General features: G+C 71.7%; 52 protein-coding genes (2 of these 52 cut by a window edge). 28 read left to right on the top strand and 24 right to left on the bottom strand.

Translation table 11 applies throughout. From position 1 onward, the window contains the following. The 4 genes in view from NFU81_RS40810 to NFU81_RS11775 are tightly spaced (at most 47 nt apart) and all read right to left on the bottom strand, a layout consistent with a single transcriptional unit that may run on beyond the window. A protein-coding gene (locus tag NFU81_RS40810; protein WP_274037279.1) for an FtsK/SpoIIIE domain-containing protein crosses the window boundary here: on the bottom strand, window positions 1-221 show its start. 1,489 nt of this gene lie to the left of the window's left edge; only the first 221 of its 1,710 coding nucleotides appear in the window; it begins with the start codon at window positions 219-221; the stop codon falls past the left edge of the window. Between the two features lie 47 nt (window positions 222-268). Then, window positions 269-568 (bottom strand): hypothetical protein, encoded by a 300-nt coding sequence (locus tag NFU81_RS11785; RefSeq protein ID WP_251488527.1) that lies wholly within the window; start codon window positions 566-568, stop codon window positions 269-271. Then, window positions 565-1,278, bottom strand: a complete 714-nt coding sequence (locus NFU81_RS11780; protein ID WP_251488524.1) for a DUF2637 domain-containing protein — start codon at window positions 1,276-1,278, stop codon at window positions 565-567. The genes NFU81_RS11785 and NFU81_RS11780 overlap by 4 nt, the downstream gene beginning before the upstream one ends. A gap of 14 nt (window positions 1,279-1,292) precedes the next feature. Next, complete coding sequence (locus NFU81_RS11775) at window positions 1,293-1,487, bottom strand: DUF2304 domain-containing protein (protein ID WP_251488522.1); 195 nt, start codon at window positions 1,485-1,487, stop codon at window positions 1,293-1,295. 508 nt (window positions 1,488-1,995) lie between these two features. Here NFU81_RS11775 and NFU81_RS11770 point away from each other — a divergent pair. Genes NFU81_RS11770 through NFU81_RS11760 form a run of 3 tightly spaced genes read left to right on the top strand, consistent with a single transcriptional unit; the run spans window position 1,996 to window position 3,618 of the window. Next, the gene (locus NFU81_RS11770; RefSeq protein WP_308208278.1) at window positions 1,996-2,679 is read left to right on the top strand and encodes a DUF5919 domain-containing protein; all 684 of its coding nucleotides are present in this window, start codon (window positions 1,996-1,998) and stop codon (window positions 2,677-2,679) included. Then, entirely contained in the window at window positions 2,676-3,161 is a 486-nt protein-coding gene (locus tag NFU81_RS11765) for an NUDIX hydrolase (RefSeq protein WP_308208277.1), read from the top strand. Before NFU81_RS11770 ends, NFU81_RS11765 begins: the two co-directional genes overlap by 4 nt. Then, window positions 3,154-3,618: a hypothetical protein gene (locus tag NFU81_RS11760; protein ID WP_251488518.1), complete on the top strand. Its 465-nt coding sequence runs from the start codon at window positions 3,154-3,156 to the stop codon at window positions 3,616-3,618. The genes NFU81_RS11765 and NFU81_RS11760 overlap by 8 nt, the downstream gene beginning before the upstream one ends. Here NFU81_RS11760 and NFU81_RS11755 read toward each other — a convergent pair. The 4 genes from NFU81_RS11755 to NFU81_RS11740 form a co-directional block, all read right to left on the bottom strand. Continuing rightward, entirely contained in the window at window positions 3,611-4,156 is a 546-nt protein-coding gene (locus NFU81_RS11755) for an HD domain-containing protein (RefSeq protein ID WP_251488516.1), read from the bottom strand. The two genes, NFU81_RS11760 and NFU81_RS11755, sit on opposite strands and share 8 nt — an antisense overlap. 25 nt (window positions 4,157-4,181) lie before the next feature. Further along, complete coding sequence (locus NFU81_RS11750) at window positions 4,182-4,631, bottom strand: GntR family transcriptional regulator (protein WP_251488514.1); 450 nt, start codon at window positions 4,629-4,631, stop codon at window positions 4,182-4,184. Window positions 4,632-4,872: 241 nt separating this feature from the next. After that, on the bottom strand, window positions 4,873-5,097 hold the full coding sequence (locus tag NFU81_RS11745) for a helix-turn-helix domain-containing protein (RefSeq protein WP_251488512.1): 225 nt from the start codon (window positions 5,095-5,097) through the stop codon (window positions 4,873-4,875). 191 nt (window positions 5,098-5,288) lie between these two features. Further along, on the bottom strand, window positions 5,289-5,741 hold the full coding sequence (locus NFU81_RS11740) for an ATP-binding protein (protein WP_251488509.1): 453 nt from the start codon (window positions 5,739-5,741) through the stop codon (window positions 5,289-5,291). 214 nt (window positions 5,742-5,955) lie between these two features. On the opposite strand from NFU81_RS11740, the gene NFU81_RS11735 reads away from it, so the two are divergent. Continuing rightward, on the top strand, window positions 5,956-6,699 hold the full coding sequence (locus NFU81_RS11735; protein ID WP_251488507.1) for a phospholipase D-like domain-containing protein: 744 nt from the start codon (window positions 5,956-5,958) through the stop codon (window positions 6,697-6,699). Window positions 6,700-6,759: 60 nt separating this feature from the next. Here NFU81_RS11735 and NFU81_RS11730 read toward each other — a convergent pair whose 3' ends face one another. From NFU81_RS11730 to NFU81_RS11720, 3 genes are all read right to left on the bottom strand, one after another. Next, entirely contained in the window at window positions 6,760-8,364 is a 1,605-nt protein-coding gene (locus NFU81_RS11730; protein ID WP_251488505.1) for an ORC-CDC6 family AAA ATPase, read from the bottom strand. Beyond that, on the bottom strand, window positions 8,361-9,107 hold the full coding sequence (locus tag NFU81_RS11725) for a hypothetical protein (protein ID WP_251488503.1): 747 nt from the start codon (window positions 9,105-9,107) through the stop codon (window positions 8,361-8,363). The genes NFU81_RS11730 and NFU81_RS11725 overlap by 4 nt, the downstream gene beginning before the upstream one ends. 558 nt (window positions 9,108-9,665) lie before the next feature. Beyond that, window positions 9,666-10,880, bottom strand: a complete 1,215-nt coding sequence (locus NFU81_RS11720; RefSeq protein ID WP_251488501.1) for an MFS transporter — start codon at window positions 10,878-10,880, stop codon at window positions 9,666-9,668. Between the two features lie 145 nt (window positions 10,881-11,025). On the opposite strand from NFU81_RS11720, the gene NFU81_RS11715 reads away from it, so the two are divergent. Beyond that, complete coding sequence (locus tag NFU81_RS11715) at window positions 11,026-11,373, top strand: VOC family protein (protein ID WP_251488499.1); 348 nt, start codon at window positions 11,026-11,028, stop codon at window positions 11,371-11,373. A 40-nt stretch (window positions 11,374-11,413) separates the two neighbouring features. Here the strand turns inward: NFU81_RS11715 and NFU81_RS11710 are convergent, their stop codons facing one another. Beyond that, window positions 11,414-12,181 carry an isocitrate lyase/PEP mutase family protein gene (locus tag NFU81_RS11710; protein WP_251488497.1) on the bottom strand — a complete coding sequence of 256 codons (768 nt, stop codon included), beginning with the start codon at window positions 12,179-12,181 and terminating at the stop codon, window positions 11,414-11,416. 353 nt (window positions 12,182-12,534) lie between these two features. On the opposite strand from NFU81_RS11710, the gene NFU81_RS11705 reads away from it, so the two are divergent. From NFU81_RS11705 to NFU81_RS11670, 8 genes are all read left to right on the top strand, one after another. Beyond that, window positions 12,535-14,496 carry a S53 family peptidase gene (locus tag NFU81_RS11705; RefSeq protein WP_251488495.1) on the top strand — a complete coding sequence of 654 codons (1,962 nt, stop codon included), beginning with the start codon at window positions 12,535-12,537 and terminating at the stop codon, window positions 14,494-14,496. 244 nt (window positions 14,497-14,740) lie between these two features. Beyond that, window positions 14,741-17,626: a leucine--tRNA ligase gene (leuS, locus tag NFU81_RS11700; RefSeq protein WP_251488492.1), complete on the top strand. Its 2,886-nt coding sequence runs from the start codon at window positions 14,741-14,743 to the stop codon at window positions 17,624-17,626. A 126-nt stretch (window positions 17,627-17,752) separates the two neighbouring features. Next, window positions 17,753-18,331, top strand: coding sequence for a hypothetical protein (locus tag NFU81_RS11695; RefSeq protein ID WP_251488490.1), 579 nt, complete (start codon window positions 17,753-17,755; stop codon window positions 18,329-18,331). A 186-nt stretch (window positions 18,332-18,517) separates the two neighbouring features. Continuing rightward, a complete protein-coding gene (locus NFU81_RS11690; RefSeq protein WP_251488488.1) occupies window positions 18,518-19,363 on the top strand; it encodes a DegV family protein in 846 nt (281 codons plus the stop codon). Window positions 19,364-19,449: 86 nt separating this feature from the next. Beyond that, on the top strand, window positions 19,450-20,268 hold the full coding sequence (locus tag NFU81_RS11685; RefSeq protein ID WP_251488486.1) for a ComEA family DNA-binding protein: 819 nt from the start codon (window positions 19,450-19,452) through the stop codon (window positions 20,266-20,268). Then, the gene (locus NFU81_RS11680; protein ID WP_251488484.1) at window positions 20,265-23,126 is read left to right on the top strand and encodes a ComEC/Rec2 family competence protein; all 2,862 of its coding nucleotides are present in this window, start codon (window positions 20,265-20,267) and stop codon (window positions 23,124-23,126) included. Before NFU81_RS11685 ends, NFU81_RS11680 begins: the two co-directional genes overlap by 4 nt. 79 nt (window positions 23,127-23,205) lie before the next feature. Beyond that, entirely contained in the window at window positions 23,206-23,823 is a 618-nt protein-coding gene (locus NFU81_RS11675) for a winged helix-turn-helix domain-containing protein (RefSeq protein WP_251488482.1), read from the top strand. Next, window positions 23,820-25,076, top strand: a complete 1,257-nt coding sequence (locus NFU81_RS11670) for an MFS transporter (RefSeq protein WP_251488480.1) — start codon at window positions 23,820-23,822, stop codon at window positions 25,074-25,076. Before NFU81_RS11675 ends, NFU81_RS11670 begins: the two co-directional genes overlap by 4 nt. Before the next feature lie 4 nt (window positions 25,077-25,080). Here the strand turns inward: NFU81_RS11670 and NFU81_RS11665 are convergent, their stop codons facing one another. Beyond that, window positions 25,081-25,320, bottom strand: coding sequence for a hypothetical protein (locus NFU81_RS11665; protein WP_251488476.1), 240 nt, complete (start codon window positions 25,318-25,320; stop codon window positions 25,081-25,083). Window positions 25,321-25,349: 29 nt separating this feature from the next. After that, window positions 25,350-25,937, bottom strand: coding sequence for a DUF4352 domain-containing protein (locus tag NFU81_RS11660; RefSeq protein ID WP_251488474.1), 588 nt, complete (start codon window positions 25,935-25,937; stop codon window positions 25,350-25,352). A gap of 162 nt (window positions 25,938-26,099) precedes the next feature. Between NFU81_RS11660 and holA the strand changes: the two genes are divergently transcribed. Further along, window positions 26,100-27,086 (top strand): DNA polymerase III subunit delta, encoded by a 987-nt coding sequence (holA, locus tag NFU81_RS11655; protein WP_251488471.1) that lies wholly within the window; start codon window positions 26,100-26,102, stop codon window positions 27,084-27,086. A 15-nt stretch (window positions 27,087-27,101) separates the two neighbouring features. On the opposite strand, the gene NFU81_RS11650 is transcribed toward holA, so the two are convergent. After that, window positions 27,102-27,947, bottom strand: coding sequence for a hypothetical protein (locus NFU81_RS11650; protein WP_251488468.1), 846 nt, complete (start codon window positions 27,945-27,947; stop codon window positions 27,102-27,104). 262 nt (window positions 27,948-28,209) lie between these two features. Further along, the gene (gene rpsT, locus NFU81_RS11645) at window positions 28,210-28,476 is read right to left on the bottom strand and encodes a 30S ribosomal protein S20 (protein ID WP_251488465.1); all 267 of its coding nucleotides are present in this window, start codon (window positions 28,474-28,476) and stop codon (window positions 28,210-28,212) included. A gap of 246 nt (window positions 28,477-28,722) precedes the next feature. On the opposite strand from rpsT, the gene lepA reads away from it, so the two are divergent. From lepA to hemW, 4 genes are all read left to right on the top strand, one after another. Next, entirely contained in the window at window positions 28,723-30,600 is a 1,878-nt protein-coding gene (gene lepA / locus NFU81_RS11640) for a translation elongation factor 4 (RefSeq protein ID WP_251488463.1), read from the top strand. A 164-nt stretch (window positions 30,601-30,764) separates the two neighbouring features. Beyond that, window positions 30,765-32,651 (top strand): AMP-dependent synthetase/ligase, encoded by a 1,887-nt coding sequence (locus tag NFU81_RS11635; RefSeq protein ID WP_251488461.1) that lies wholly within the window; start codon window positions 30,765-30,767, stop codon window positions 32,649-32,651. Window positions 32,652-33,130: 479 nt separating this feature from the next. Then, window positions 33,131-34,909: an ATP-binding SpoIIE family protein phosphatase gene (locus NFU81_RS11630; protein WP_251489040.1), complete on the top strand. Its 1,779-nt coding sequence runs from the start codon at window positions 33,131-33,133 to the stop codon at window positions 34,907-34,909. A gap of 38 nt (window positions 34,910-34,947) precedes the next feature. Next, on the top strand, window positions 34,948-36,180 hold the full coding sequence (gene hemW, locus NFU81_RS11625; RefSeq protein ID WP_251488459.1) for a radical SAM family heme chaperone HemW: 1,233 nt from the start codon (window positions 34,948-34,950) through the stop codon (window positions 36,178-36,180). Between the two features lie 18 nt (window positions 36,181-36,198). Here the strand turns inward: hemW and NFU81_RS11620 are convergent, their stop codons facing one another. Both NFU81_RS11620 and NFU81_RS11615 read right to left on the bottom strand, forming a co-directional pair. Beyond that, a complete protein-coding gene (locus tag NFU81_RS11620; protein WP_251488457.1) occupies window positions 36,199-37,023 on the bottom strand; it encodes a DUF3097 domain-containing protein in 825 nt (274 codons plus the stop codon). A 70-nt stretch (window positions 37,024-37,093) separates the two neighbouring features. Further along, the gene (locus tag NFU81_RS11615; RefSeq protein ID WP_422665185.1) at window positions 37,094-37,840 is read right to left on the bottom strand and encodes an MBL fold metallo-hydrolase; all 747 of its coding nucleotides are present in this window, start codon (window positions 37,838-37,840) and stop codon (window positions 37,094-37,096) included. 176 nt (window positions 37,841-38,016) lie between these two features. Between NFU81_RS11615 and hrcA the strand changes: the two genes are divergently transcribed. From hrcA to NFU81_RS11595, 4 genes are all read left to right on the top strand, one after another. Further along, window positions 38,017-39,033 (top strand): heat-inducible transcriptional repressor HrcA, encoded by a 1,017-nt coding sequence (gene hrcA / locus NFU81_RS11610; RefSeq protein WP_251488455.1) that lies wholly within the window; start codon window positions 38,017-38,019, stop codon window positions 39,031-39,033. Continuing rightward, on the top strand, window positions 39,034-40,167 hold the full coding sequence (dnaJ, locus tag NFU81_RS11605) for a molecular chaperone DnaJ (RefSeq protein ID WP_251488453.1): 1,134 nt from the start codon (window positions 39,034-39,036) through the stop codon (window positions 40,165-40,167). A gap of 613 nt (window positions 40,168-40,780) precedes the next feature. Then, window positions 40,781-41,842: a nitronate monooxygenase gene (locus tag NFU81_RS11600; RefSeq protein WP_251488450.1), complete on the top strand. Its 1,062-nt coding sequence runs from the start codon at window positions 40,781-40,783 to the stop codon at window positions 41,840-41,842. Further along, window positions 41,839-42,582: a 16S rRNA (uracil(1498)-N(3))-methyltransferase gene (locus NFU81_RS11595; RefSeq protein ID WP_251488447.1), complete on the top strand. Its 744-nt coding sequence runs from the start codon at window positions 41,839-41,841 to the stop codon at window positions 42,580-42,582. The genes NFU81_RS11600 and NFU81_RS11595 overlap by 4 nt, the downstream gene beginning before the upstream one ends. Before the next feature lie 14 nt (window positions 42,583-42,596). On the opposite strand, the gene NFU81_RS11590 is transcribed toward NFU81_RS11595, so the two are convergent. Next, window positions 42,597-43,430 carry an alpha/beta fold hydrolase gene (locus tag NFU81_RS11590; protein WP_251488443.1) on the bottom strand — a complete coding sequence of 278 codons (834 nt, stop codon included), beginning with the start codon at window positions 43,428-43,430 and terminating at the stop codon, window positions 42,597-42,599. Between the two features lie 199 nt (window positions 43,431-43,629). On the opposite strand from NFU81_RS11590, the gene NFU81_RS11585 reads away from it, so the two are divergent. Then, window positions 43,630-44,013, top strand: coding sequence for a hypothetical protein (locus tag NFU81_RS11585; RefSeq protein WP_251488440.1), 384 nt, complete (start codon window positions 43,630-43,632; stop codon window positions 44,011-44,013). 19 nt (window positions 44,014-44,032) lie between these two features. Then, window positions 44,033-47,353, top strand: a complete 3,321-nt coding sequence (locus tag NFU81_RS11580) for a S41 family peptidase (RefSeq protein WP_251488437.1) — start codon at window positions 44,033-44,035, stop codon at window positions 47,351-47,353. On the opposite strand, the gene NFU81_RS11575 is transcribed toward NFU81_RS11580, so the two are convergent. The 3 genes from NFU81_RS11575 to NFU81_RS11565 form a co-directional block, all read right to left on the bottom strand. Then, a complete protein-coding gene (locus NFU81_RS11575) occupies window positions 47,350-47,880 on the bottom strand; it encodes a flavin reductase family protein (RefSeq protein WP_274037268.1) in 531 nt (176 codons plus the stop codon). The two genes, NFU81_RS11580 and NFU81_RS11575, sit on opposite strands and share 4 nt — an antisense overlap. Further along, on the bottom strand, window positions 47,877-49,970 hold the full coding sequence (locus NFU81_RS11570) for a tetratricopeptide repeat protein (RefSeq protein WP_251488429.1): 2,094 nt from the start codon (window positions 49,968-49,970) through the stop codon (window positions 47,877-47,879). Before NFU81_RS11570 ends, NFU81_RS11575 begins: the two co-directional genes overlap by 4 nt. 108 nt (window positions 49,971-50,078) lie before the next feature. Continuing rightward, on the bottom strand, window positions 50,079-51,308 hold the full coding sequence (locus tag NFU81_RS11565) for a hypothetical protein (RefSeq protein WP_251488426.1): 1,230 nt from the start codon (window positions 51,306-51,308) through the stop codon (window positions 50,079-50,081). 634 nt (window positions 51,309-51,942) lie between these two features. Here NFU81_RS11565 and NFU81_RS11560 point away from each other — a divergent pair. The 3 genes from NFU81_RS11560 (at window position 51,943) to NFU81_RS11550 (ending at window position 53,761) form a co-directional block, all read left to right on the top strand. Continuing rightward, on the top strand, window positions 51,943-52,293 hold the full coding sequence (locus NFU81_RS11560; RefSeq protein WP_251488422.1) for a transposase: 351 nt from the start codon (window positions 51,943-51,945) through the stop codon (window positions 52,291-52,293). A gap of 188 nt (window positions 52,294-52,481) precedes the next feature. Continuing rightward, on the top strand, window positions 52,482-52,838 hold the full coding sequence (locus tag NFU81_RS11555) for a histidine triad nucleotide-binding protein (RefSeq protein ID WP_251488419.1): 357 nt from the start codon (window positions 52,482-52,484) through the stop codon (window positions 52,836-52,838). A gap of 17 nt (window positions 52,839-52,855) precedes the next feature. Next, window positions 52,856-53,761 (top strand): ribonuclease Z, encoded by a 906-nt coding sequence (locus NFU81_RS11550; protein ID WP_251488416.1) that lies wholly within the window; start codon window positions 52,856-52,858, stop codon window positions 53,759-53,761. Between the two features lie 31 nt (window positions 53,762-53,792). On the opposite strand, the gene NFU81_RS11545 is transcribed toward NFU81_RS11550, so the two are convergent. Together NFU81_RS11545 and NFU81_RS11540 are read right to left on the bottom strand one after the other, a co-directional pair. Next, on the bottom strand, window positions 53,793-54,584 hold the full coding sequence (locus tag NFU81_RS11545; protein ID WP_251488413.1) for an HAD family acid phosphatase: 792 nt from the start codon (window positions 54,582-54,584) through the stop codon (window positions 53,793-53,795). 292 nt (window positions 54,585-54,876) lie between these two features. Continuing rightward, window positions 54,877-56,178: a family 4 glycosyl hydrolase gene (locus NFU81_RS11540; protein ID WP_251488410.1), complete on the bottom strand. Its 1,302-nt coding sequence runs from the start codon at window positions 56,176-56,178 to the stop codon at window positions 54,877-54,879. A 114-nt stretch (window positions 56,179-56,292) separates the two neighbouring features. Here NFU81_RS11540 and NFU81_RS11535 point away from each other — a divergent pair, with 114 nt between their 5' ends. Continuing rightward, window positions 56,293-57,005, top strand: partial view of a carbohydrate kinase family protein gene (locus NFU81_RS11535; RefSeq protein ID WP_251488407.1) — the 5' portion only. The gene runs 406 nt beyond the window's last position; only the first 713 of its 1,119 coding nucleotides appear in the window; it begins with the start codon at window positions 56,293-56,295; the stop codon falls past the right edge of the window.

The following is a 57,005-nucleotide window of genomic DNA, read 5'->3' as shown; positions in this document are numbered from 1 at the left end:
TCCTCGGGGCGGTCCAGGCGTCTGAGCACGCCCAGCATGAGGACGAGGACGGCGCCGGGCGCGTACGGCCACCACGCGGGGTGCGTGGCGTGGAGCCAGAGCCCGGCGAGTCCGAGCCCGAGCGCGGTGGTGATCGGGGCGAGTTCCGAGCGGTACCGGAACGTCAGCCGGGCCAGTCCGGTGAGCGCGTCGAGGAGGGGCGACTCGTCGGCGACGATCATCAACGGCTGCGACCTTCGGTTGCGGCGCGCGCGGCGTCCGTACGCCCTCATCGTTCGTCCCGTGTGAGGGGGGCGTGCGCGGCGACCTCGTCGCGCACGTACGAGAGCGGGTCGGGCTCGCCGTCGTCCTGGGCGTGGAGCGTGGCGCGAGCGGCGGCGAGCAGGTTCGCGCACTCGGTGCGGGCAGCGGTGAGCAGGGTTGCCAGTCGCTTGGTCTCCGCGAGCAGGACGGGGATGTCCATGAGCGCGGTCCGCAGCGCGGCGGGCGTGCGGCGGCGCGTGGCGATGGCGAGGTGGTGGGACACGGCCTCCTTGTCGAGGGTGGGGCGTGGTGCGTTGCTGGTCATGGGGTGGGTTCCGCCTCCTTTCGGTCGGGGTCAGGTGTGGGCGCTTCGGCGAGCCGGCGCCGGAAGTCGGTCGCGCGTGGCCCGGCGATGCGCAGGGTCGTGCGCAAGGCGTCCCGGGTGATGGGCCGGCCGTCGTGCTCGGCCCGGTGGCGGGCGTCGGCGTCCTGTGCGGCCTGCCAGAGTTCGTCTTCGCTCCGAGTCTTGGGACGGCGGCTTGCGGTACGGCGTCGGACGGCGGGACGGTCCCGAGGACCGGCCTGGTCGGCGGTCGAGGTCCGTACCGCCATGTCGTCGTGCTCGTCCGGACTCCGTACCGCGTGAAGGTGCGCGGTGAGTCCGAGGACGGCCGCCGGGACGGCGCCGACGAGGACGACGATCGGCCACGAGATGGCGATCAGTCCGACCGCGGCCGCGTGGTACGTCGCGTTCCCGGCGATGCTCGCCGTGATGGCGCCGATGGCATTTGCCCGCGCGAACCGCCGGGCGTGCGGCGCCCGGGTGGTCCCGGCGAGCCAGACCCGCGCGGACGTCATCGCGTATGCGTCGATGGTGACCGGCAGCAGCCACGCGAGCCGTGGCGGCCACCCGGTGTCCAGCGCGAGCCCGCGCAGTCCGGTGAAGCTCGCCACTGCCGCGGAAGCGGCGGCCGTGGCCATCCCGGCCATCACCCACGCGTCGCGCGGCGCGGCCGTCTCAGCCTTCGATGACAAGGCTCGTCTCCTCTCTACAGGTGGAGCGTGGAGATCGACTGCGCGAGCGTCCGAAGTGCGCTCGCGATGTGCGGACCGGACGACGAGGACGCCAGGTAGAAGCCGAACAGGGCGCAGAGGGCTGCATGCCAGGCACGAACGTTCGCGTACCTCCACAGCAGCCAGACCAGACAGCCCAGCAGTACGGCGGCCGACACGGTGACCATCATGGTCAGCGCCTCCGCATCTGCCGTGCGGCGATCCGGCGCTGTGCCTGCTCGTTCCGCTGCCAGCGGGCGCGGGCACGGCACTTGCGGCACTGTCCTAAGCCGCTCTTCCGGGTGCGCCTGTGCTCGGTGAGCCGGGCTCCGCACTGGCATCGGACTTCCTCGTCGTGGTTCGGGTCTGCGGTCACGGTGACAACTCCCTTCTCGCGGGGAGCGCACCGCCCAGAATCTGAACATGTTGAACATGTGCAGATTTACGATGCCCAGCGACTGACGAGGTGTCAAGGCTGGGATCTCCGGGCGCTGCGACTCTGCCGGTGGTCGTCGATGCCGGGGCGGCTTCGACGTCACCGAGAGTGCGCCCGGTGCGCGGTACGTCATCACTACATGACTGGACGTGTGCGAGACGTCCCGCCTATCGTGGAGCCGTCTCGTGACGTCTTGGGGTCGATGCATGCAGAATGAGCGCCTTCGGGCCGCGTTGCTGGAACGCGGTCTCACACTTGATGAGTTGGCGAACGCGATCGACGTGGATCCCAAGACCGTGGAGCGCTGGGTAACGACCAACCGGACGCCCTACCGGCGCCACCGGTACGCCGTAGCCTCGCAACTCGGCTTGGACGAGACCTACCTGTGGCCGGACGCGCTGACACCCGACCAGGTCGCGGGCGCCTCGGAGAGCGAGATCCTCACCGTCTACCCGCACCGCTGGGCGGTTCCGTCCGACCTGTGGCGGCGCATGTTCGAGACGGCGGAGCAGGAGATCGGCGTCCTGGTCTACAGCGGGCTGTTCCTGTCGGAGGACGCGGGAACGCACCAGGTCTTCCGCGCCAAGGCCGACGCGGGTGTGCGCGTGCGGATACTGATCGGCGACCCCGAGAGTCCGGCCGTCACCCAACGCAGCGCGGACGAGGGCCTTGACGGTGCACTGGCCGCGAAGATCCGGAACGCCCTGGTGATGTACAGGCGGTTGCGGAGCGTCGAGGGAATCGAGTTCCGTCTTCACGACACGATCCTCTACAACTCGATCTTTCGCGCGGACGACCAGCTTCTCGTCAACACCCACATCTACGGGTTCTCTGCTACGCACGCCCCGGTGATCCACCTGCGCAAGGTCGCCGGCGGCAGCATGGTCACCAACTATCTGGACAGCTTCGAACGCGTCTGGGACCGCGCCCGGGAACTGGAGACATGACGACCATGCCGAGCCGCATCGACTACTTCGACGACCCGAGTGCGCCGTCCGCCAACAGCCTCGTCCCGTCCGCGAACGCCGTCGTGACCGACCGCGAGGGGCGCATCCTGATGATCCGCCGCAGCGACAACGGCAATTGGGCCGTGCCCGGGGGAGCGATGGACCTCGGGGAGTCGATCGTGCAGACGGCGGTCCGGGAGACCCTGGAGGAGACCGGGATCCACTGCCGGGTCACCGGGCTCGTCGGTATCTACACCGACCCCCGCCACCTCATCCACTACACGAGCAATGACGAGGTGCGGCAGGAGTTCTCGATCGTTTTCACCGCGGAGTACGTCGGCGGCGAGCCGACTCCGAGCGACGAGTCTCGTGAGGTGGTCTGGGTCCCGCGCGACGACGTCCAGGGCCTGAAGATGGACGACTCCATGCGCCACCGGATCGACGCCTACCTGCAAGGTGAAGGGCTGCCGCAGCTTGGGTAGCGACTGGGTCAGCACCGCGGCCGACGTCTTCTCCTCCATCGGCACGGTCGGCGCCTTCGGCACCGGATTCGTCCTCCTCCGCCGCGAACACCGCCGAGAGGCCGACCGCGACGAGGAGGCCCGCCGCGCCCAGGCGGCGCGCGTCAGCGCGTGGGTCGAGGCCTACCGCCGGGACGACGGCTCGCGGGAGCTTTCCTTCCACGTCCACAACGCCAGCGACATGCCCATATACGAGGTCGAACTCCCGCTGCCCGCCCTCCCGGGGGAGGAGTCGCAGACCGAGTTCATCGGCCTCGTCCCACCGAGCCAGACCATACGACGCCCCGCGCCGCGCGAATGGCTGCGGTCGTACGTCGAGCCGGAGCCGATAGAGATCGAGTTCCTCGACAGCGCCGGCCGCCACTGGAACCGCGACGAACAGGGAACGCTCATCCGCGCGCAGCGCTCGGCTACGTGACGAGCAGAGCCTCGATCCGCCGTGCCGAACCGATGATGTGCGGGCTCGCTTCGGTGATGGATTCGGTGACGACAGCCCCGGGGCCGTAGCGCGAAAGGATCTCGGACAGCCGCGTCTCGACGCCGACCGGCTCACCGTACGGTGTCGTCGTCATGTCGCAGTAGGTCAAGGCGTCGGTGAGCAATCCGGTGGGGGGCTCGAACTCTGCGTCGAGTTCTTCGCCAAGGCCGCGGTTGCGGGCTTCGATGTGAGCGCAGGAGTGGTACGCGACCAGGGCGCACACGCGGGGGTCGGCCTGCTCCACGTCGCGTAGGTAGCGGGCGCCGTCGAGGGAGTGAAGGCCTGTCTTGACGAGCGACGGCGCGTACCCGACGTCGTGAAGCCACGCGGCACAGATCAGCAGCTCGGCATCGGCCCCGAGGACGCGGGCGATGGACTCGGCCTTGCGGCCGACGCCTTGCGAGTGCGCCCAGCGGCGCGGAAGCGGTCCGGCGAGCAGGTCGCCGGCAAGCTGCTGTGACCACGGGACCGACGTCATGAGTCGAGGCTAACGGCGCCACGCACTACTTCACGAACCTGCCTTTGCCGTGACGCGTCTCGATCAGCCCTGCGGCCTCCAGATCGATGAGGGCTTGTCGGGCTGTCCAACGGGAGACCTCGTATTGCGCTGTCAGCGCGGCCTCGCTGGGAAGGATGTCCCCTCGGTTCAGCTCGCCACGTTCGATCGCGGCGCGGAGGTCGGCGGAGATTCGCCGGAAGATCGGTGCCGGGGGCGTGGTGTCCATCTGGGATGCGGCGAGGCGTCCGCGTCCGGGCATGGTGACGAGCAGGCCTTCGTGTTCCAGGTCGGAGAGTGCGCGCCGCAGCGTATTGCGGGCAACGCCATACTCCGCCCGAAGCGCGGCCTCGCTGGGGAGTTGCACGCCCGGTGGAAACTCGCCCGCGGTGATGCGGCGGCGCAGGGCGTCCGTGATGGTCTTGTACGCGCCCCACGGCGTCGAGCGCGAGCCCACTCGTCGTCCCTTCGTCGTCGGATATCAGCCCAAGGCCGGGTGTCCGCCTGTCGAGCCCTTGGTGTTCCTACCGGTGCCCATCGTCGCGCATGTGGAGGCGTGGAGAGGAGGCGGACGACGTCATCGGCGGAGTTCGCCCGTATCGGCTGCGGCACGTGATCGCGCCGCAGCCGGTACAGAGGAGGTTGTGCACTGCCCTTGCCCGGAATCGGCAGCCATCGGGTGTGATCGATCGGGTCTTCTACTGGCCGTGCCGAGTAGGGGCAGCACTCGGGCGGTTCGGATCAGGAGGGTTGCGCTCCAGGATGACGACGGGGCACCTCAGCACCTCGGCGATCTTGGCCAGGTACGCGGGTGTGGCGTTGCCCCATCCGGACTCGATCTCGCCCATGAGCTGTTCGGAGATGCCCACTTGCTGGGCAAGCGCCCTCTTGGTCAGACCGGCCTTCTCCCGTGCCCATGTCACCCCTGCCGGGTCCTGTCGCAGGACGCGCGTGCGCTTGCGTCGGCGCGGTAGGGCGCAGGCCGGACAGTAGGACGTCGACTCGCACTGCGTGCACACCACCAGGTCGCCACCGCACTTCAAGCACTGCGCGCCATGCTGCGGTGTCGCCGAGTCCGGCCTGAGAGGAGACGGGACGTCATCCGCTCCGGGCGTCACTGGGGAGTCCCGATCTTCTCGTCGTTGGTGCAGACGGCCCAGACCATCTTGCCCGGCCCCTCGCGGATGCTCACGCCCCATTGGCCATTGGTGAGCGCGTCGACCAGGGCCAGCCCCCGTCCGAACTCCGCATCTGCGGAGGCTTCCCGGAGCTCCGGCTTGCGCTCGCTGGCGTCATGGACCTCGATGCGCACGCCGCCGCTCTCAAGGCGTTCGAAGCGGGTTCCGATGAGGTGCCCGCGCGGCGAGCGGGCGTGATTGACCGCGTTCGTGACCAGCTCGGAGATCACCAGCTCGGCCGATTCGGAGAGGTGGGGTAGGCCCCAGACGTCCAGGTGCTGCGCCAGGAGGTGCCGTGCTCGGGTCACCGAACGGACGCTGCGCGGCCAGATCCTGAATACGGCGGTGGGGCGCTCGTCGACGTGCGTTGCGGGTGTGCCTGTGGTCATTGCTCAGGTCCCGTCCATCCGAACAGGTGGTGCTGCGGCACTTGCACGTCGTCTCTCCCTCGCAGAGTGGCCATGCCCCCGGCCGGCTGCGCGGTCGCGGGGTCCCTTACGAGAGATTCGGGGCGATACGGCGGCGCGGACACCACGTCTTGAGGGACGTCTAGGGATTTCTTGGCTAGTCTGAAGTCGTCCACACCCCGAACAAGGGGGAAGCGTGAACGACGCGCTCCGTCGCGCCCTCATGTCCGCCGGCCTCGACTCCGCCGATGTCGCGGCCCGACTCGACGTCGATCCGAAGACCGTCGAGCAGTGGTGCGCCGGCCGCGTTCCCTACGCGCGCAACCGCGCTGCGCTCGCGGCACTGGTCGGCCGGGGCGAGCACGAGCTGTGGCCCAACGCGGCACACTCGCGCCCGCGCGTTCCTCCGGGCGGCGAGATCCTGACGATCTACCCGCACCGTTGGGCGGTGCCGCGTGAGACGTGGCTCCGCCACTTCGCGGGCGCCGAACGGGAGATCGGCATCCTCGCGTACAGCGCCCTGTTCCTAGTCGAGGACCCCGGCATCCTGCACACCCTGGCCGACAAGGCTCGCGCGGGCGTCCAGGTCCGCCTCCTACTCGGCGACCCGGACAGCCCGGAGGTGGCCGAGCGAGGCGAGTCCGAGGGCATCGGCGACGCCATGTCCGCCCGTATCCGCAACGCCCTCGCCCTGCTCCGGCCGCTGGCTCTGCTACCTGCCGTGGAAGTCCGCCTCCACCGCACGGCGCTGTACAACTCCATCTACCGCGCGGACGACGACCTACTCATCAACCCCCACGTCTACGCCCAACCCGCAGCAACCGCCCCGGTCTTCCATGCCCGCCTGACCGAAGCCGGGATGCTCGGCGCGAACTACGCGGAGAGCTTCGAACGAGTCTGGAACGGTGCTCGTTGCTGTACATCCCTGGAAGAAATCTAAGCTCGATAGGGAATTGCGAGTCGAGGGCGCTCGGATAGCGAAGGAATGAATGGGGGAATCTCAGCCGGAAAGGTACTCCATTACTGCGGCGGTGGCTATGTTCATCATCCGGCGTGAACGGACAGCGCCGACGTACCTGGCTTGCTGGAAGTCGGCCTCGGAGGCGGCAAGGATCTTCCCTACGGTGTCGAATCCAAGCTCTCTGAGTTTTTGTCGAGCAAAAGCCGTCATGTCCAGCTGGTCAACACTCCGATCGAGCTGAGATTTGATGAACTCTTGCCGAACCTCGTCCATTCTTTCCACGTCGAGCTTCGCGATACTTCCATACAGTTCATGATTGGCCCCAAATTCGATCATCCGCTTGATCGAAATCGCCTCCCTTAGCCAATTCGTTGCAGTTACAGGATCCGACTCGGGTCCGGTTCGAGTGCCGATATTCAACATGTATCGAGTACCCGTTACACCGCGAGTGGCGACCAATCCGCTGCCAGCTTCGTGCAAGATTCCGCTGTAGCAAAGCAGGCGCAATGCTTCCTTCACCGCTGCCGGCGCATCCCGATGGATCCACAAGAATACGCGCTTGTCCGGGTCACCCGAGTTGCGTTGGTTCCTGCGTAGCATCGGAATTACTTCTTGCTGTAGAAACTCGCGACCCCAGTCGATCACGGTGCGGTGGCCTATATAACGATCTCCAAGAGCGGAATGCTCTGACCAGATTATGTCGCGATAGTACTCCCTCATTACTCGCTGAGCGTTATTGGTATTGAGGGGGGAAGCGGAAGACATTGTCTTCAGTAGTGTTCGAGGATTACCGCTTGCGGCGAAAGCTAGAGCGTCGAATACCGCGCCGTGACGGTTGACTATTACTTCAAGGCTGGGATCCTGTCGAATCACAATTTGCCTCATGGAACTCAGATACTCGGGGTCCAAAATATTTCGGTTAACGTTAATTAGTTCGGCGTCATGGCTCATCTGAAAGGAGTCGCCAAAATAGGTGACGCCAGGGTACACGGCTGCTTTAACTGAAAGATACGGGCTCCTGAGGTCTCGCATTACCGTGAAAAATTGTCTCTGCTGCTCGGGGATGAAGACATGAGCCGCTTCGTCAACGAGAAGGACAACCCTGCCAACACCTGTTTCATCACACAGATCCTCGACGGCATCCTTGATCATCTCGGGGTCGAGGCCTGAATCTGCCTGGATTGGAGGCGAGTCTGTTTTCCAGGCGTCTTCCAGCCCGCGCCAGAGGGTTTCGAGACGTGAAGCAGTGACCTCGTCGTCCCCTCCAGCAGAGAGGGTCGAAAATACGCTGCTGTGGTTTTGAAGCACCCCCTTCTTGCGTGCTTCCCTAATGATCCGATTGCAGATCTTGGCAAGCATCCAATGCTTGAATCGTTCCGGCTCGGATGTCTGGAGGAGGCCAGCTTTATTGAAGGTGACATAGACTGCAAGGGTCTTAGAGTTGGAAAATTCGTCATCCATCTCCTTTTGGGCGACCTTCAGAAGAAATGATTTCCCAACGCCGCGAGCCCCCTGTAGAACCACGGTTTTTTTACTCTTAAGAATATCGATTGTCTGACGATCGACATCGGTTTCTACAAAATACTTCTCAACGTCCTCCAGTGTGAGATCTTCCGTGCGAAAGTGTAGTTCGTTTGTGCTCACGTGTTGTTCTCCTCCATCGGAAGATCGAGCAGTGTTCTAACGGACATGAGGTGGGAATAGTGGTCCTCAAGCGACCCCTCAACCGTTCCCTTCTGCTCTGCGGGAAGGTCTTTGTAGTAGCGCACCATTAGGCAATGGATTACCGTCAACAGGGACGAGGAAGCTACGGTAATCCACTCTTTCGCGACTTCGTCGCGGTAGTTGATGTCGGTGGGCAGCAATCGAGAAGTCGAGACATTCCCGTGAATGTACTCAGAGCATCTACGGTAGGCTCGCTTTAGCCTCTCAAGCATCTCCTCCTTATCGCCCATCGCTTCTGGGCAAAACTGGTTCAGAAACGATGTGGAATATAGTCCGTCATCGGCCGATACGATGGACTTCCAGCTGATATCGATATCCCCACTCACCCATAGGCGGCGCTTAAATTCATGAGAGCTGAGGAATGTTGCTCCGACGGTTACTTCAATGAACGACCTTAGGCTGGAAAAGGCCTGCCGGTAGAGACCGCTCATTGCCGCATAGAATGCGAGTCCAAAATCTCGATGTGCTGACTGGAATTGTTGGGCTTCAGGCTTGTCTTTCAGGGCTTCGAGCCACGTGAAAAGATCCGCCTCCAAGTGTAGAATTCGATTTATCTCCGACTCGTTTGATTGTGCTGCCTGTCTGATGTGATTCATGCAAGAGTCGTGTAGCTTGAGGATCATCTTTTCGATACTCGAAGCGTTTTCGGCGCTGGACGACATACGCCATAACGTAGCACCCACCCGCCTGCCGGTGCGGCCCTTTTGTCTTGTTGAGTAATGAAGTTGGAGCGTGCTCGGTTCGACTCATCCCACGAGCCGATGACCCCCAACGGGAGAGTGGGCCTCCTACCTGTGATGAAGCCTTCCGCCAAGATGCCGCTAGGCGACATCGCCCTCGAAGTCGTGGGCGCTCCCTGTTCCGTCGCGCCCGGACGACCCGCCAGCTGCCGCTAGGTCGCCTCCGGGGAACTCTCACCAAGACCGTCCACAGCCTGAGAGGCAAGGCGGGGGAAGCACTGATTAACTTCGCGCACCTTTCCCTCAAGTTCCGGCTCGTCGGCTGGCGCGTCCGGCCCTGACAGGCGGGTCAAGACTGAGCGGAGGGCGCTGACCTCGTCAGCTAGGTTCAAGTAAGAGGTCAGGACCTCCACAAGATCGAGGGCGGAGTGTGCTCGCGGACATCGCGACCACACTCCGCCCTCGTCGTTTGTGCTCGGCTGAGCCTCGCGTGGCGGGGCGTCGCCCCCCACCCTCGCCTTTTGCGCCTGTCCGCCCGGCTCACACCGCCGGGCGGACGGTGGGGCGCCGTGCGCCGAGGAGGGCTGCGAGGGCGGTAGCGGCGAGCAGGACCGCGGTGGCCGCGGGGAATGCCGGAGCGGCGCCGTAGCGCGAGATCAGGACGCCCGCCGCGGCGGAGCCCAGAGCGCTGCCCAGGTTGTACGCGGTGTTGATCCAGGCGCTCGCCTCGGTGCGCGAGCCGGCCGCGACCAGGGTGTCGACCTGGAGGTACGCGGTGATCAGCAGGGTGTCGGAGCAGGCTCCGGCCAGCAGCAGGCCGAGGGCGACGGCGGCCGGCGCGGACGCCGCGGCCGGCAGTGCGTAGCAGGCGGCGGCGAGTGCCCCGAGGATCAGCAGCCGGCGGTGCGGCGGCGTGCGCCAGCGGGTGCGGCCGTAGACGAGGCCGCCGACGGCGCCGCCGACCGCGCACACGGCCATCAGCGGACCCGCGACGGCCGCGCCGCGGGCGGCGACGACGCCCACCTCGGCGAGCGCCAGTGCGCTGCCGCTGCCGAGGACCACCACCAGGAGGGTGGCGAAGCCCGGTGCGGGCGGCGGCCCGAGTCGCCGCCGCGCCTTCGCCGCGTCCTCCGCGTCCTCCGATGTCGGTGTTTCCCGGACCGGGCCGAGGACGGACGCGAAGGCGGTGAAGCCGGCGACGGCGACCGCCGCGGTGGCCGCGAGCGACAGGGGCGCGGAGGTCGCGGCGGTCAGCAGGCCGCCGAGGACCGGGCCGACGGCGAAGACGGTGGACTCGGTGACGGCGTCCAGGCTCAGCGCCGTCTGCCGCTGCTCCTCGCTGCGGGTCAGCTCGCCCCAGCGGGTCCGCATCAGCGGTCCCACGGGCGGTGGGAAGACCCCGGCGAGCACCGAGAGCGCCACCGCGAGCCAGGCGTCCGTGCCGAGCGCGGAGCCGGCGGCGAGGCAGCCGAGCAGGGCGCCGTAGAGGAGGGTCAGGGCCGGGAGCGCGCCGCGGTGGTGTTCGACGAGCCGGGACCGGTAGGGGCCGAGGAGCGCGGAGGCCAGCCCGAACAGGCCGGCGGCGGTGCCGGCGACGGCGTAGGAGCCGGTGCCGTCGCGTACGGCGAGCAGCAGCGGCAGGGACAGCAGGCCGTACGACATGCGGGCCAGGGTGGCGGTGGCGAAGAGCGCGCGGGCGCGCGGCAGGGCGAGGACAGCGCGATAGGACGCGCTGCCCCGGTCGGGGCGGGACATGGGGAACTCCGGAGTCGACGGGACGTGAGCGACCGGGCGTCCGCGCGCGCAATGGAGTGGCGGACGGCGGGTCGGTCAGTGGGGTCCGGAGGGCATGGGGGGATCGTAGTGCCGGGACCGTTGTCGGTACAGATCGGAAGTCGACGTGAGCGTTCGCCGGGTGGTGCCCAACGTGCGGTCGGAGGACGTGGCGGCGAGCCGCGGCTTCTACGGGCTGCTGGGCTTCGAGGAGGCCATGGACCTGGGGTGGATCGTGACGCTCGCGTCGCCCGCCGCCCCGGGGGCGCAGATCAGCTTCATGGCCGCGGACCGGACCGCGCCGGTCGTCGCCGACATCAGCGTGGAGGTCGACGACGTCGACGCGGTCTACGAGGCGGTGCGGGGGAGCGGGGCGGAGATCGTCCATCCCCTGCAGGACGAGGAGTGGGGTGTGCGGCGCTTCTTCGTGCGGGATCCGCACGGCCGGGTCGTCAATGTCCTGTCCCACCGCTGACGGCGGGCCACCGGGTCTCGTGGTGGCGTACCAGCCTCTGCTACAGCGCCTGGTGGCGTACCAGCCGCTGCTGCAGCGCCGCGTACGGCGTCGCCTTCTGGGGCGTGCGACCGTCCCGCGCGTCGGTGGCGACGGAGACAGCCGCGTCGAGCGCGGCGCGGTAGGGCAGCGAGCCGGTGCTCACCCGGCGGACCCCGAGCGAGCCCAGCTCCGCGAGGGTGAGCCCCGGTACGAGCAGCACGTTGACCGGGACCGGGGTGCCCGCGGTCAGCGCGCGCAGGTCGTCGGGCGCGGTGGCGCCGGGGAAGAAGACGCCGTCGGCGCCGGCCTCGACGTAGGCCAGCGCGCGGGCGAGCGAGGCCTCGACGCCGGCGTCCTGGCCGAGCCAGTAGGTGTCGACCCGGGCGTTGACGAACAGGCCGGGCGCCCGGCTCTTGACCGCGGCGACCTTGGCCGCGTGCAGCGCGGGGTCGACGAGCGCGCCGCCCGAGCTGTCCTCCAGGTTGATTCCGGCCACGCCGAGCGAGGCCGCGTAGTCGGCGACCTGCTCGGGGTCCTCGGCGTAGCCGTCCTCGATGTCCGCGGTCACGTGGACGGGCAGGCCCGCCAGCAGGCGGGCGAGCGTACGGGTCGCGTCCCTGCTGGCCCGCCCGCCGTCCGGTTCGCCGGCCGCCGCGGCGACGCCGAAGCTGGTCGTGCCGACGGCGGGGAAGCCCGCGCCGGCGAAGGCCAGCGCGGAGGCGACGTCCCAGGCGTTGGGAAGCAGCAGCGGCAGGTCGCCCTGGTGGTGGAGGTCGTGGAAAGTCATCGGCCCTGCCCTTCGCTCGTCACCGCAGCCCCTCCGACCGAGGCTAGGGCCTGCCGCGGACCGCCCCGTCGCGACGGGCCGCGGTGTTCCGCGGTGAGAGGCCGAAATGCCCCGCACAGTCGGGAAAATGCCCTCTGTCGGGACAACTTCCGTGCTGCTAGCGTCGGTTCGCCTGATCACCGGAGTGTCCGGAGCAGATCGTTCCTTGACCTGCTCTTGGTGTTTTCATGCCCCTGGCATGAACTGATCAGCGAAAGAGTGTCGCTCTGCGGTACGACGTGTACGCATAGCGGCGACGCCGCAGTGCGCGACCAACGCGAATAACGCGACAACTCGCTTCGCATGGGGGTTACATGAGATTTGAGCGCAAAAGGACGCGCGTGGGACTGGTGGCCGCCGCCGCGCTGCCGCTGGTCGCCAGCGCGCTCGCGCTTGGCACCCAGTCCGCCTCGGCCGATCCGTCCGCCGGACGCCAGCTCCTGTCCGGCACCAAGCCGCAGTGGGCCACCGCCCAGGCGGACAAGGGCGCCACCGCCGACTCCGCCAAGGTGACCGTCCGGGTCTACCTGGCCGGCAAGGACGCCAAGGGCCTCGCGGCCTACGCCAAGGCCGTTTCCGACCCGAACTCGTCCGCCTACGGGCACTACCTGACGGCAGCACAGACCCAGGCCGCGTACGGCGCGACCAAGGCGCAGGTCGCCGAGGTCACCGCCTGGCTGAAGTCCTCGGGCCTGAAGGTGACCGGCGCCAACCGGCACTACCTCTCCGTCACCGGTGACGTGGCCGCCGCGGAGAAGGCGTTCGGGACCCAGCTGCACAACTACACCAAGTCGGGCCACACCTACCGCGCCCCGACCGGCAACGCCACCGCGCCCGCCTCGCTGCACGGCGCGGTGCTCACCGTCACCGGTCTGGACACGGCACCGAAGAAGTCCAGCCACGACGAGGCGCTGCCGCCTCCGGACGGGGTCTTCAAGAACGCCGGGCCCTTCTCCACGTACTTCGGCTCGAACACCGACCCGAAGTACCCCTCGGCATACGGCAGCAAGGCCCCGTACGCCATCCAGGGGTACACCGGCGACCAGCTGCGTGCCGCGTACGGCGCGGGCAATTACACCGGCAAGGGCGTGACGGTGGCCATCACCGACGCCTACGCGTCGCCGTACATTGCGCAGGACGCGGCACGATACGCCAACGACACCGGCGGCCAGAAGTACAAGAAGGGCCAGCTCTCGCAGGTCCTGCCGGCCGACTACAACAGCACGGTCGACTGCGGTGCCGGCGGTTGGTACGGCGAGGAGACCCTCGACGTCGAGGCGGTGCACGCGGTCGCCCCCGACGCGGACATCGTCTACGTCGGCGGTGCCTCCTGCTTCGACAACGACCTGCTCGACGCGCTGAACAAGGTCGTCGACAACCACCTGGCCGACATCGTCTCCAACTCCTGGGGCGACGTCGAGGCCAACGAGACGCCGGACATCGCGGCGGCCTACGACCAGGTCTTCCAGCAGGGTGCCGTCGAGGGCATCGGCTTCTACTTCTCCTCCGGTGACTCGGGCGACAACGTCGCCTCCACCGGTGTGAAGCAGGCCGACGTCCCCGGCAACTCCCCCTGGGCCACCTCCGTCGGCGGCACCTCGCTGGCGGTCGGCAAGAACGACAAGTACCAGTGGGAGACCGGCTGGGGCACCGAGCGCGCCCCGCTGTCCGCCGACGGAAAGTCCTGGACCGGCTTCCCCGGCCCGTACACCTCCGGCGCGGGCGGCGGCACCAGCAAGTACTACGACCAGCCGTTCTACCAGCGCGGTGTGGTCCCCGACTCGCTGGCGCTGGCCAACGGCGGCACCGTCAAGCAGCGTGTCGAGCCCGACATCGCGGCGGTCGCCGACCCGAACACCGGCTTCCTGGTCGGCCAGACCCAGTCGTACCCCGACGGGTCGCTGCAGTACAGCACGTACCGCATCGGCGGCACGTCGCTGGCCGCACCGGTCATCGCCGGCGTCCAGGCCCTCGCACAGCAGGCCAGGCACGGCATCGCGATCGGCTTCGCCAACCCGCTGATCTACGACAAGTACGGGACGTCCGCGTACCACGACGTCACCGACCACCCGCTGGGTCAGGGCCAGGGCCTCGCCGTGGTCCGTGTGGACTACGCGAACGCCTTCGACGCCTCGGAGGGCACCATCGTGTCCCTGCGGACGCTCGGCGCCGACGCCTCGCTGCACGCCACGGTCGGATACGACGACGTCACCGGGGTGGGCACGCCCGCCAAGGGCTACGTCACGTCCTCGCTGCCGCCCAAGCACGGGCGCTGAGCACCAGCAGCAGCACCTGCGAGTCCTGCGGCCCCCGCACCGGTCAACGGTGCGGGGGCCGTGCCCGCTGCGGTAACCTGGCGGCATGCGAGCCATGAGCCTCCTGCTTAGCGAGCCGCGCTGACAACGAACCACGTCGGTGCGGCACCCCTCCTGCGCGAGGGGCTTTTTTGTTTGTGCAGGCAGGACACGGGCAGAGACGGGCCGCAGCAGCCGTCATGACATCGATGGAGTACCGAGGACGATGAGCGACACCACCCCGGCCGCCGAGACGGCTGCGCCGCACCGCTACACCGCACAGCTGGCCGCCGACATCGAGCGCCGCTGGCAGGACCGCTGGGAGACCGAGGGCACCTTCGCCGCGGCGAACCCCAGCGGCGACCTGGACTCCGACCCGGAGCTGGCGGCCCGGCCCAAGAAGTTCATCATGGACATGTTCCCGTACCCCTCGGGCGCGGGACTGCACGTCGGCCACCCGCTGGGTTACATCGCCACCGACGTCTACGCCCGCTTCCAGCGCATGACCGGGCACAACGTCCTGCACACACTGGGCTTCGACGCCTTCGGCCTGCCCGCCGAGCAGTACGCGGTGCAGACCGGCACCCACCCGCGGGTCTCCACCGAGGCGAACATGGTCACCATGCAGGCGCAGCTGCGCCGGCTGGGCCTGGGCCACGACCGGCGCCGCTCCTTCGCGACCATCGACCCCGACTACTACCGCTGGACGCAGTGGATCTTCCTGCAGATCTACAACTCCTGGTACGACAAGGCCGCCGACCGCGCCCGCCCGATCGCGGAGCTGGTCGCGCAGTTCGCCGACGGCACCCGCGAGACCCCCGACGGGCGCCCCTGGGCCGAGCTGACCGCCGCCGAGCAGTCCGAGGTGCTGAGCGGCCACCGGCTGGCGTACGCCGCCCAGTCGCCGGTCAACTGGTGCCCGGGCCTGGGCACCGTGCTGGCCAACGAGGAGGTCACCGCGGACGGCCGCTCCGAGCGCGGCAACTACCCGGTCTTCAAGGCCAACCTGCGCCAGTGGATGATGCGCATCACCGCCTACGCCGACCGGCTGCTGTCCGACCTGGACGCGCTGGACTGGCCCGAGGCGATCAAGCTGCAGCAGCGCAACTGGATCGGCCGCAGCGAGGGCGCCCGGGTCGACTTCCCCGTGCGCACCGCCGACGGCCAGGCGTCCGCCGACGCCGCCGTCACCGTCTTCACCACCCGCCAGGACACGCTGTTCGGCGCGACGTACATGGTGCTGGCGCCCGAGCACGAACTGGTCGAGGCCATCGTCCCCGCGGCCTGGCCCGAGGGCACCCACCCCGTGTGGACCGGCGGCCATGCCACGCCCGCCGACGCCGTCGCCGCCTACCGCAAGCAGGCCGCGTCGAAGTCCGACGTGGAAAGGCAGGCGGAGGCCAAGGACAAGACCGGTGTCTTCACCGGCGCCTTCGCCGTGAACCCGGTCAGCGGCGACCCCGTCCCGGTCTTCATCGCCGACTACGTCCTGATGGGCTACGGCACCGGCGCCATCATGGCCGTCCCCGCCCACGACACCCGCGACTTCGCCTTCGCCCGCGCCTTCGAACTGCCCATGCGCTGCGTCGTCGAGCCGACCGACGGCCGCGGCACCGACACCACCACCTGGGACGACGCCTTCGCCTCGTACGACGCGACGATCGTCAACTCCGCCGGTGAGGGCATCTCGCTGGACGGCCTGGGCGTCGTCGAGGCGAAGGCCGCGATCACCCGGTGGCTGAGCGAGCGCGGCATCGGCGAGGGCACCGTCAACTACCGGCTGCGCGACTGGCTGTTCAGCCGCCAGCGCTACTGGGGCGAGCCCTTCCCGATCGTCTACGACGAGGACGGCGTCCCGCACGCCCTGCCCGACTCGATGCTGCCCGTCGAGCTGCCCGAGGTCGACGACTACAGCCCGCGCACCTTCGACCCGGACGACGCCGACACCTCGCCCGAGACCCCGCTGTCGCGCAACGCCGAGTGGACCACCGTCGAACTGGACCTGGGCGACGGCCCGCGCACGTACCGCCGCGAGACCAACACCATGCCCAACTGGGCGGGCTCGTGCTGGTACGAACTGCGCTACCTGGACCCCAACAACAGCGAGCGGCTGGTCGACCCGGCGGTCGAGTCGTACTGGATGGGCCCGCGCGACGGCCGGCCGGCCGGCGGCGTCGACCTGTACGTCGGCGGCGCGGAGCACGCCGTGCTGCACCTGCTGTACGCCCGCTTCTGGCACAAGGTGCTGTTCGACCTGGGCCACATCTCGTCCGTCGAGCCGTTCCACAAGCTGTACAACCAGGGCATGATCCAGGCGTACGTCTACCGCGACGCCCGCCGTATCGCCGTCCCCGCCGCCGAGGTCGAGGAGCTGGGCGGGGAGTACTGGTACAACGGCGAGCGGGTCACCCGGCTGCTGGGCAAGATGGGCAAGTCGCTGAAGAACGCGGTGACGCCCGACGAGATCTGCGCCGAGTTCGGCGCCGACACGCTGCGGCTGTACGAGATGGCCATGGGGCCGCTGGACGTCTCCCGCCCCTGGGAGCCGCGGGCCGTCGTCGGCCAGTACCGGCTGCTGCAGCGGGTGTGGCGCAACGTGGTGGACGAGGCGACCGGCGAGGTCACCGTCTCCGACGCCGAGCCCGACGAGGAGACGCTGCGCGCGCTGCACAAGGCCATCGACGGCGTCAGCGGCGACATGGCGGAACTGCGCTTCAACACCGCCATCGCCAAGATCACCGAGCTGAACAACCACCTGACCAAGGCCGCCGCGCCCGTACCGCGCGCGGTCGCGGAACAGCTGGTGCTGCTGATCGCCCCGCTGGCGCCGCACATTGCCGAGGAACTGTGGTCCAAGCTGGGCCACACCGCCTCGCTGACCCACGCCGACTTCCCCGTCGCCGACCCGGCCCTGGCCCAGGACCCGGAAGTGACCTGCGTCGTCCAGATCAAGGGCAAGGTCAAGGCCCGCCTGGAGGTGCCCCCGGCCATCCCCGAGGCCGAGCTGGAGGCCCTGGCCCTGGCCGACCCCGCGGTCGTCGCAGCCCTGGGCGGCGCGGCGATCCGCAAGGTGATCGTGCGGGCGCCGAAGCTGGTCAACATCGTCATCTGAGCGCGTGCCACGCCACCTAGGGGCAGGCTGGGGGATCCACCGGATTCCACCGGCCTGCCCCTGCGGTTACCGTGGAGGGAGCGGCGCGTCACGCCGTCCGCCGAGCACTCTCAGGAGGAGCCGCCCGTGGAAACCGCCGGCATCGTCGTCCTCCTGTTCCTGCTGATCTTCGCGGCGCTGGCCACGGTCGCGACGGTACGAACCGTGCGCGCGGTCAAACGCGGTGTGACCCGCGGTACCGCCCAGGCCCGCAGGGTCGTCGAGGACGCCCAGCTCAAGGCCCGCCGCTACACGTCACCGGGCGTCGCGGGCGACGTGGTCCAGCTCCGGATCGACCTGCGCACCGCCATCGACAGCACCTTCGCCGCGCTGGACGAGCGCCACCCAGACGACGCCGCCCTCGCCGAGGCCGCCGCGCTGATGGCCCGCCTCAACGACCACGCCCGCGCCCTCGACGGCGAGCTGAAACTCCTCGAACGGGAGCCGGACAAGTCCCGTGTCGCGGCCCGCCTCCCCGAACTGGCCACCCGCGTCCACCACGTCACCCACTCCGCGGACTCCCTCCGCTGGGCGGCCCAGGACCGCGCCCACCACGCCACCGCCGACGACCTGGCCTCGCTGACCGACCAGATCGCCATCGAATCCGATGCCCTCCGCCACTGGACCCCGACCCAGCCCCCCAAACTCCCGGCCTCAGGCGAGTAGGCCCGCGTCGCGGGGGGCCATACATTCCAGCCCGTCCGGCGTTTGAGGAGGCGCGGGTGGATGGTCGCGGGCGTCAACAAAACCGAGCCCGTCCGGCGATTGAGGACCAGCCCCGCCGGCAATGAGGCGCCCCGCCGCAAGGCCCAAGCTGTCGCCCCGGCGCGCACCCCGGGTAATCTCCCGGACATGCCCCCGCACGTCGCCATCGTCACGGACTCCACGGCCTACCTAGGCCGCGACGCCCTGGACCGCCACCAGATCACCATCGTGCCCCTCACCGTGGTGATCGGCGACGAGGCCCTGGAAGAGGGCACGGAAATCTCCGCCCCCGCCGTCGCCCGCGCGCTCCAGCGCCGCCGCCCGGTCACGACCTCCCGCCCCGGCCCCCTCGAATTCGCCGCGGCCTACGAAGCCGCTGCCGCGTCCGGCGCGGCGGCGATCGTCTCGCTCCACCTGTCCGCCGACTTCTCCGGCACCTACGACGCCGCGCTGATCGCCGCGAAGGACGCCCCCGTCCCGGTCCGCGTCGTGGACACCGGCATGGTCGCGATGGCCCTGGGCTTCACCGTCCTCGCGGCCGCGGAGACCGCGAAGGCCGGCGGCACCGCCGACGAGGTGGTCGTCGCCGCCGAGAAGCGCGCGGCCGACACCTCCGCGTACTTCTACGTCGACACCCTCGACTACCTGCGCAGGGGCGGCAGGATCGGCACCGCCCAGGCCCTGTTCGGCTCCGCGCTCGCGGTGAAGCCACTGCTGCGGCTGGCCGACGGGCGGATCGAACTGCTGGAGAAGGTCCGCACCGCCTCGAAGGCGATCACCCGCCTTGAGGAGATCGTGGTCGAGCAGGCGGGCACCCGCAGGGTGGCCCTGGCGGTCCACCACCTCGCCGCGGCGGATCGCGCCGCGACCCTGGCGGACCGGTTGCGCGAGCGCGTGCACGGCCTCGACGACCTGGTCGTGAGCGAGGTCGGCGCGGTGATCGGCGCTCACGCCGGGCCGGGGCTGCTCGGTGTGGTGATCTCCCCGCACTGACCGTGGTTGTCCACAGGCTGTGAGTTATCCACAGGCTGCGGACCAAGATCATCGCGGGGTGGGCCGGCCGGTCCACGATGATCGGTATGAACGCGACGAACCCGGTGGGCCAGGCCGGCCCGATCATCGTCATCCGCCCGCGCCGCAAGGCTGCCGTGCAGGCCAGGGCCGCACTCACCCGTGAGCGCGCCTCCGCGATCTTCGGCGCACCGCCCGAGCCCCCTCCTCCTTCTCCACCTCCACCTCCATCTCGACCGCAGGCGGAGCCGGAGGCGGAGGCGGGGCCGCCGAGAGGGCGGCTCGACGGACTGCGCACCTGGCTGCTGCTGCGCTGCGGGCTGGAATTCCGCACGGTGCTGGCGCTGGTGGTCGTCCTGCTGGTGGGCGCGGGGCTCGCGGTGCGGCATTACGTGGCGGGCCGCCCGCACGCGGTCCACGTCCCCGCCGCGGTCCCGGCTGCGGCTGCCGCCCCACCGCCCGCCGCCTCCGCGCGGCCCGACCTGACGGTCGACATCGCCGGCAAGGTCCCGCACCCGGGCCTGCGCCGGCTCCCGCCCGGCTCCCGTGTCGCCGACGCCTTGACGGCAGCGGGCGGCCCTCTCCCGGGCACCGACACCACGGCCCTCAACCTCGCCCGCCTCCTCACCGACGGCGAACAACTCCTGGTGGGCCTTGCCCCGCCCCCCGACGCCACGACCTCCCTCTCCCCGACCGCCCCTCTCAGCCTGAACTCGGCCACGGCCCCCCAACTCGACGCCCTCCCGGGCGTCGGCCCGGTCCTGGCCCAGCACATCCTCGACTTCCGCACCCAGCACGGCGGCTTCACCACCATCCAGCAGCTCCGCCAGATCCCCGGCATCGGCGACCACAAATTCACCACCCTCAAACCCCTGGTCCACCCATGACCTCCAACAACCCCAGCCCCTCGCAACCGCCCCACGGCACGAGCATGGGCAACGACGACGGGCGCCAAGTGCGGCCGGGGCGTGCGGCCCGCGGGGAGCGCGCAGGAATCGGCACGCCCGGCCGCGACGTGCCAGAAGCGTCCGCACGGCGGGTGCCGCCCGGGAGGGGCGCGGGGAACCGCGCGAGCAACCACGAGGGACCGTCGCCCGAAGGGACGGCCCAAGCCCCGCAGGGCGCGGCCCAGCCGGGCCTGACCGCGCAAGAAGCGGTGCGGCAAGGCCGCACCCCCGTGCACGCGGCGGCCGCGTCCCGGCTGGGCGCGTCGGAACCGCACCAGGACGGCCCGCCGGATCTGCGGCTCGTGCCGCCTGCCCTGGCGGCCTGGGCGGCCGCAGCCCTGACGCCGGCCGTCGGCGCGACGGCCCTGCTCGTAACCGCGGGACTCGCGGCAGCCGCCGGGGCGGCAGCAGCGGTCACAGCCGCCCGCGGGGCAAGGGCGAGGGCAACGGCAAGGGCGCGGACACAGCCACAGGAACGGCCCGCAGGGCCAAGGCCGGAGCCCGGCCACCCCGCCCGGGCAGGGCACCGCACCCCCACCCTCCCCGCCGCGGCAGCGGCTGCGCTGCTGGCCGTCGCGACGGCGACCGCCGTCGCGGCGCTGGCGGACGCCGACCGCCACCGCGGCCCGATTCCCGAACTGGCCGCCCGCAGAGCGCCGGTAGCGGTCCCGGTGGAGCTACGGATCACCGCCGACCCGTTCAGAACGCGGACCCCGACCCCACCCCCGCCCGGCACGGGCAACGGCATCGTCGTGGTGAGGGCGGAAGCCGTCCGCGTGGGCACGACGAGAACCCGCACCCCCGTCGTCGTGCTGGCGAACCGCGACCAGGCGGCCTGGCTCCGGCTGCTGCCGTCGACCACGGTGTCCGTGCGGGTCCGCGTGAGCCCGCCCACCCGCGGCCCGGCCGACCCCGCGGCAGCGGTACTGCACCCCACGGGCGGCCCGCCCCGCGTCCTGGCCCCGCCCAGCACACCGCAACGCCTCGCGGCCCGGCTGCGGTCCGGCCTGCGAAAGGCCAGTGGTGACCTGCCGCCCGACGCCCGCGCGCTCCTCCCCGGGCTGGTGATCGGGGACACGAGTGCGCTGCCGCAGGACCTGGAGGACGCCTTTCACGCGACGGACCTGGCGCACTTGACCGCCGTGTCGGGCGCGAACCTGACGATCGTGCTGCTCCTGCTGATCGGGCCGCCGGCCCGGGCGATCCGGGCCGAGCGCCGCGGGCTGGCGGCGGCACTCGGCATCCCGCTGCGCCTGACGGCAGTGCTGGGCGCGGTCCTGACCGCGGCCTTCGTCCTGGTCAGCCGCCCGAGCCCGAGCGTGCTGCGGGCCGCGGCATGCGGGCTGATCACGTTGCTGGCGATCGGCACGGGCCGCCGCCGTTCGCTGCTGCCGGCGCTGTGCGGCGCCGTCCTGCTGCTGGTGCTCTACGACCCGGCCGTCGCGAGGTCGTACGGATTCGCGCTGTCGGTCCTGGCCACGGGCTCGCTGCTGACGCTGGCCCCGCGCTGGAGCGCGGCCCTGCGCCGCCGGGGTGTGCCGCCCCGGCTGGCCGAGGCGCTGGCCGCGGCGGGCGCGGCGCAGGCTGCCTGCGGCCCGTTGATCGTGGTGCTCTCCGCGCGGCTCAGCCTGGTCGCGGTGCCGTGCAATCTGCTGGCGGAACCTGCGGTGGCCCCCGCGACGGTGCTCGGCTTCTGCGCGCTGGCGGTGGCGCCGCTCGCCCCGGCCGCGGCGGCGGCCCTGGCCTGGCTGGCGGGGTGGCCGACCCGGTGGATCGTGACCGTCGCCCGGCATGGCGCGGCCCTGCCGGGGGCGGAGATCGGCTGGCCCGGCGGGTGGCCGGGCGCGGCGCTGCTGGCCGTGGTGACGGTCGCGCTCGCGGTCGGCGGCAGAGCGCTGGCCGGGAGACCCTGGCCCGCGTCCGCCGCGGCCCTGCTCCTGCTGGTGGCGCTGGTGCGCCCGCTGCCGCTGCCGGGTTTCGTTGCGGCGTGGCCGCCCGCCGACTGGCGGTTCGCGATGTGCGATGTGGGGCAGGGCGACGCGCTGGCCCTCGCGGCGGGGCCTGGCAGCGCCGTCGTGGTGGACACGGGGCCGGACCCTGCCCTGGCGGACCGCTGCCTGCGCGATCTGCGGGTCACGACGATCCCGCTGGTGATCCTGACGCACTTCCACGCCGACCACGCGGACGGCCTGCCCGGTGTGCTGCGCGGCCGCAGCGTCGGCGCGATCGAGACGACGGTGCTGGACGAACCGGCGGCGCAGGCGGCCGCGGTGCGCCGGGAGGCCGCGGCCGCGGGGGTGCCGATGCTGCGGGCGAGCGCGGGGGAGCAGCGCAGTGCGGGCGGACTGGCCTGGCGCGTGCTGTGGCCGCCGCCGACCGCCGATGCGCTGCCGGACGACGACCCGAACGACGCGAGCGTGGCGCTGCTGGTCCGTACCGGCGGCCTGACCCTGCTGCTCGCGGGGGATCTGGGGCCTGTGGCCCAGCAGGAAGTGCTGGACGCACCGCCCGGCCTGCCGCGGGTCGACGTCCTCAAGGTCGCCCACCATGGCAGCGCGTACCAGGACCCGGTGCTGTTCGCCCGGACGAGGCCGCGCCTGGCGCTGATCTCGGTGGGCGCGCACAACCGCTACGGCCACCCGGCCGCCCGTACGGTCACCGCGCTGCGGGCGCTGGGCGCGACGGTGCTGCGGACCGACACGGACGGGCCGATCGCGGTCGCCGGCGACGGCCCGGCCGGGCTGCGGACGGTGCTGGCGGGCGCGAGGGCGGGCGGCGGGTCGGCGGGCGCCGGCTGAAGCGGGCGGGCAGCATCCTAAAGGTCTGCTTAGAAAGAGATGCTTGTAAAGACTTCTTTAGAAAGCTAGCTTTAGGTACATGACGGAGAAGCCATGGGAGCACCAGGTCCACCTCACCGACCCGCGCGCCCTGCGCGCGTACGCGCATCCCACCCGGATGACCCTGGTCGGCCTGCTCCGCCAGGAAGGGCCGTTCACCGCGACCCGGGCCGCGGAGCTGACCGGCGAGTCCGTCGCCAGCTGCTCGTACCACCTGCGGATACTGGCCAAGTACGGGCTGGTCGAGGAGGCCGACCCGGGCGGTCCCGGACGGGAGAAGCCGTGGCGGGCGACGGCCGCGTACACGGACTGGCCGAACTACTCGCCGGACCCCGCGGTCGCCTCGGCCGCGGAGGCGCTGAACGCGGCGGTCGCCGAGAACCAGTTCCACCGCATGATGCGGGCACTGGAGACCCGGCACACCCTGCCCGAGGAGTGGCAGCGGGCCGAGCGCCACTCCGACGCGATGCTGTACCTCACCCCGGAGGAACTGGTCGCGCTGGGCGAGCGGTTCGACGCGATGGTCGCGGAGTTCGCCGACCGCGGCTACCACCCGGAGCTGCGGCCGGAAGGCGCCCGCCGGGTGGCCTACCTGCACGTCGCCTATGTCGCCCCGGAAAGGGCCACGGACACCGACCGCCCCGGGGAGCAGCCGTGAGCGCGCCCACCGCGGTACGGGGGCTCGCGGCCCGTACGCCCGCGCTGCTGCGTGAACAGCAGTTCCGCCGCTACTGGACCGGGCAGACCGTCTCGCTCTTCGGGGACGAGGTCAGCTACCTCGCGGTCCCGCTGGCCGCCGTCTTCGTGCTGCACGTCGGGGCCACCGGCATGGGCTGGCTGCGTTTCGCCGGGCTGCTGCCCGCGCTGCTGTTCTCGCTGCCCGCGGGAGCCTGGGCGGACCGGCGCGGGCGCCGCAGGCAGACCATGATCGCCGCGGACCTGGCCCGCGCCGCGCTGATGGCCTCGCTGCCCCTGGGCTACGCGTTCGGGGTGCTCACCTTCGTCCAGCTGTGCGTCGTCGTCTTCGCGGTCGGCACCCTCGCGGTCGTCTTCGACGTCTGCAACGCCACGCTGTTCGTGTCGCTGGTGAGACCCGAGCAGTACGTGTCGGGCAATTCGCTGACCAGCGGCAGCCGCGCGTTCTCCTTCGTCGCGGGGCCGAGTGCGGGCGGCCTGCTGGTCCAGGTGCTCGCCGCGCCCCTCGCGCTGCTCGCCGACGCCGCGTCCTATCTGGCCTCGGCCTGGCAGCTGGCCCGGATAGCGCCCGTCGAACCACCCGCCGCCGAGCGCGGCAAGGGGCGCCTCACCGAAGGGCTGCGCTTCATCGCGCGCTCCCCGCTGCTGCGGGCGATGCTCGCCTGCGCCGCGACCATCAACCTCTTCAACTTCGCCTTCCACACGCTCGTGGTCCTCTACGCGGTCGACGAACTCGGCTTCAGTGCGGGGACACTGGGCCTGGTCATCGGCGCCGGCGCCGTCGGCAGCCTGCTGGGCGCGGTGGTCAGCAGCCGGATCATCGGGGCGATCGGGATCGGGCCGGCGCTGATGGTCGGCGCGGTCGCCTTCCCCGCGCCACTGATCCTGGTCCCGCTGGCCGGCGGCCCGACCCCGCTACTGCTGGCCGCCTTCTTCGCCGCCGAGTTCGTCTCGGGCCTGGGCGTGATGCTGCTGGACATAGCCGCCGGCTCACTCCAGGCCGCCGTCATACCCAACGCCCTGCGCTCCCGGGTCTCCGGCGCCTTCCGTACCGTCAACTACGGCGTCCGCCCGCTCGGCGCGCTGGCCGGCGGCTTCCTCGGTTCGGCGATCGGCCTGCGCCCCGCACTGTGGCTGGTCACCGTCGCCGCCACCTTCGGCGTCCTGTGGCTGCTGCCCTCCCCCGTGCCGCACACCCGCGACCTCCCCACCTGACGGCCTACTCCAGCCAGCCGTCGTGGGCGGCCGCAACGGCGTCGAGTGCGGACGGGACGAGAGCGCCCCCGGGGTCCTCGACGACCACCAGCCACTGAGCGTCCTCGGCGTCGTCCTCCCCGGCAAGCGCGTCCCGTACGAGCCGCGGCTCCTCCGCGAGGGAGAAGCCCTCGGCCAGCTCCGCGGCGACCTCCTCGGCGGCATCGCGGTCGGGAAGCACCAGGACATGGCGTACATCGGTCACCGGGACATTGTGCCGCGGGGGAGCGGCGGTCACTTCACGGACCACTCCCCGACCTGATCGGCGAACCCGGAGTCCAGGGCGAACTGGACGGTACTGATCGTCGACGAGATCGGGACCTCGAAGGGGATCCAGCCCAGAGCCATGTCGCCCGGCCTGAGATTGACGTTGCTGGACATCGAAGGCCCTGCGCTGATCTCCGCGAAGGTGGAGGAGAAGCGCTGCCCCTGGCTGTCGGCGACCTGCGCCCCGTTGCTGGGACTGTCGGAGTAGACGGCGCTGCCGGTGTTGACAAGTTTGAACTGCGCGGCGACGAAGCGCTTGCCCTTGCTCGGGGTGGTGAACTCGTCGGCGCCGTGTGCGTTCGCGTTCCACGCGACGACGGTGACGGCGACCGCCAGGCCGGGGTCGCTGCCGTGCAGGGTGATCGTGTCGCCGATGTGCGCGACCGTGGGCTTTGTGGACGTCGGGGTGGAAGCCGCGGCCACGCTTGTGGCGGTGGCCGCCGGGACGCTGGCCTGCGTCGTGCTGTCCGGGCTGGTCTTCACGCTGGTTCCGCCGCAGGCGGTCAGGGCGACGGCAAGGCCGGCGACGGCCAGGGTGAGGGCGATTCTGCGCACAATGTTCCTTATGGCTGTGTTGGCCGATGAGTGCGATTCACTATGGTGAAGGTCGGTTTGCCGCACTGGGCGGAACGACAGTCTGTGACAGATCCGCTACGCTAACGTTACGCGCGACAGCCCCGGGCTCGATGTCACAGGGGCGTGGGATGCTGGGGCGCGATGGCCAGGAAGACCGCTCAAGACGACCCGCTCGCTGCGCTCACGCTCGCCGTGGGGCAGGAGGACCTGCTGCTCGACCGCGCCGTGCGGGAGGTGGTGGTGGCCGCGCGGGCCGTGGACGCGGACACCGACGTACGGGACCTGACGCCGGACGCGCTGCAGCCGGGGACGCTGGCCGAGCTGACCAGCCCGTCGCTGTTCTCCGAGCGCAAGGTCGTCGTCGTGCGCAATGCGCAGGACCTGTCGGCCGACACGGTCAAGGACGTCAAGGCGTATCTGGCCGCGCCGGTGGAGGAGATCACCCTGGTGCTGCTGCACGCCGGCGGCGCCAAGGGCAAGGCGCTGCTGGACGCGGCGCGCAAGGCGGGGGCGCGGGAGGTGGCGTGCCCGAAGATGACCAAGCCCGCCGACCGGCTCGCCTTCGTACGCGGCGAGTTCCGTACGCTCGGCAGGTCCGTGACGCCCGAGGCGGCGCAGGCGCTGGTCGACGCGATCGGCAGCGACCTGCGGGAGCTGGCCAGCGCGTGCGCGCAGCTCGTCGCGGACACCGAGGGCACCGTCGACGTCGCGGTGGTCGCCCGCTACTACACCGGGCGGGCCGAGGCGACCGGCTTCGAGGTGGCCGACCTCGCGGTGACCGGGCGAACGGCCGAGGCGCTGGAGCGGCTGCGCTGGGCGCTGTCGGTCGGGCAGCCGCTGCCGGGCATCACCTTCGCGCTGGCCTCCGGGGTCCGCGCCATCGGCAAGCTCGCGTCGGCACCCCGCGGCGCGAATCCGGGCCAGCTGGCCCGGGACCTGGGCATGCCGCCGTGGAAGATCGACCGGGTGCGGCAGCAGGTCCGCGGCTGGAGCGCGGACGGCGTCTCGGTCGCGCTGCGCGCGGTCGCGGAGGCCGACGCTGCCGTCAAGGGCGGCGCCGCCGACCCGGCCTACGCCCTGGAGAAGGCGGTGGTCACCATCGCCCGCGCCGCCCGCGCCCGCGGCTGAGAAGCCGCCGGCCCGCTACTTGAGCTTGGCCAGCGTCGCCTTCGTCGACGCCTTCACCCACTCGGTGCCCTGGCTGAGGGTCGGCGACTTGTCCTCGTCCTGGTTGTCGTTGAGCGAGTCGGGGTAGTGGTACCAGGACATGGTGAAGATCAGCGCCCCGTCGCGCACGCTCAGGACGGCCTCCCTGCTGCCGGTCGAGCTGCCGTCCGACTCCGCGGTGATGGAGTCCATGGTCGCGAGATACGCCTCGTCCCCGAACCCCTCCACCGGCGTGACGGTGTACTTGTCCTTCGCGTCCGCGCCGCCGATGACCTCGTAGCCCTTCATGTGGTCGGCGAACTCGGCCTGCGGGTCGGTCTTGCGGTGCAGGTCGGCGTCGACCGTCAGGTAGGCGTCGGAGTAGGTCGAGGACTCCTGCTTGAGGCTCTCGCTGCAGTGCATCTCGGCCAGCGTCGGCCGGTCGCTGGTGTAGAAGGTCGGGTCGTCGTCCGGCTTGGGGTACGCGGTCGTGAAGGCGCTCATGTCCAGGGCGCTGCACAGGTTCTTGGACACCTTGTAGCCGTGCAGGGCGGGCTTGCCCGAGTCCTTGCCGAGCAGCAGCATCCCGCCGCCCCACAGTGCGGACGCCACGACGGCGCCGACCACTCCCCAGAGCACCGCCTTGCCCGCCCCGCCGCGCGGAGCACCCGCGGGCGCGGCGCCCGGCGGCTGCGGCGCACCGTAGTACGCGGGCTGCGGGGAGCCGTAGGGGCCGGCCGCGGTCTGGGCGTACGGGTTGTGCTGCGGCGGCACGGGCGCCCCGTACCCGCCGACCTGCGGCTGGCCGGGTATCTGCCCGGGCGGCGGTCCCGGCGGGGGCACGGCTCCTGAGCCCTGCGGGGGGTTCGCATACGGGTTTGAGCCCGGCTGGTCAGGCGGCGGCATCGACATATGGTGAGGATATCGACGCCGTGAGTAAAAGTACTGCCCGTCCGGGATTCCCGGACGGGCAGTGAAGGCCTGTCGGTGCGCCGCAGGCACGTGGCGAACGTCCGCGTGCGGCGCGGGTCTTGGGCGGTGCGGGTCCGGGCGGTAGAGGGGCCGCTGATTCCGGTTGCCCGCCGTGCCGGCGGACCCTGGGTGATCAGCCCTGGAGCGAGGCGACCGACTGCGCGATGGCCGACTTCTTGTTGGCGGCCTGGTTCTTGTGGATGACGCCCTTGCTCACGGCCTTGTCGAGCTTCTTGGACGCGGCACGCGCGGCGGCCTCGGCCTTGGCGGCGTCGCCGGCCGCGACGGCCTCACGGGTGCGGCGGACCGCGGTCTTGAGCTCGGACTTGACCGCCTTGTTGCGCAGTCGCGCCTTCTCGTTGGTCTTGTTGCGCTTGATCTGGGACTTGATGTTCGCCACGAAAGAGCCTTCTCAGGTTCGTTTACCGAAAGGATCAGCGCCCCGGTTCCCGGGTCCGGCGGATTGCCGTTGACGGGCGTCACGAGGCACAGCGCCCCAGGTTACCAGCAGCGCCGGGCCGCTCCCAAACCGCACGGCACCCTCCGGCCATGGGACCATGGAGGCTACGTATCGATCCGACCAGCCAGCAGAGACCGAGTCCCGCGCCGAGCGCGGCGGTGAGCGTCTCGAGAAAATGGACCCTGCGTGCCCGCGACCCCTTCATCCGTGCCGGCCAACGTGCCGCAGCCGAGCCGTACCGACCCGGCGCTGATCCGCAACTTCTGCATCATCGCGCACATCGACCACGGCAAGTCGACGCTCGCCGACCGCATGCTCCAGCTCACCGGCGTCGTCGACGCGCGGCAGATGCGTGCGCAGTACCTCGACCGGATGGACATCGAGCGTGAGCGCGGCATCACCATCAAGTCGCAGGCGGTCAGGCTGCCCTGGCAGCCCAGCGACGGCTCCGGCGGCACGCACATCCTGAACATGATCGACACCCCGGGCCACGTCGACTTCACCTACGAGGTGTCCCGCTCGCTCGCCGCCTGCGAGGGCACCGTCCTGCTGGTGGACGCGGCGCAGGGCATCGAGGCGCAGACGCTGGCGAACCTCTACCTGGCGATGGAGAACGACCTCACCATCATCCCGGTGCTGAACAAGATCGACCTGCCCGCCGCCCAGCCGGAGAAGTTCTCCGAGGAGCTGGCCAACCTCATCGGCTGCTCCCCGGAGGACGTGCTGCGGGTCTCGGCCAAGACCGGCGTCGGGGTGGACGCGCTGCTCGACCGGGTGGTCAGGGACGTCCCCGCCCCGGTCGGCATCGCGGACGCGCCCGCCCGCGCGATGATCTTCGACTCGGTCTACGACTCCTACCGCGGCGTGGTCACCTACGTCCGTGTCATCGACGGGCAGCTCACCAAGCGCGAGCGGATCCGGATGATGTCCACCGGCGCAACCCACGAGCTGCTGGAGATCGGCACCAACTCGCCGGAGATGCTGCCCGCCGACGGGCTCGGCGTCGGCGAGGTCGGCTATCTGATCACCGGTGTGAAGGACGTACGGCAGTCCAAGGTCGGTGACACGATCACCACCCAGAGCAGGGGCGCCACCGAGGCGCTGGGCGGTTACAAGGACCCGAAGCCGATGGTCTTCTCGGGGCTGTACCCGCTGGACGGCTCCGACTACCCGGAGCTGCGCGAGGCCCTGGACAAGCTGCAGCTCAACGACGCGGCGCTGGTCTACGAGCCGGAGACGTCGGCGGCCCTGGGCTTCGGCTTCCGGGTCGGCTTCCTCGGCCTGCTGCACCTGGACGTGATCCGCGAGCGCCTGGAGCGCGAGTTCGGCCTCGAACTGATCGCGACGGCGCCCAACGTCGTCTACCGGGTGCTCATGGAGGACGGCGCCGAGCACGTCGTCACCAATCCGAGTGAATTCCCCGAGGGCAAGATCTCCGAGGTCTACGAGCCGGTGGTGCGGGCCACGGTGCTGGCCCCGACCGAGTTCATCGGCGCGATCATGGAGCTGTGCCAGAACCGGCGCGGCTCGCTGCTGGGCATGGACTACCTGTCCGAGGACCGGGTCGAGATCCGCTACACGCTGCCGCTGGCCGAGATCGTCTTCGACTTCTTCGACAACCTGAAGTCCAAGACCCGCGGCTACGCGTCGCTGGACTACGAGCCCACCGGCGAGCAGAGCGCCGACCTGGTCAAGGTCGACATCCTGCTGCACGGCGACAAGGTGGACGCCTTCTCGGCGATCACCCACAAGGACAAGGCGTACGCGTACGGCGTCCGGCTGGTCGCCAAGCTGCGCGAGCTGATCCCGCGGCAGAACTTCGAGGTGCCGATCCAGGCCGCCATCGGCGCCCGGGTCATCGCCCGCGAGACGGTGCGCGCCATCCGCAAGGACGTCCTCGCCAAGTGCTACGGCGGTGACATCTCGCGCAAGCGCAAGCTGCTGGAGAAGCAGAAGGAGGGCAAGAAGCGGATGAAGATGGTCGGCAACGTGGAGGTCCCGCAGGAGGCCTTCATCGCGGTGCTGTCCACCGACTCCGACGGCGAGTCCAAGGCGAAGAAGTAGGGCGCAGGGCACGGAGCCCCAGGCGAAGGCCTGGGGTTTCGCCCGGCGGCGGGACGCGACGCGCTGGCCGCACCCTCTTACGCGCCGGGCGTCGGCCCTCTACTCTGATCCGACGGATAGGTTACTGGTGAGTTAAGAACGCCCGCGCGTGCCCGGAGGTTGCGGTGACCGACACACAGACGTTGCTAGAGAATCGGCCGCCCTCCGTGGCGACGCTCTTCCTGGACCGGGTGGCGGCCACGCCGGACGCGGAGGCCTACCGCTACCCGGTGCCGCCTGAGGGCGGCCACGAGGGACCCGACGGCTGGAAGTCGCTCACCTGGGGCGAGTCCGCCCGCCGGGTGTACGCCGTCGCGGCCGGCCTGATGGAGCTGGGGGTACGACCCGAGGAGCGGGTCGCCATCGCCTCCAACACCCGGGTCGAGTGGATCCTCGCCGACCTCGGCGTGCTGTGTGCCGGCGCGGCCACCACCACCGTCTATCCGAGCACCAACGCCGAGGAGACCGCGTTCATCCTCGCCGACTCCGGCAGCCGGGTGCTGATCGTGGAGGACGCCGCGCAGCTGGAGAAGGCACGGCAGCGCAGGTCGGAGCTGCCCGAGCTGGCCCATGTCGTGGTCATCGACCCCGAGGGCGCCCTCGACGAGGCCGGCGACGGCTGGGTGCTGTCGCTGGCGGAGCTGGAGAAGCGCGGCGAGGCCTACCTCGCCCAGCACCCGGCAGCCGTCACCGACGCGGTCGCGGCGATCACCAAGGACCAGCTCGCCACGCTGATCTACACCTCCGGCACCACGGGGCGCCCCAAGGGTGTCCGCCTGCCGCACGACTGCTGGTCGTACATGGCGCGGGCCATCGAGGCGGTCGACCTGCTGGAGCCCGAGGACGTGCAGTACCTGTGGCTGCCGCTCGCGCACGTCTTCGGCAAGGTGCTCACCGCGGGACAGATCTCCGTCGGGCACATCACCGCCGTCGACGGCCGGGTCGACAAGATCATCGAGAATCTGCCGGTCGTCCAGCCGACGTACATGGCCGCGGTTCCGCGCATCTTCGAGAAGGTCTACAACGGCGTCGCGGGCCGCGCCCGCGCCGGCGGTGCCGCCAAATACCGGATCTTCCAGTGGGCCGCGGGCGTCGCCCGCGACTACGCCAAGGCCACGCAGAACAGCATGCGGCTCACGGGTACGCCCTCGGCGCCGGTGGGGCTGCGGGCCAAGCACGCCCTGGCCGACAAGCTCGTCTACTCCAAGCTGCGGGAGGCCTTCGGCGGCCGGCTGCGGGCCTGCGTGTCCGGCTCGGCCGCGCTCGCCCCGGAGATCGGCTACTTCTTCGCCGGCGCCGGCATCCACATCCTGGAGGGCTATGGCCTCACCGAGTCCAGCGCCGCCAGCTTCGTCAACCCGGGCGAGAACTACCGCACCGGCACGGTCGGCAAGGCGCTGCCGGGCCTTGAGGTCCGCATCGCCGAGGACGGCGAGATCATGCTGCGCGGGCCGGGCATCATGCAGGGCTACCACGGCCTGCCCGACAAGACCGCGGAGGTCCTGGAAGCCGACGGGTGGTTCCACACCGGCGACATCGGGGAGCTTTCCCCCGACGGCTTCCTGAAGATCACCGACCGCAAGAAGGACCTCATCAAGACCTCGGGCGGCAAGTACATCGCTCCCGCGGAGGTCGAGGGGCAGTTCAAGGCGGTGTGCCCCTTCGTCAGCAACGTCCTGGTCGTCGGCGGCGGACGCAACTTCTGCACGGCGCTGCTCGCGCTCGACGAGCCGGCCATTCTCGGCTGGGCGTCGGAGCACGGCCTCGCCGGCCGCACCTACGCGGAGGTCGTCGCCTCGGAAGAGGCCCGCGAGCTGATCGAGGGGTACGTGCAGCAGCTCAACGAGGGCCTGCAGCGGTGGCAGCAGATCCGGCAGTTCCGGATCCTGCCCCGCGACCTCGACGTCGAGCACGGCGACCTCACGCCCAGCCTGAAGCTCAAGCGGCCCGTGGTGGAGCGGGAGTTCGCGCGCCTGATCGAGGAAATGTACTCGGGCGCCAGGGAGGCCTAGGCCTCCCTGGCGGTCCGCCCCGCCCCTTGCTGTGACCTCGCGCCTTTCCCGCCGTCGTGGCTTGGCGCGCAGTTCCGCCCCCAGAGCTTCGCCTGGGTGCTGCCCCTTGCGGTGCGTTGCTTGTCTGCCGCCGCGTCGTCGCGGGGCGCGCAGTTCCCCGTGCCCCTCTTGGCCTGCGTCCTCCTGCGCACAGCGTTCGCCCCTGGCAGGGCTCGCCCACTGCGCAGAGGATGAGCGTTCTTCGGGGGCGCGGGGAACTGCGCGCGCAACCACGACGGCGGGGAAGTGGCACCCCCCGGGGCGCCCGGGATGTTAGTGGGTCGGGGCCGGGGAAGCGGGGAGTTCGGGGGAAAGGGACCCGCTCGGGGGTCACGGAATGCCGCCGAACGACGGCAACCTGTAACCATGGAGCCGTGAGGCTCCCCCGTGCGCGCCGTGAGGGCGAGGCCCGCGACACGGCCTCGGACATCTCCCAGACCGTGTCGCAGACGAGCCTGCCCGGGAATCAGCAGGCCGCGCGCGCGGCCCGCCGGTTCCTGCGGGCGGCGCTGGCCGACTGGGCCGCCAGCGGAATGCCCGCGGCCGCCGGCCTCGAAGAGCGGCACGTGGACGACGGCACGCTCCTGGTGAGCGAGCTGGTGACGAACGCCGTGGTGCACGCGGGCACCACCGTGGAGCTGGTGTGCCGGCTGGACGCCAGGGACTCGCCGCCGGGCGTCGTCGTCGAGGTGTCGGACCATCACCCGGCGCGGGTGCTCCGCGACGAGGAAGCCGGCCGCGAGGACGCGCCGGACGCCCCCGACGACAGCCGGGAGGGCGGCCGCGGCCTGCAGCTCGTGGCGGCCCTGTCCGACGCCTGGGGCATCAGCTACCGCCGCGACCGCAAGACGGTGTGGTGCCGCTTCGACCTCCCGCCGGACGGCGGCGAGGCCCTGCCGCCCGCCCCCCACGGCGAACCGCCCGCGGAGCTGCTCGCGCCCGTACCGCCGCCGGCGGGCAACCGGCGCACCGAGCAGGACTGGGTCAACCGCGGTGCGCTGTCCTTCCTGGCCGAGGCGTCCGACCTGCTGGCGGGCCAGCTGGACGAGGACAACGTGGCGTCGCTGGCGACGCAGCTGCTGGTGCCGCGGATCGCGGACTGGTGCGCGGTGTGGGTGTACCCGGCGGGGGCGCAGGCCCGGCTGTCCAGCGTGTGGCACGGCGAGGAGCATCGGATCGACGGGCTGCGGGCCGTGCTGGAGAAGGCGCCGCCGCCGGCCGACCTGCCGCCGGGGGCGCGGCGGGCGGTGTGGCCCGTGGTGTCGGACGACCCGGTGTGCGACCGCGGCGGCGCCCTGGCGGTGCCGCTGATCGTGGCGGGGCGCTGCCACGGCACCCTGCTGCTGGGCAGGGCCGGGCTGCTCGGGATGCCCGACGAGATGACCGGCCTGGTCGAGGACTTCGCCCGCAGGGTGGCCCTGGCCATGGGCGCGGCGCGGCAGTACGCGCGGCAGGCGATGATCAGCACCGTCCTGCAGCGCGGCCTGCTGCCGCCCGCCGTGGGCGACATCCCCGGTGTCGACCACGCCGTGGTCTACGAGCCGCTGGCCGGCGACTGGGTCGGCGGCGACTTCTACGACCTCTTCCCCGCCGGGGACGGCCGCTGGTGCTTCGCGCTGGGCGACGTGTGCGGCAACGGCCCGGAGGCCGCCTCGCTCGCCGGTGTCGCCCGCCCGGTGCTGCGGCTGCTGGCCCGCGAGGGCTTCGGCGTCAGCGACGTGCTCGACCGGCTCAACAAGGCGCTCGCCGACGAGGCCGCCGCCGCGCTGGTGGGCCGGACCGCGGCCTGGGAGGGCGGCCAGGCCCGCTTCCTCTCGCTGCTCTACGGCGAGATCACGCCGTACGCGCCGGATGGCGGCGCCCACTGCACCCTGGCCTCCGCGGGCCACCCGCTGCCGCTGCTGCTCGGCAGGGACGGCAGGGTGCGGGAGGCGGCCCACCCGCAGATCCTGCTGGGGATCTCCGAGACGCCGCAATATACGAGCGAGTCCTTCGACCTGTCGCCCGGCGATGCCCTGCTGTGCGTCACCGACGGCGTGACCGAGCGCCGCCGCGGCCCGCGGCAGCTCGACGACGACGACGGGCTGGCCACCCTCCTCGGCGGCTGTACGGGCCTGGACGCGACCGGTATCGCCGAGCACGTACGGCACGCGGTGCACGCGTACGACACCGTGCCGCCCGCCGACGACCTGGCGGTGCTCGTCCTCCAGGCCCGCTGACGTGCCGGGTACCGCCCGGCGTGCCGGATACTGGGGTCATGCCCTCCGTACTGCCCGACGGCGAACCCGTGCCCGAGGACGGCGCCCTGCCGCCGCAGGCGCTGTCCGGCGCCGCGGGACGGCCGCTCGGCTTCTACCTCCACGTGCCCTACTGCGCCACCCGCTGCGGCTACTGCGACTTCAACACCTACACCGCGAGCGAGCTGCGCGGCTCCGGCGGCGCACTGGCGTCCCGCGACAACTACGCCGACGTCCTGATCGACGAGATCCGGCTGGCCAGGAAGGTGCTCGGGGACGACCCGCGGCAGGCGGAGACGGTCTTCGTCGGCGGCGGCACCCCGACCCTGCTGCCTGCGGCGGACCTCGTGCGGATGCTCGGCGCCATCAGGGACGAGTTCGGACTCGCGCCGGACGCGGAGATCACCACCGAGGCCAACCCGGAGTCCGTCGGCCCGGCGTATCTTGCCGAGCTGCGGGCCGGCGGCTTCACCAGGATGTCCTTCGGCATGCAGAGCGCCCGGCAGCATGTGCTGCGGATCCTGGACCGCACCCATACCCCGGGGCGGCCCGAGGCATGCGTCGCCGAAGCACGCGCCGCGGGCTTCGAGCACGTCAACCTCGACCTGATCTACGGCACCCCCGGCGAGTCCGACGACGACTGGCGTGCCTCGCTCGACGCGGCAATAGGCGCAGGCCCCGACCATGTGTCGGCGTATGCGCTGATCGTCGAGGAGGGTACGCAGCTGGCCCGGCGCATCCGCCGCGGCGAGGTGCCCATGACCGACGACGACGAGCACGCCGACCGCTACCTGATCGCCGACGAGCGGCTGTCCGCGGCCGGATTCGGCTGGTACGAGGTCTCCAACTGGGCGACCGCCGACGCCGCCAGGTGCCGCCACAACGAGCTGTACTGGACCGGCGCCGACTGGTGGGGCGCGGGACCCGGTGCGCACAGCCACGTCGGCGGTGTGCGCTGGTGGAACGTGAAGCACCCGGGCGCCTATGCGCAGGCGCTCGCCGAGTCCCGCAGCCCCGGCGCGGGGCGCGAGGTGCTCGCCGCCGAGGACCGCAGGGTCGAGCGCATCCTGCTGGAGCTGCGGCTGTCCGCGGGCTGCCCGCTCGACCTGCTGACCGGCGCGGGCGCCAGGGCGGCGGTGCGGGCGGTGGGCGACGGCCTCCTGGAGCCCGCGGCCCACGCGGCCGGGCGGGCCGTCCTGACCCGGCGCGGGCGGCTGCTGGCCGACGCCGTGGTGCGCGACCTCACCGATTGACCCGGCGGCCCGCCCCGCTCAGGGCGCGGTCACGAAGTCGATCAGGTGCTCCACCGAGCCCAGCAGCTCCGGCTGCAGGTCCTTGTACGTCCGCACGGACGCCAGGATGCGCTGCCAGGCCTCACCGGTGGACATGTCCCAGCCCAGCGCCCGGCACACCCCGGTCTTCCAGTCCTCGCCGCGCGGCACCCGCGGCCACTGCCGGATGCCGACGGAAGCGGGCTTCACCGCCTCCCACACGTCGATGTACGGGTGCCCGACGACCAGGACGTCCGCGCCGCTCACCGACGCGGCAACACGCGACTCCTTCGACCCCGGCACCAGGTGGTCGACCAGCACGCCGAGCCGGGCGTCGGGGGCCGGGGCGAAGTCCGCCACGATCGCGGGCAGGTCGTCGACGCCCTCCAGGTACTCCACGACCACGCCCTCGACCCGCAGGTCGTGGCCCCAGACCCGTTCGACCAGCTCGGCGTCGTGCCGCCCCTCGACGTAGATGCGCCCGGCCCGCGCCACCCGCGCCTTCACGCCGGGCACCGCCACGGAACCCGACGCGGACAGCAGCGGCCCCCGCGGTGCGGGCGCGGCCTGCGGGCGCACCAGCGTGACCGTGCGGCCGTCGATCAGGAAGCCGCGGGGCACCATCGGGAAGACCCGGTGCTTGCCGAAGCGGTCCTCCAGGGTGACCGTGTGCCCTTCCGCGGTCTTCTCGCAGCGCACCACGGCCCCGCAGAAGCCCGTCGTCGCCTCCTCGACCACCAGGTCGGCCTCCGCCGCCACCTCGGGGGCCGGGGCGCTCTTCTTCCACGGCGGGGTCAATTCGGGGTCGTAACTCCTGCTGCGCATGGGGGCGATCGTAACCAGCAGCCCCTTGCCGAGCCCAGGACGCGCGGCACAAGGCGGCGGAAAAGCGAGCCTAGGTCGCGGTCCCGAAGCGCTCGGCAAGTGCGTCGCGCTGCGCCCGCAGGTAACGCGCGTCGACCACGGCGCCGTGGCCCGGTACATAGCGGCCGGTTTCGCCGCCGAGGGCGAGCAGCGCGTCCAGGGTGCCGGGCCAGTGCGCCGGGTCGGCGTCGTCGCCCGCCTGCGGTTCGCCCGACTCCTCGACCAGGTCGCCGCAGAAGACCACCGTCGGGTCGCTCGGGCTGGCGCCCGGCACGACCACCACCAGGTCGTGGTCGGTGTGCCCGGTGCCCGGGTGCACCAGCCGCACCCGGCGCTCGCCCAGGTCGACCTCGGTCTCCCCGGCCACCTGCCGGGTCGGCAGCACCAGCTCCCGCGCCGCCTGCTCGGCCTGCTCCCGGTCGGTGCCGTGCCGTACCGCGGACTCGAGCAGCGCCTCGCGCTCCCGGCGCAGATAGTCCGGAAGCGAGCGCTCCCCGTAGACCTCGGCGCCGGGGAAGGCGGCGGTGCCGAAGACGTGGTCGAAGTGGCCGTGGGTGAGGGCGATGTGCGTGACCGTGCGGCCGGTCAGCGCCTCGACCTGCCCGCGCAGCTCCGCGCCCTCCGCCGGCGTGGAGGCGGTGTCCACCAGCAGTACGCCGCCGGAGCCGACCACCAGTCCGATCGTCACATCGAGATGGGGCATCCGTCGCCGGGCGACCCCGGGAGCCAGTTGCTCCCAGACAGAACCGCCCGTACCCGGATTCTCCGTGCTCTCCACAGATTCCACGGGGGTGACGCTATCGCCGCCGCGGTGCCGCTCGCGGTCACCTCCCCGTACCCGGTGTGCCGCACCCTTGCCGAGCCCTTGCCGCCTCGCCGTACACTTGCTGCGGGAAAGCTGGCACTCGAAACGGCGGAGTGCCAGGCCAGGGACGACACGGCTGGAGGTGCGCGATGCTGAGCGAACGCAGACTCGAAGTCCTGCGTGCCATCGTCCAGGACTACGTCGGCACCGAGGAGCCGGTCGGTTCCAAGGCGCTCACCGAGCGCCACCGGCTGGGCGTCTCACCGGCCACCGTGCGCAACGACATGGCGGTGCTCGAGGACGAGGGCTACATCGCCCAGCCGCACACCAGCGCGGGCCGTATCCCCACCGACAAGGGGTACCGGCTGTTCGTGGACAAGATGGCCGGTGTCAAGCCGCTGTCGTCCGCCGAGCGCCGGGCGATCCAGAACTTCCTCGACGGCGCGGTCGACCTCGACGACGTCGTCGCCAGGACGGTGCGGCTGCTCGCGCAGCTCACCCGGCAGGTCGCCGTCGTGCAGTACCCGTCGCTGACCAGGTCCTCGGTGCGCCACGTGGAGCTGCTGGCGCTCGCGCCCGCCCGCATCATGCTGGTGCTGATCACCGACACCGGACGGGTCGAGCAGCGGCTGATCGACTGCCAGGCACCGGTCGGCGAGACCGTGCTCGCGGACCTGCGCGCCCGGCTCAACAGCCGGGTCGTCGGCCGCCGCTTCGCCGACGTGCCGCCGCTGGTCCAGGACCTGCCGGAGAGCTTCGACCCCGACGACCGCCCCGCGGTCGCCGGAGTGCTCGCCACCCTGCTGGAAACTCTGGTGGAGCAGACCGAGGAGCGCATCATGCTCGGCGGCGCCGCCAACCTCACGAGGTTCAACCACGACTTCCCGCTGACGATCAGACCCGTGCTCGAAGCACTGGAGGAGCAGATGGTGCTTCTCAAACTGCTCGGCGAGGCAACCGACTCCGCGATGACCGTGCGGATCGGGCATGAGAATTTTCACGAGGGCCTCAACTCCACCTCGGTGGTGGCCGTCGGCTACGGTTCGGGCGACGAGGCAGTCGCCAAACTCGGCGTGGTCGGACCGACCCGCATGGACTACCCCGGAACGATGGGAGCGGTACGCGCAGTGGCACGTTACGTCGGACAGATCCTGGCGGAGTCGTAAGTGGCCACGGACTACTACGCCGTACTGGGCGTACGCCGCGACGCAGGTCCGGACGAGATCAAGAAGGCATTCCGCCGTCTCGCCCGGGAGCTGCACCCTGACGTCAATCCCGACCCCAAGACGCAGGAGCGGTTCAAGGAGATCAACGCGGCCTACGAGGTGCTCTCCGACCCGCAGAAGAAGCAGGTCTACGACCTCGGCGGCGACCCGCTGTCGGCCGCGGGCGGCGGCGCGGGGGCGGGCTTCGGCCAGGGCTTCGGGAACTTCAGCGACATCATGGACGCCTTCTTCGGGCAGTCGCAGCAGCGCGGACCGCGCTCGCGCACCCGGCGCGGGCAGGACGCGATGATCCGGCTGGAGATCGACCTCGAAGAGGCGGCCTTCGGCACCACCAAGGACATCCAGGTCGACACCGCGGTCACCTGCGGGACCTGCAACGGCGAAGGGGCCGCGCCCGGCACCGCGGCGCAGACCTGCGACATGTGCCGCGGCCGCGGCGAGGTGTCCCAGGTCACCCGGTCCTTCCTCGGCCAGGTCATGACCTCCCGCCCCTGCCCGCAGTGCCAGGGCTTCGGCACGGTCGTGCCCACGCCGTGCCCGGAGTGCGCGGGAGACGGGCGGGTGCGGTCCCGCCGCACCCTGACCGTCAAGATCCCCGCGGGCGTCGACAACGGCACGCGCATCCAGCTCGCGGGCGAGGGCGAGGTCGGCCCCGGCGGCGGCCCCGCCGGCGACCTCTACGTCGAGATCCGCGAGGTCCCGCACCAGGTGTTCCAGCGCCGCGGCGACGACCTGCACTGCACCGTCACCATCCCGATGACGGCCGCGGCGCTCGGCACGAAGTGCCCGCTGGAGACGCTCGACGGCATCGAGGAGATCGACATCCGGCCGGGCACGCAGTCCGGCCAGTCGATCCCGCTGCACCAGCGCGGCATCACCCACCTGCGCGGCGGCGGCCGCGGCGACCTCGTCGTCCACGTCGAGGTCGTGACCCCGCACAAGCTCGACGCGGACCAGGAGGACCTGCTCCGCCGCCTGGCCAAGCTCCGCGGCGAGGAACGCCCCACGGGCCAGTTCGCCCCGGGCCAGCAGGGCCTCTTCTCCCGCCTGAAGGACGCGTTCAACGGCCGCTGACGCGCGGCCGCGCTCCCTTTGCCCCGAGGGGTGCCCTTCCGCTGGGCGCGGTGCCTGAGGGGTGCCCCTTTCCGCAAGGGGGCGCCCTTCCGCGGGCCGCGGTGCCTGCGGGGTGCCTCTTACGCGGGACGGCGCGCTTCCGCTGGGCGCGGTGGCCTTGGGGTGCTCCTGGCGCAGGAGGGCGCCCTTCCGCCGGGCGCGGTGGCGTGGGGTTCCCCTTCGGTAAGCGGGCAACCACCAGGGGCGCGGGGAACTGCGCGCGCAACCGTCCCCAGGGCTTCGCCTGGGGGTGCGCTTCGCTCGCGGCCGGTGGCCCGGTTCAGACCGAACAGCCCCTTCGGGCCGGTGGCGACCCGCGCCCCTGATGTCGTGGCGGTCCCTCGCCGTGTGACGGGTCCTGGGGGGCGGCCGCCAGCGCCGCCTGATGTGGTGGCGGTCCCGATCCGTGTGACGGCTCCTGGGGCGGCGCCAGCGCTGCCCTGACGTGGTGGCGGTCCGTCGCCGGGTGACGGGTGGGGCGGGCCGGGCGCGGCCCGGGAGGGGCGCCGTCCGGCGCGAGGGGACCCGGGGGGCGGTATGGGCCGGCGCGGCGAGCGCATGGCAGGCTAGGTGCATGTCCGCGCCCAGTCTGACGTCGTTCTCGGCGTACCCGATCGTGCAGGCCCCGATGGCCGGTGGCGCGTCCAACCCGCGGCTGGCCACGGCGGTCGCAGCGGCCGGCGGGCTGGGGTTCCTGGCGGCCGGGTACAAGACGCCCGAGGCGATGTACGAGGAGATCCGGCAGCTCCGCGACCAGAGCACGCACCCTTTCGGGGTCAACCTGTTCATGCCGCAGCCCAAGGCCACCGACCCGTCCGCCGTGGCGGTGTACGCCGAGCAGCTGGCCGGCGAGGGGGCCTGGTACGGGACGCCGCTCGGCGACCCCGACGCCGGCACCGACGACGCCTACGACGCCAAGGTCGCCATCCTGCTGGAAGACCCCGTGCCGATGGTGAGCTTCACGTTCGGGTGCCCGGCGCAGGCGGTGCTGGAGTCGTTCCGCAAGGCCGGTACGTACACCGTGGTCACCGCCACCTCGGTGCCGGAGGCGCTGGCCGCGCAATGGGCCGGCGCCGACGCGGTGTGCGTGCAGGGCGTGGAGGCCGGCGGCCACCAGGGCACCCACCGCGACGACCCGCAGCTCGACCACGCGGGCACCGGCCTGCTCGCCCTGCTGCCGCAGGTGCGCGAGGCGGTGCAGGTGCCGTTGATCGCGGCCGGCGGCCTGATGCGGGGCGCGCAGATCGCCGCGGTGCTCGCGGCGGGCGCGGACGCGGCGCAGCTCGGCACGGCCTTCCTGGTCTGCCCCGAGTCCGGCGCCGATCCGCTGCACAAGCGGGCGCTCACCGACCCGGTCTTCACCCGCACCGAGCTGACCAGGGCCTTCTCCGGGCGCCCCGGCCGTGCGCTGGTCAACCGCTTCATCCGCGAGCACGGGCCGTACGCGCCGCAGGCCTACCCGCAGATCCACCATCTGACGGCGCCGCTGCGCAAGGCCGCCGCCGCTGGGGGCGACCCGCAGGCGATGGCCCTGTGGGCCGGGCAGGGCCACCGGCTGGCCCGTGAGGAATCGGCGGGGCGCCTGATGGAGCTGCTGATCGAGGAGCTGCACGCGGCACAGGAGGTCGTGGCGTGACGGCGCCGGTCTTCCTGGTCGAGCCCGCCGCGCTGGACGGCTCGCCCTCCCGGATCGCCCTGGACGGCCCCGAGGGGCGCCACGCGGTGTCCGTACGGCGGCTGCAGCCCGGCGAGGAGGTCGTCCTGACGGACGGGGCGGGACGGGGCGCGTACGGCCGTGTGGCGGCCGTACGCGGCAAGGACGAGCTGGACGTCGACGTCGACGGCGTCCGGGAGGAGGACGAGCCCTCCCCGCGTATCACCGTCGTCCAGGCCCTGCCCAAGGGCGACCGCGGCGAACTCGCCGTCGAGACGATGACGGAGGCCGGCGTCGACGCGATCGTGCCGTGGGCGGCGGGTCGCTGCGTGACGCAGTGGCGGGGGGAGCGCGGGGCCAAGTCGCTGGCCAAGTGGCGGTCCACCGCCCGGGAGGCGGCCAAGCAGGCGCGGCGCCTGCGGTTCCCCTCGGTCGGGGAGCTGATGACGACGCGTCAGGTCGCGGCGCTTCTCGGCGGTGCGCAGTTCGCGGGGGTCCTCCACGAGGAGGGCGCCGCCGCGCTGGCGTCCGCGCCGCTGCCTTCCGCCGGGTCGCTGGTCCTGGTCGTCGGCCCCGAGGGCGGGGTCGCCCCCGAGGAGATCGCCGCCTTCGCGGAGGCGGGCGCCCTGGCGTACCGCTTGGGACCGACGGTCCTGCGCACCTCCACGGCCGGCGTGGCCGCCACCGCCCTGCTCCTCACCCGCACTGATCGCTGGTCCTGACCTCCCCCGGTGGTTCACTCGGCGAGGAAGTCGGTGAACGCCGCGTTCATCTCCTCCGGGTGGGTCCAGCCGATGTTGTGGGGGCCGCCCTCGATCTCCACGAAGCGGCAGTCCTTGAGCAGCGCCGGCAGCCGCCGGCCCGTGGAGGCGATCGGGAGGATCCGGTCCTCCGTGCCCTGGACCACCAGCGTCGGCACGTCGTTGCGCGGTACATCGCCACGGAAATCCGTCAGCCACGAGTCGACGCACGTGAGCGTCGCAATGGGCGAAGCGGCGGCCGCGACGTTCCACTGCGACTGCCACGCCTGCTCGCTGATCCGCGCCCCGCCCAGCTTGTCGACGTTGTTGAAGTCGTCGAGGAAGGCCTTCAGGAAGGCCGGCCGGTCGGCGACGATCGCCTGCTTGATGCCGTCGAAGACGGACTTGTCGACGCCGTCGGGATTGTCGTCGGTGCGGAGCAGGAACGGCGGGATCGGCCCGAAGAGCGCGGCCTTGGCGACCCGTTCGGAGCCGTAGCTGCCCAGGTAGCGGGTGACCTCACCGGTGCCCATGGAGAAGCCGGCCAGTACCGCGTCCCGCAGGTCGAGCGTGTCCACCAGGACCTTCAGGTCGGCGGCGAAGGTGTCGTAGTCGTAGCCCGCGGAGGGCTGGCTGGACTTGCCGAAGCCGCGGCGGTCGTAGGTGATCACGCGGTACCCCGCCTTGAGCAGGAGGGGGATCTGCCGTTCCCAGGAGGCCCCGTTGAGCGGGAAGCCGTGGATCAGGACGACGGGCTGCCCCTCGCCGTGGTCCTCGTAGTACAGCTCGACGGTGGTCGAGTTCTCGCTGCCGACGGTGATGTGGCCCATGGGTTCCTCCGTGCGATGAGCGGACGGACCCTTCCACAGCACCCCGCGGGCACGGTGATCGCATCTTGCGCGGACCACTGGGTGAGACGCCGCCCGCGCAGTGAGACGGCCGCACAGCACATGGCGACGGGTCCCGTAAGGGTGCGAATCGGCCGTGTGGGGGATGGACCGGCGGGCGGCGGCGCAGGACCGTAGAGGGATGGGAAAGACCAGGAGGAACTGGGCGGTTGGGGCATTGCTCGCCGCCGCGGGGGTGGGCGTCGCGGCGTGCGAGCCGGCGGACGGGCTCGGCAGCAGTGCGGTGTCGGCGACGACGGACCAGTTGGCCACGCACGCGCTGAAGGCGGACAGGGTCCACGTGGAGTGGCTGTCGTGCAGCGCCTCGACGGGCAGCAGGCAGGCGTCGGTGGACTGCGTGGGGCGCACGGAGGACCAGCAGAAGATCTCCGTGAAGGGCACCGTGACCGAGCAGTTGGACAACACCTGCGTGCGCGGCCATCTGACCGCGACCGTCGGCGCGCGCCGGGTCTTCGACGTACGGGGGCTCGGGAACTGCGGAAAGCGGACTCCGGCGACGAGTTGATCGAAGTTAGGCTGGCCCGGTGACGCACCCGACACCGAAGCAGCCGAGCGCGGACCAGGCGCCGCAGCCCTCGTATCTCAGGCACCCGCACCCGCACGGCGACCTGATCGCCTTCACCGCGGAGGACGACGTGTGGGTCGCGCCGCTGGACGGCGGGCGTGCCTGGCGGGTGAGCGCGGACAACATGCCGGTCGGGCGGCCCAGAGTGGCGCCCGGCGGCGACCTGGTCGCGTGGACGTCGACCAGGGACGGGGCTCCCGAGGTGCACGTGGCGCCGCTGGACGGCGGCCTGTCGCGCCGGCTGACGTACTGGGGCGACGCGCGGACCGCGGTGCGCACCTGGGCGCCGGACGGCGCGCTGGTGGTGACCAGCGCGTACGGTCTGCCGTCCGCGCGCCGGGCCTGGGCGCGCACGGTCCCGCTGGACGGCGGGCAGGACACCAGGCTGCCCTACGGACCGGTCGGCGACGTGGCGTACGGCCCCGGGGGTGCGGTGCTGCTGCAGTCGGTGCTGATGGGCCGCGAGGCGGCGTACTGGAAGCGCTACCGCGGCGGCACCGCGGGCAAGTTGTGGCTGGACCCGGACGGCAGCGGCGAGTTCGGCCGGGTGCACACCGGCCTCGACGGCAACATCGAGTGCCCGATGTGGGTGGGGGAGCGGATCGCCTTCCTGTCCGACCACGAGGGCGTCGGCGCGCTCTACTCCAGCCTTCCCGACGGCACGGACCTGCGCCGGCACAGCGCCCTGGACGGTTTCTACGCCCGGCAGGCGGGTACGGACGGCGTCCGGGTGTCCTGGACCTCGGGCGGCCGGCTGTACCTGCTGGACGACCTGGTGGACGCCGAGCCGCGCCCGCTGGAGATCGCCCTCGGCGGCCAGCGCACCGACCTCCAGCCGCACCCCGTGCGCGCCGCCCACCACCTGGGCGACGCCCGCCCCGACCACACCGGGCGCGGCAGCGCGGTCGAGATCCGCGGCACCACCCACTGGGTCACCCACCGCGGCGGCCCGGCCCGCGTGCTGGCGGCCCAGCCCGGGGTGCGCACCCGGCACCCGCGGGTCTTCGCGCCCGGCGGCGCGGACGGCGAGCAGCACGTGGTGTGGGTGACCGACGCGGACGGCGGCGAGGACGCCCTCGAACTGGCCCCCGCGGTGGGCCTGCCGGCCGGCACCGCGCCGCGGCGGCTGGCCGCCGGGCGGCTCGGCAGGGTGCTGGAGGTCGAGGTGTCGCCCGACGGGCACCGCATCGCGGTCGCCTCGCACGACGGCCGGGTGCTGCTGGTGGAGACGCAGACCGGCGAGGTCCGCGAGGTCGCGTCGAGCGACGCGGGCGACGCCACCGGGCTCGCCTTCTCGCCGGACTCCGCGTGGCTGGCGTGGTCCGCGCCGGGACCCGGCTCGCTGCGGCAGCTGAAGCTGGCCGCCACCGCCGACCTCGCGGTGACCGACGCGACGCCGCTGCGTTTCAACGACTACGCGCCGGCCTTCACCGCCGACGGCCGCCATCTGGCATTCCTGTCGGAGCGGGCCTTCGACCCGGTCTACGACGCCCACGTCTTCGACCTGTCCTTCGCCAACGCCGGCCGCCCGTACCTGATCACGCTGGCCGCGACGACCCCGTCGCCGTTCGGGCCGCAGCGGCACGGCAGGCCGTACGAGCCGGACGACGACGAGCAGGACGGCGGCGCGAAGGGCGACGAGGACAAGAGCCGCGAGAAGGGCGACGGCGACGCCAAGAGCGACGGCCCGCGCACCCCGGCCACCCGGGTCGACCCCGAGGGCCTGGCGGACCGCATCGTGCCCTTCCCGGTCGAGGCGGGCCGCTACTCCGGGCTGCGCGCGGCCAAGGGCGGTGTGCTGTGGCTGCGCCACCCGCTGGTCGGCACCCTCGGTGCGGCCCTTGCCACGCCCGAGGCGCAGCCGCCCGGCACCTTGCTGGAGCGCTACGACCTGGTCCAGTTGCGGCTGGAGGAACTGGCCGAGGACGCCGACGACTTCGCGGTGACCGGCGACGGTACGCGGGTGCTGCTGACCGACGGCAGCCGGCTGCGGGTGGTGCCCTCGGACAGCAAGGCCGACCCGGACGACGAGTCCGGCGGTTCGGTCACCGTGGACCTGTCGCGTATCCGGATGACCGTGTACCCGCAGGAGGAGTGGCGGCAGATGTTCGCCGAGACCCACCGGCTGGCCAGGGACAACTTCTGGCGCGCCGACATGGGCGGCCTCGACTGGGACGGCGTCGCCGAGCGCTACCGCCCGCTGCTCGACCGGGTCGCCACCCACGACGACCTGGTGGACCTGCTGTGGGAGCTGCACGGCGAGCTGGGCACCTCGCACGCGTACGTCATCCCGCCCGGCGGCTACCGCGACCCGCTGCACCGGCAGGGGCTGCTCGGCGCGGACCTCTCCCGCGCCGAGGACGGGCGCTGGCGGGTCGACCGGGTGCTGCCGGGGGAGTCCTCCGACCCGCACGCGCGCTCGCCGCTGTCGGCGCCGGGCGTGGCCGTACGCGCGGGCGACGTGCTGCTCGCGGTCGACGGCCGCCCGGTGGACCCGGTGGCGGGACCCGGGCCGCTGCTGGTCGGCACCGCGGGCAAGCCGGTCGAGCTGTCGGTGACCGCTCAGTCGGGCGGGCCTGTCCGGCACGTGGTGGCGGTGCCGCTCGACGACGAGGAGGCGCTGCGTTACCACGACTGGGTCGCCGGGCGCCGGGCCCACGTGCACGAGGTGTCGGGCGGCCGGCTCGGCTATCTGCACGTGCCGGACATGGTCGGCAGCGGCTGGGCCCAGCTGCACCGCGACCTGCGGGTCGAGGTGGCGCGCGAGGGCCTGGTGGTGGACCTGCGGGAGAACCGGGGCGGCCACACCTCGCAGCTGGTGATCGAGAAGCTGGCCCGCAGGATCGTCGGCTGGGACCTGCCGCGCGGCGGCCACCCGATCAGTTACCCGCAGGACGCCCCGCGCGGCCCGGTCGTCGCGGTGGCCGACGAGTTCTCCGGCTCCGACGGCGACGTGGTGAACGCGGCGATCCGTGCGCTGGGCATCGGCCCGGTCGTCGGCACCCGCACCTGGGGCGGCGTGATCGGCGTCGACAGCCGCTACCAGCTCGTCGACGGGACGGCCGTCACCCAGCCCAAGTACGCCTTCTGGCTGGAGGGTTACGGCTGGGAGGTGGAGAACCACGGCGTCGACCCGGACATCGAGGTGGTCTGCACCCCGCAGCAGTGGGCGGCGGGTTCCGATCCGCAGCTGGACGAGGCCGTCTCGCTCGCGCTGGCCGCCCTGGAGGTCTCCCCGGCCAAGACCCCGCCGCCGTTGCCGCCGCTGGACCCGTCCTAGCCGGGACCGGTGTGGTAGCCGCCGTCGGCGAACAGCAGCGCGGGTCCCGGGGACATGCTGTGGTCCGTCACGGCGCCGAGCAGCAGCAGGTGGTCGCCGGCCGGCAGGAGGCCGGCGCGGCGGCACAGCAGGACGGCGACCGCGCCGGGCAGCAGCGGCAGGCCGTGCGGGCCGGTGTGCACCGGCAGGCCGGCGAAGCGGTCGCCGGGGCGGGTGAAGCGGGTGCACAGGTCGCCCTGGTCCGCGGCGAGCACGTTGACCGCGAAGTGCTCGGCGCGGGTGAAGGCGGACCGGCTGCCGGAGGAGGCGTTCAGGCACCACAGGACGAGCGGCGGGTCCAGGGACACCGAGGTGAAGGAGTTGACGGTGACGCCGGCCGGCCGCCCCTGGTGCCAGGTGGTGACCACCGCGACGCCGGTGGCGTAGCGGCCCAGCACATCGCGCAGCGCACGCTGCCCGGCCGGCCCGTGCAGCGGGTGCCCCGCCGGGCCGGCCGCCCCGTGCACGGCCGGCTCGGCGGTGGTCACGCCCGGCCTGTCTTCACGCGGCAGGTCTTCAGGGCGGCGACGATGTCCTCGTCGTCGGGGGCGAGGGCGCCCGCGACCTCCAGGTCGGCCAGCGCGCTGTCCCATTCCTCGCGGGCCTGGTGGAGGAACGCCCGGTTGTAGCGCAGTGCCGCGTCGTCGGGGGACAGCTCCACCGCCCGGCGCATGTCCTCCAGCGCGGCGTCCGTCCGGCCGCTCTCGAAGCGGACCGCGGCCCGCCCGGACAGCGCGGTGACCAGGCTCGGATCGGCCGCGACGGCCCGGTCGTACGCGTCCTCGGCTGCGGCGAGGTCCTCGCCCTCGGCGTGCACCTGGCCCACGACCACGTGCAGGTAGGCGTTGTCGGCGTCGAGCAGGAGTCCGGTCTCGGCGTCCTGCCGGGCGGCGTCGAGCCGGCCCTCGTCCAGGTGCAGCCCGGCCCGGTTGACGTAGGCGTCGACGAAGTCCGGCTCCAGGTCGATGACGTAGTCGAAGTCGGCCAGCGCGCCGGCGGTGTCGCCCTCCGACAGCCGCAGGTCGCCGCGGTTGTAGCAGATCTCGGGGAAGGGCGGGGACAGCCGCATCGCCCGTGCGTAGTCGGCCAGTGCCTCCTCGGTGCGGCCCAGCCGCCGCAGGATGTTGCCGCGTTCGAGGTAGTGCTCGGCGTGGTTGGGGTCCTGCTCGATGACGACGGCGTAGTCGGCCAGCGCCTCGTCCAGGCGGCCCAGTCCCGTGTAGACGCGGGCGCGGTTGTTCTTGAGCACCGAGCGGTGCAGGCGGTGCTCGTCGGGTTCCAGTTGCCTGTCGAGGTCGTCGACGCACTCGGTCACGAGCCTGAGCGCTTCCGCGGGGTCGCCGAGATTGACTTCGACCAGTGCGCGACCGTTTTTGTAAAAGGCGCTCTGGAAGGCCCGCTCGACCCGGTCGGGCAGCAGCGACGCAGTCGCGACCGCGCCGTTCAGCAGGGCTTTCGCCTTCTTCTCGTCGCGGTCGGCCGGGTCATTATGCCGGGTGTAGAGCATTGCCGTGGAATAAGAGCACGCCAAATGCACGGCAGGGTCGGTGGACAGAAGTCTTGCCCGGTCGTAGATTTCCTCGGCTTCGCGGGTCCGCGACAATATCGAGAGCGCCAGTCCTTGTTTGACGGCGAACTTCCACCACAGGGCGTCGTCCCCCGTGCCGTCGAGCAGCGCGAAAGCCCGGGTGCCGTAGTCGACGACCGCGTCGTAGAAGCCGTTCACCAGGCAGTGGTCGGCAGCGGCGAGAAGCACGGGAAGGGCGGCGCCGACGGGGTCGCTGCCGCGTTCCAGGTGGAAGGGGACGGCGCCGAGGCCGTACGAGAAGTCGCCCACCGCGAGGACCTCCGCGGCCCTGCGGTCGTGCAGCGCGGCCCTTTCCGCAGGGGTGAGCGCCTCGTAGGCGGCGCGGGTGGCGGGCTCCTCGGCCAGGCACTCGCCGCTCACGTACGACCAGGCGTCCTGGCCCGGCGGCGCGGACGGCCCTGCCACGACGGCGGTTTCCAGCGCGCGGGCCTCCAGGACCGACCGCAGCCGCTCGTCCAGCGCCGTTCCGTCCCCGCCGCAGCAGACCACGACGGTGAGGCGGGCCGGGTCCACCCGCCGCACCAGCGCGGCGATGAACTCGACGTCGGTGGCCTCGGCGTGCTCGGCGTTCTCCACCACCAGGGTGCGCGGCCCGTCGGAGGGCAGCGCGTCACGGACGAACTCGGCCAGCCCGTTGGCGATCCGCTTGGTCCGCAGCCGCGCGTAGTAGCGGGTGCGCTCGGCGGGGAGCGCCATCGAGGTCAGCGTCTCGCGCGAGTTGGGGACCTGGTCGCCCAACTCCGGCGCCACGGACAGCACCTCGATGTCGTAGCGGCGCACCGGGGCCGCGTCGCGCCGCAGTACCTCGGGCACCAGCGCCCGCACCACCGTGTTGGCCGCGGTGTACGGGCCGCGCAGCCGGCGGTGCGCGTCGACGGGCAGTCCTGACGGCAGGAGCGCGGGCGGAGCCGCAAGCGAGCGTACGGCGTCGGCCCGGCTCCGTCGTGAGCCTCCGTGCACCCAGTGGTGGCGGAACTCTGCCTGGTCCATGCGGCGTTCTCCTTCCACGGGCCGGCTCGCGAGCGCGCTGCCGGTGCCGTCCGTCGGTCGTGATCTGCGTGGTGCGGGAGCGCGCGGCGGCCCTGCGGACCGGGCGGGTCAGGCGGTCTGCGGCGGGGGCGAGGCGGGGGCCGTCGCCCTGTTCCTGCGCCGCCAGCTCCTGGCGGCCAGATAGCCGGCCAGGAACAGCTCGCCGAAGTTGAGGATCAGGAAGACGATCACGTCGGCGATATTCGCCGGCGAGAGATTCGCGTCGAGTTTGTGCACGGCCATCCGCGTCACCTTGATGCCGGTCGGAATGACGGCGGTCAGCAGGGTCGTGGTCAGGAACACGTAACCGGCCGCCATCAGCCACGAATACCAGCGGGCGACCTCGCGGTCCCGGTCGGTCCAGCCGGACTCCTCGACCGCCCGCTCGGGCCTGCGCAGCAGCCGTACGACGCGGTTGCGCAGCTGCTGGCGGGCCACGGTCTGCAGGTCGTTGCAGCCCAGGACGGTGATCGCCAGGTAGTACAGGTCGGTGCGCAGGAAGAAGTAGAACTGCCAGGCCAGCCGCAGTACGACGGCGAAGGCCATGGACAGCAGCAGCCGGTGGACGACGCCTGCGGCGCCGGTGCTGCCGTGCAGCCCCGCCGCGCCCAGCGTCAGGCCGCAGACGACCAGGACGTCGAGCAGCATGCCGGCCAGCATCGGCAGGTAGCGCTTGCGGCGCGGCACGGCCACCAGCCCGTCCAGCGCGGTCACGAAGACGACGTAGTAGAAGCGCCGGCCGATCGAGAGGGTGGAGCGCAGGCCGAGCCGGCGGCCGGCGAGGGCGTGGAAGGCCTCGTGCGCGAGGATCCAGGGCACCTGGCCGAGCACGATGCCCAAGGTGAGCACCACCAGCGAGGAGTGGGTGAAGAACAGGTGCTGGTAGCGCGGTAACAGCTCGGGGGTGCGGATCACGGCGGCCGCCGCCGCGGCGACCAGCAGGCCGTAGAAGGCCCACGCGACGGGGGAGAACAGCGCGCGCCCCAGGCGCTGCCAGCGCACCGGGCCTGTCGCCTGCGCCGTCTGCTCGCCGTCCTTGACCAGCAGCTCCAGCTCCTCCAGGACCTCCAGGAACTCGGCGACGTCCACCTGCTCGCCGTACTGCTCGGTGTACCAGCGGGCGGCGGCGTTGGGCGACTCGCCGGCCTCAAGGCGGCGCAGCAGCGCGGCGCCGTCGACCGGGAAGAGCCCGTAGGAGTCGATGTCCGCGCGCCCCACGGTGACCTCGTCGCCCTCCTCCAGGTAGGTCAGCGGATGCAGCCGCACCGGCTGGTCGAGATCCGGGGAAACCGTTGCCATGTCTGCCTCACTGCTACGGGTCGCGGGCTGCTGCGGGGTCTGCGGTCGCGCTGTGCGGGTCGGGACGTGGGCGGCCCGGGCCGCCGGCCGTGAGGCAGGCGGCCCGGGCCGGCGGCTCAGCTGGCGCCGCAGCAGTAGGCCGAGGCGGCGGCCGAGGTCAGACGGACCGTGCCGGCCTTGCGGACGGTGATCTTCTTCATGGCGGACTCCTTCTCTCAGGGCGGTGCACTTCGCCGTCCGATAATTCGGCGGCGGCCCGATTTCTCGGGGGACTCGGAAAGAAAAGGGAATGCGTCGGCCACTTGATGGTGCACTCACCTGTCCTATCGGGAAACAGTGCCTTGCGCCTGTCCCCGGCTCCGCCAGATTTGCATGGAACACAGAAGCGTGTCAACGGGGCGCAGGGAAGGCGGCAGGGGGCATCCAGTCAAGATCAAAAGGTATTGGGGAAAGCCTTATTCGCGTTCCGTGATGAGGGAGGACCGATGGACGGCGGCGCGATCCCGGTGCCATAGTCGGCGGTGGTCCCGGAATGGACGGGAGTCTTCGACGGGGAAGGTGTCTCACGTGGCTGTGTTCAATGGGAACAATGTTTTAACGGTGTCGCATGGGATTTGATCTGGCTCAGAGATTGGTGACGGACGACTTATGGCAACTGGTGGAGCCGCTGCTCCCGGCCCTCGGCTTCCGCCGCCAGGGCGGGGGTACCGCCCCGGTGGACGAGCGCAAGGTTTTCACCGCCGTCGTCTACGTGCTCATGTCGGAGTGTCCGTGGCGGCAGCTGCCGCCACGCTTCGATGTCGCACCTGCCACCGCACACCGCCGCTTCACCGCCTGGACCAGGGCGGATCTTTGGCGGTCGCTGCAGGATCGCGCCGAGGAACAGATGTCCTCCTTCCGCGAGCAGCGCTGGGTCGCCGCGATAGCCGCCGCGGCACGCGCGCGGGCCATGTCGCGGGCTGCCACGCGAGACGCACCGATCTGAGCTGAATGCCCGGTATGCGGCCGGGTCGCCTCCGGGTCGCGCCGGCCCCCGTACGCACCCGTGGGGACGGCCCGCGCCGCATGTATCGGTCACCCTGCGTGATGGATCGAACGCGCAACGGTGGATCTTGCAGGGGCCGCGGGCCGGTAGCATGCGAAGCCCGTAAGCCCCGAGAAGGGAGCCCCGCGATGGCGGGAGAGCCGCAGGCCGACTGCCTGTTCTGCAAGATCGCCGCGGGGGAGATCCCCGCGACGATCGTCCGCGAGACGCCGACCACGCTTGCCTTCCGCGACATCAACCCGCAGGCGCCGACACATGTCCTGGTCATCCCGCGGGTGCACTACGCCGACGCGGCGACCCTGGCGGCGGGCGACCCCGGCGCGGTGGTGGACGTGCTGCGCGAGGCCGGCGAGGTGGCGGCGCGGGAGAAGGTCGACGGCACGGGCTACCGGATCGTGTTCAACACCGGCCCGGGCGCCGGCCAGACCGTCTTCCACGCCCACGCCCACGTACTGGGCGGCCGCGACCTCCAGCGGCTGGTCTGAGGCCGGCGCCCGCACCGATGCCCGCACGCGAACTCGTCGTCCTCGGCACCGCCAGCCAGGTCCCGACCCGGCAGCGCAACCAGAACGGCTACGTGCTGCGCTGGGACGGCGAGGGCATCCTCTTCGACCCCGGCGAGGGCAGCCAGCGCCAGATGCTGCACGCCGGGGTGTCCGCGCACGACCTGACGCGGATCTGCGTCACCCATTTCCACGGCGACCACTCCCTCGGCCTTGCCGGGGTGATCCAGCGCATCAACCTCGACCGGGTGCCGCACCCGGTCACCGCGCACTACCCGGCGAGCGGGCAGGGCTACTTCGACCGGCTGCGGCACGCGACCGCCTACCGCGAGACCGTCTCCCTGAAGGAGGAGCCGGTCACCGGCGACGGAGTGCTGGCGGTGACCGCGGACTTCACGCTCGAAGCGCGCCGGCTGTCCCACCCGGTCGAGTCGTACGGCTACCGGCTCACCGAGCCCGACGGGCGCCGGATGCTGCCGGACCGGCTCGCCGAGCACGGCATCGCGGGACCCGACATCGGCCGCCTCCAGCGCGAGGGCGTCCTGAGCGGCGTCACCCTTGCCGAGGTCAGCGAGCTGCGCAGGGGCCAGCGTTTCGCCTTCGTCATGGACACCCGGATGTGCGAGGCCGTGCCCGAACTGGCCGACGGCTGCGACCTGCTGGTGATCGAGTCGACCTTCCAGGACCAGGACGCGGCAATTGCCGAGGAATACGGCCATCTGACCGCAGGCCAGGCAGCGGCGGTGGCCCGCGACGCGGGCGTACGCCACCTGGTGCTGACGCACTTCTCGCAGCGGTACCCCGAGCCCGCGGGCTTCGAGGAGCAGGCCAGGGCCGCGGGATTCACCGGCGGCCTGACCATTGCCGCGGACCTGGCGCGGGTCCCGGTGCCCGGCCGCCGCTGAGCCCGGGACCCGTACGAGGTGCTGACTACGGCTACGGCAGGAAGTACATCGGGTTGGGCAGCTTGAAGGACTTGTCCGCGTAACCGCCCGACAGGTCGCTGTACTGGTCGCCGAAGTTGCCGATGATGTCGTAGCCGAGCGACTCGATGTGCGCCCGGGTGCCGGACTTGTACTCGACGGTCGTGCAGGTCGCACCGCAGCTCAGGTACGCCGGCGGGTTCACCTTGTTCTTCAGGTAGAGGTGGGCGGTGTCGGGCGCCGGCTTGTAGCCGACCGCGGTCAGGTTGCGTACGGTGTCGGCGCGCTGGGACTCCGGGCGGCCGGTGATCCAGAAGACCGTGACGCCCTGGTCCGCGGCCCAGTTGGCGAGGGTGTCCATGCCGAAGACCGCCGGCATGTCCTTGCTGTCCAGGTAGGCCTGGTTGCTGGCGGGCGTGTAGTTGAAGCCCACCTCCAGCTCGTAGTTGTACGTGATCACGCTGGTGTCGTCGACGTCCAGCACGATCGCGGGCTTCCCCTGGCCGCCGTGGCCGCCCTTGTGCAGCGCGCGCGCCAGGTCGGACTTGGCCTTGGCCTCGATACCGGCCAGCTGGTGGGCGTAGCTGCTGTCGGCCGACGCGAAGTGCTCGCCCGAGGCGTCGACGGTGTCGCCGTAGTAGGCCTTGATCTCGTTCACCACGTCGGTGAGGTTGGGGATCTCCTTGTCGCTGCGCGGCACCGAGTTGTCCGCGGTGGCGGCGCCGACGCCGTAGAAGGTGGCGCCCAGGGTGGCCGCGGCGGCGGCCAGTGCCAGCGAACGGCGGGACAGACGGGCACGGGACATGACGGTGCTCCTTCAACGCTGGTTGGTGCGGCGAAAGTTAGACCCCCCGATCGCGGCAGGTCAAGCAAGGTCTACGCGCGTATCGTCACATCGCAGGTCAGAAGCTGTTTCCCTGATGTTTCACGGGAGTTCGGAGCAATGTCACCAGGTGGCCGCCTGGTGCGGGACGGGTGGAAGGGGCGCCTGCGGTCACCGGACGGCTGGGGTGGCTGCGGTCACCGGACGGCCGATGCGGCTGCGGTCATGAGCCGGCTGGGGCGCCGCGTTCACCGGACGGCCGGGGCCTCTGCCGTCACCAGCCGGCCGCGTCGAGGATGCGGGAGGCCGCCGCGGGGGAGTCCACCAGCGGGTGCAGCGCCAGCGCCCGCAGCGCGGCCCGCCGCGACCCCGTCGCCGCCGCCTCGATCGCCGCCCGCTCCACCGACTTGACCGCCAGCATCAGCCCCGCCTGGTGCTCGTCGGGCGCCGCCACCGGCACCGGCCGCGCCCCGGACGCGTCCACCGCGCAGGGCACCTCCACCACCGCGTCGGCGTCCAGGAAGGGCAGCGCACCGCCGGCCCGCACGTTGAGGATCAGCACCGTGCGCTCGTCCCGGGCGATCGCCCGCATCAGCGCCAGCGCCACCCGGTCGTAGCCGCCGCCGTCCAGGTCGTGCGGGTCGCGCTGCCAACCGCCGCTCGCCGCACGGCTGTCGGCGCCGTAGGTCTCCTCGCGCTCCCGACGCGCGCCCTGCCACAGCTCGTACGCCCGGGACGGGTCTCGGTCGGCCGCCGCGAAGAAGGCGCTCTGCTGGAGGTCGAGGAACTCCCCCCTGGTGGACCGCGCGGCCTGCACCGCGGCCAGCGTCTCGCGGCGGAAGTAGTAGTAGTGCAGGTACTCGTTGGGCAGCGAGCCCAGCGCCGCGAGCCATTCCGCGCCGAACAGCCGCCCCTCCTCGAAGCCGCCGAGCGCCACCGGGTCGGCGAGCAGGCCCGGCAGCAGGTCGCGCCCCGCCGCCGTGAGGCGGCGCAACCAGCCCAGGTGGTTCAGGCCCACGTAGTCGTAGCCGAAGTCCGGTGCGTCGGGGTCCGCGCCCGCCGCCCGCGCGGCCCGCCGCACCAGGCCCACCGGCGAGTCGCAGATGCCGATCACCCGCTCGCCCAGCACCCGGGACATCGCCTCGGTGACCATGCCCGCAGGATTGGTGAAGTTGATCACCCAGGCGTCCGGCGCCAGCGCGCGCACACGCTCGGCGATCTGCACCGCGACCGGCAGCGTGCGCAGCCCGTACAGCACCCCGCCCGCGCCGACCGTCTCCTGCCCGAGCACCCCCTCGGTCAGCGGCAGCCGCTCGTCGCGCACCCGGCCCGCCGTGCCGCCGACCCTGATCGCGGAGAAGACGAAGTCCGCGCCCCGCACCGCGTCGTCCAGCCCGTCCGCCAGCCGCACCGCGGGCCCCGCCGCCCCGGACCCTGCCAGCACCGCGGCCACCACCCGCAGCCGCAGCGGGTCCTCGTCGTACAGCACCACCTCGGTGATCAGCGGGTCGCCGGCCAGCGCCCGGTGCACCAGCGGCACCCGGAAGCCGCCGCCGCCGAGAATCGTGAGCTTCACCCGTACTCCGTCCCCGCGTGCCGTACGCCCCCAGGCGTACGGTCCGCGACGCCGCCAGGCGGTCCGGCCCCGGCGTCCGCGTCACTGTCAGTGCCGTCGTGCACAGTGTGTCCCATGGACGACCAGCCCGTTCTCGACCCGCTCGGCGCGCTGCGCGCCGCGGGGGACCCGGCGACCGATGTCTACCTCACCGGCACCGTCTTCCTCGACATCATCTTCACCGGCCTCGACAGCGCGCCCGTGCGCGGCACCGAGTCATGGGCGCGCGGCATGGGGTCGAGCCCCGGCGGGGTGGCCAACATGGCGACGGCCCTCGCCCGACTGGGCCTGCACACCACCCTCGCCGCGGCCTTCGGCGACGACATGTACGGCGACTACTGCTGGGACAGCCTCTCGGCGGGCGAGGGCATCGACCTGGGGCCGTCCCGCCGCATCCCCGGCTGGCACTCCCCGGTCACGGTCTCGATGGCCTACGAGGGCGAGCGCACCATGGTCAGCCACGGCCACCGGGCGCCGCCGCCCGAGGACGCCGTGCCGGCCTGCCCGCCGCCCGCCAGGGCCGCGGTGGCCTCGCTCGGCCAGCGCGAGCGGGCCTCGGACGAGGAGCCGGCGCCCGACCCGGACCGCGAGTGGATCGGGCAGGCGGCCGCGTCCGGCACCCAGGTCTTCGCCGACGTCGGCTGGGACGACACCGGCCGCTGGGACCCGGCCGACCTCGAAGGGCTGCACCACTGCGCCGCCTTCCTGCCCAACGCGGACGAGGCCATGCGCTACACCCGCACCGACACCCCGGCCGCCGCCGCCCGGGCGCTCGCCGAGCTGGTCCC

The organism is Actinacidiphila cocklensis (assembly GCF_907177275.1).
Classification (GTDB): domain Bacteria; phylum Actinomycetota; class Actinomycetes; order Streptomycetales; family Streptomycetaceae; genus Actinacidiphila; species Actinacidiphila cocklensis.
This window is presented reverse-complemented; position numbering and strand designations above follow the sequence as displayed.

What these genes read in the sequence shown, in the direction of transcription:
- NFU81_RS11705 (WP_251488495.1), top strand. Translation starts at nt 12,535, where the DNA reads ATGAGATTTGAGCGCAAAAGGACGCGCGTGGGACTGGTGGCCGCCGCC.
- NFU81_RS11555 (WP_251488419.1), top strand. Translation starts at nt 52,482, where the DNA reads ATGGCGGGAGAGCCGCAGGCCGACTGCCTGTTCTGCAAGATCGCCGCG.
- NFU81_RS11545 (WP_251488413.1), bottom strand. Translation starts at nt 54,584, where the DNA reads ATGTCCCGTGCCCGTCTGTCCCGCCGTTCGCTGGCACTGGCCGCCGCC.
- NFU81_RS11740 (WP_251488509.1), bottom strand. Translation starts at nt 5,741, where the DNA reads ATGACCACAGGCACACCCGCAACGCACGTCGACGAGCGCCCCACCGCC.
- NFU81_RS11550 (WP_251488416.1), top strand. Translation starts at nt 52,856, where the DNA reads ATGCCCGCACGCGAACTCGTCGTCCTCGGCACCGCCAGCCAGGTCCCG.
- NFU81_RS11720 (WP_251488501.1), bottom strand. Translation starts at nt 10,880, where the DNA reads ATGTCCCGCCCCGACCGGGGCAGCGCGTCCTATCGCGCTGTCCTCGCC.
- NFU81_RS11775 (WP_251488522.1), bottom strand. Translation starts at nt 1,487, where the DNA reads ATGATGGTCACCGTGTCGGCCGCCGTACTGCTGGGCTGTCTGGTCTGG.
- hrcA (WP_251488455.1), top strand. Translation starts at nt 38,017, where the DNA reads ATGCTGAGCGAACGCAGACTCGAAGTCCTGCGTGCCATCGTCCAGGAC.
- NFU81_RS11725 (WP_251488503.1), bottom strand. Translation starts at nt 9,107, where the DNA reads ATGTCGTCCAGCGCCGAAAACGCTTCGAGTATCGAAAAGATGATCCTC.
- NFU81_RS11600 (WP_251488450.1), top strand. Translation starts at nt 40,781, where the DNA reads ATGTCCGCGCCCAGTCTGACGTCGTTCTCGGCGTACCCGATCGTGCAG.
- NFU81_RS11585 (WP_251488440.1), top strand. Translation starts at nt 43,630, where the DNA reads ATGGGAAAGACCAGGAGGAACTGGGCGGTTGGGGCATTGCTCGCCGCC.
- NFU81_RS11755 (WP_251488516.1), bottom strand. Translation starts at nt 4,156, where the DNA reads ATGACGTCGGTCCCGTGGTCACAGCAGCTTGCCGGCGACCTGCTCGCC.
- NFU81_RS11785 (WP_251488527.1), bottom strand. Translation starts at nt 568, where the DNA reads ATGACCAGCAACGCACCACGCCCCACCCTCGACAAGGAGGCCGTGTCC.
- NFU81_RS11690 (WP_251488488.1), top strand. Translation starts at nt 18,518, where the DNA reads ATGCCCCCGCACGTCGCCATCGTCACGGACTCCACGGCCTACCTAGGC.
- NFU81_RS11710 (WP_251488497.1), bottom strand. Translation starts at nt 12,181, where the DNA reads ATGACTTTCCACGACCTCCACCACCAGGGCGACCTGCCGCTGCTGCTT.
- NFU81_RS11620 (WP_251488457.1), bottom strand. Translation starts at nt 37,023, where the DNA reads ATGCGCAGCAGGAGTTACGACCCCGAATTGACCCCGCCGTGGAAGAAG.
- NFU81_RS11765 (WP_308208277.1), top strand. Translation starts at nt 2,676, where the DNA reads ATGACGACCATGCCGAGCCGCATCGACTACTTCGACGACCCGAGTGCG.
- NFU81_RS11590 (WP_251488443.1), bottom strand. Translation starts at nt 43,430, where the DNA reads ATGGGCCACATCACCGTCGGCAGCGAGAACTCGACCACCGTCGAGCTG.
- NFU81_RS11570 (WP_251488429.1), bottom strand. Translation starts at nt 49,970, where the DNA reads ATGGACCAGGCAGAGTTCCGCCACCACTGGGTGCACGGAGGCTCACGA.
- holA (WP_251488471.1), top strand. Translation starts at nt 26,100, where the DNA reads ATGGCCAGGAAGACCGCTCAAGACGACCCGCTCGCTGCGCTCACGCTC.
- hemW (WP_251488459.1), top strand. Translation starts at nt 34,948, where the DNA reads ATGCCCTCCGTACTGCCCGACGGCGAACCCGTGCCCGAGGACGGCGCC.
- NFU81_RS11675 (WP_251488482.1), top strand. Translation starts at nt 23,206, where the DNA reads ATGACGGAGAAGCCATGGGAGCACCAGGTCCACCTCACCGACCCGCGC.
- NFU81_RS11680 (WP_251488484.1), top strand. Translation starts at nt 20,265, where the DNA reads ATGACCTCCAACAACCCCAGCCCCTCGCAACCGCCCCACGGCACGAGC.
- NFU81_RS11685 (WP_251488486.1), top strand. Translation starts at nt 19,450, where the DNA reads ATGAACGCGACGAACCCGGTGGGCCAGGCCGGCCCGATCATCGTCATC.
- NFU81_RS11565 (WP_251488426.1), bottom strand. Translation starts at nt 51,308, where the DNA reads ATGGCAACGGTTTCCCCGGATCTCGACCAGCCGGTGCGGCTGCATCCG.
- leuS (WP_251488492.1), top strand. Translation starts at nt 14,741, where the DNA reads ATGAGCGACACCACCCCGGCCGCCGAGACGGCTGCGCCGCACCGCTAC.